The sequence below is a fragment of the Kosakonia oryzae genome, from assembly GCF_001658025.2.
Taxonomy (GTDB): Bacteria; Pseudomonadota; Gammaproteobacteria; order Enterobacterales; family Enterobacteriaceae; genus Kosakonia; species Kosakonia oryzae.
The window spans coordinates 513,191-570,188 of the sequence record NZ_CP014007.2 but is presented as its reverse complement, the minus strand read 5'-3'; the positions used below and the strand labels follow the sequence as shown (position 1 = coordinate 570,188).

The following is a 56,998-nucleotide window of genomic DNA, read 5'->3' as shown; positions in this document are numbered from 1 at the left end:
CGTCTATTTCGCCCATACCGATAAATTTACCTTCATCACCTTCCGTCACGCGTACCAGCCCCTCTTTTGGCGCGGCTGATGCGCGTACTGGCTGACCGTTTTTGAAATACGCGGCCACGACAGAAGGAATATTGACGACGGGAAAATCGGATGCCGGGCTGTCCATTGGCATCAACAGCGGATCCAGTAGCTGTGCCGCCGGAATATTCTGCTGCTCAGCCTGGGCCACCAGCTCGTGCAAGTGCTCCAGAGTGACCATCCTCTCAACCGGGTATTTGCTCACCGCCAGACGACGCAGGTAGATAACATGCGCGCCACAACCCAGCTTCTCACCCAGATCGTCAATAATGGTGCGAATGTAAGTCCCTTTAGAGCAGTGGATTTCCAGCTCCAGCTCATTACCTTCATGACGAATAAATATCAGTTCATAAACGGTAATAGGCCGGGCTTCACGCGGCACTTCAATACCCTGGCGCGCATACTCGTAGAGTTTCTTTCCCTGATACTTCAGCGCGGAATACATTGACGGCACTTGCTGCGTATCGCCACGGAAACTCTCCAGCGCCGCAGCCAATTGCTCGTCGGTAAAGGTTACCGGGCGCTCTTCGACAATTTGACCGTCCGCATCAGAAGTATCAGTTCGCTGGCCCAGCCGCGCAATGACCCGATAGCGTTTATCAGAATCCAGCAGATACTGGGAAAACTTTGTTGCTTCGCCCAGACAAATCGGCAACATACCGGTCGCCAGCGGATCCAACGCCCCGGTATGTCCGGCACGGTTAGCATTGTAGAGGCGTTTGACCTTTTGCAGCACATCATTGCTCGAGGCGCCCTGCTGTTTATCAAGCAGCAACACGCCATGCACGTCGCGACCACGACGACGAGGACGACTCATCAGTCCTCCTTGCTGTCGTCCGGATTCACACGACGTTCGTCATCGTGCTTCACCACGCTGGTCACCAGGTTGGACATACGCATCCCTTCCACCAGCGAATTGTCGTAGAAGAAGGTCAGTTCCGGCACGATACGCAGACGCATAGCTTTACCCACCAGGGTACGAATAAAACCGGAAGCGTCCTGTAGCGCTTTGATGCCCGCTTTAACAGAAGCTTCATCTTTATCGTTAAGGAAGGTGACAAACACTTTGGCATAAGCCAGATCGCGGGAAACTTCAACACCGGATACGGTAGTCATCATCCCCAGTCGCGGATCTTTGATTTCACGCTGCAGGATAATCGCAATTTCTTTTTGCAGTTCCTGGGCTACGCGCTGCGGGCGACCAAATTCTTTCGCCATAATAATTCTCCAGACTAAAAAGGGGCCGTAGCCCCTTTTGATATTCTGCCGGGTGGCGCTTAGCTTACCCGGCCTACAATATTTGTATCCACGATGAACGCGGGTTGCAGCCGGGCGGCAAATCCGAGCCCCCACTCTGTAGGGGCTACGCATGCCACCAACGCAGCAGACCGAAAGGCGATGCGGATTATTCGATTGTGCGCTGAATTTCGATAATTTCGAACACTTCGATCATATCGCCAGTGCGCACATCATTGTAGTTCTTCACGCCAATACCGCATTCCATGCCGTTACGGACTTCGTTAACGTCATCTTTGAAGCGACGCAGGGATTCCAGCTCGCCTTCATAAATAACCACGTTGTCGCGCAGGACACGGATCGGGTTGTGACGTTTAACCACACCTTCAGTAACCATACAGCCTGCGATCGCGCCGAATTTCGGTGATTTGAACACATCACGAACTTCCGCCAGACCGATGATCTGCTGTTTCAGTTCCGGAGAGAGCATACCGCTCATCGCTGCTTTCACTTCGTCGATCAGGTTATAGATGACCGAGTAGTAACGCAGATCCAGGCCTTCGGCTTCGATCACACGACGCGCAGAGGCATCAGCACGAACGTTAAAGCCAACCAGAATAGCGTTGGACGCAGCAGCCAGAGTCGCATCGGTTTCGGTGATACCACCTACGCCGGAACCCACGATCTTCACTTTCACTTCTTCAGTAGAGAGTTTCAGCAGAGAATCGGAGATCGCTTCTACAGAGCCCTGAACATCAGCCTTCAGTACGATGTTCACTTCGTGAACTTCGCCTTCAGTCATGTTGGCAAACATGTTTTCCAGTTTGGATTTCTGCTGACGCGCCAGTTTAACTTCACGGAATTTGCCCTGACGATACAGCGCAACTTCACGCGCTTTCTTCTCGTCACGCACTACGGTTGCTTCATCGCCTGCAGCCGGAACGCCGGAAAGACCGAGGATTTCCACCGGAATAGACGGACCCGCTTCAGTAACTTCACGGCCCAGCTCGTCACGCATCGCACGCACACGACCGTATTCGAAGCCGCACAGAACGATGTCGCCTTTATGCAGCGTCCCTTCGCGAACCAGAACGGAAGCCACCGGACCACGGCCTTTATCCAGGAAGGATTCGATAACGACACCGCTCGCCATACCTTTACGGATAGCTTTCAGTTCCAGGACTTCGGCCTGCAGCAGAATTGCATCAAGCAGGTCGTCGATACCTGTACCGGCTTTCGCGGAAACGTGTACGAACTGGCTTTCGCCGCCCCACTCTTCCGGAATGATTCCGTACTGAGCCAGTTCATTTTTAACGCGATCCGGATCGGCTTCAGGTTTATCAATCTTGTTCACTGCAACCACCACCGGCACCTGCGCTGCTTTCGCATGCTGGATAGCTTCGATGGTTTGCGGCATGACGCCGTCGTCGGCAGCAACAACCAGAACAACGATATCCGTTGCCTGAGCACCACGAGCACGCATTGCGGTAAACGCAGCGTGGCCAGGGGTATCCAGGAAGGTGATCATGCCGTTGTCGGTTTCAACGTGGTATGCACCAATGTGCTGAGTAATGCCGCCCGCTTCGCCGGAGGCCACTTTCGTCGAACGAATGTAGTCCAGCAGAGAGGTTTTACCGTGGTCAACGTGACCCATGATGGTCACGACCGGTGCGCGAGGTTCAGCCGCTGCACCAGTATCACGGTCGCTCATTACCGCTTCTTCCAGCTCGTTTTCACGACGCAGGATAACTTTGTGGCCCATTTCTTCAGCAACAAGCTGCGCGGTTTCCTGGTCGATAACCTGGTTGATGGTTGCCATCGCACCCAGTTTCATCATGGCTTTGATGACCTGAGAGCCTTTAACGGCCATCTTGTTCGCCAGTTCGCCGACGGTGAGGGTTTCGCCAATTACCACGTCACGGTTAACTGCCTGCGCTGGCTTCTGGAAGCCCTGCTGCAGAGTGGAACCTTTACGCTGACGGCCACCTTTGCCACCGCGAACTGCTGCACGCGCTTCTTCACGGTCAGCTTTGCTTTCAGCGTGTTTGTTACCTTTCTTCGGACGCGCCGCTTTAGCAGTGCGGGTACGACCTCGACCACCTTCAACTTCACGGTCGTTGTCATCTTCCGCCTGGCGCGCATGCTGCGAAGTGGTTACGTGATAATCGCCGATAGTCTCTTCTTCATCGCTGCTGGCTGCCCAGCCATTTTCATTTTGTTCCGCCATACGACGAGCTTCTTCCGCTACGCGGCGCGCATTTTCTTCCAGTTTGCGGCGAGCCTCTTCTTCCGCTTTGCGCTTGAGTTCTTGCGCTTCAGCTTCGCGACGGGCTTTCTCCGTCTGGGCTGCCCTGGTCATTTCGTCAGATTGTTGGTTGCTCACTTTGCTATTTTCCGCAGCCTCGCGTTTTGCATTTTCAGCATGTTCGCGTTTAGCTTTTTCTTCAGCTTCACGTTTCAGGCGACTTTCGGCCTCACGCTTTGCTTTTTCCTCGGCTTCGCGCTCAGCGGCTTCCTCTGCTTCACGACGGGCCTTCTCTTCCGCTTCACGCATCGCCTCTTCTTCCGCAGCGAGACGTTCAGCCTCTTGTGGATCGCGTTTTACAAAGGTGCGTTTTTTACGGACTTCGATCTGCACCGATTTACTTTTACCACCGGTGCCCTGGATACTTAATGTGCTGCGCGTTTTGCGCTGCAGCGTCAGCTTATCAGGCGACGAACCGTGTTCACGGTTCAGGTGCGCCAGAAGCGTCTGCTTTTCTTGTGCCGTCACTGAGTCTTCAGCGGACTTGCGGATCCCTGCATCAGCAAATTGCTGTACCAGGCGGTCCACGGAGGTCTGAATCTCAGCGGCCAGCGTTTTTACGGTTACATCTGTCATGCTGTTCCTTCCTGCTACAGTTTATTACGCTTCGTCACCAAACCAGCAAATATTACGTGCGGCCATGATGAGCTCACCTGCTTTCTCGTCGGTTAACCCTTCGATATCACTCAGGTCATCCACGCCTTGCTCGGCGAGGTCTTCAAGCGTACAAACACCACGAGCAGCCAGTTTGAAAGCCAATGCGCGATCCAGACCTTCCAGATTCAGCAGGTCTTCAGCCGGCTCTTTATTGCCGAGACTCTCTTCCTGCGCCAGAGCCAGAGTGGTCAGGGCATTTTTCGCACGATCGCGCAGAGCTTCAACGGTGTCTTCATCCAGACCGTCGATTTCCAGCAGCTCTTTAATTGGCACATAGGCCAGTTCTTCCAGCGTAGAGAAACCTTCTTCGACCAGGACGGTAGCGAAATCTTCGTCAATGTCCAGATAACGGGTGAAGGTATCAATTGCTGCATGCGCTTCAGCCTGATGCTTGGACTGCAGATCTTCAACGGTCATAACGTTGAGTTCCCAGCCGCTCAGCTGAGACGCAAGACGCACGTTCTGACCATTACGGCCGATAGCTTGCGCCAGGTTACCCGCCTCAACGGCGATATCCATGGTGTGCTTGTCTTCATCCACAACGATAGAAGCAACATCTGCCGGCGCCATCGCGTTGATCACGAACTGAGCCGGGTTGTCGTCCCACAGCACGATATCGATACGCTCGCCGCCCAGCTCGGTTGAAACCGCCTGAACGCGCGCGCCACGCATACCAACGCAAGCACCGACCGGATCGATACGCTTATCGTTGGTCTTCACAGCGATTTTGGCGCGTGAACCCGGATCGCGGGCTGCGGCTTTAATCTCAATCACTTCTTCGCCAATTTCCGGCACTTCGATGCGGAACAATTCGATCAGCATTTCCGGTTTGGAACGCGTGACGAACAGTTGAGCACCGCGCGCTTCAGGACGCACTGCGTACAGCACGCCACGGATGCGGTCGCCCGGACGGAAGTTTTCACGCGGCAGCATATCTTCACGCAGGATCACCGCTTCAGCATTGCTACCGAGGTCAAGAGTAATGTTATCGCGGTTAACTTTCTTCACCACGCCAGTGATGATTTCGCCTTCGTGTTCGCGGAACTGATCGACCACCATCGCACGCTCAGCTTCACGCACTTTCTGCACGATAACCTGCTTCGCAGTTTGCGTGGTGATACGGTCAAAGGTCACGGATTCAATCTGATCTTCGACGTAATCGCCGACATTCAGACTTTCGTCCTCGTAGCGCGCCGCTTCAAGCGTGATTTCACGCGTCGGTTGCGTTACCTCTTCAACCACCATCCAGCGACGGAAAGTATCGAAATCACCACTTTTACGGTCGATGCTTACGCGTACATCGATCTCTTGTTCATATTTTTTCTTGGTTGCTGTAGCCAGAGCACTTTCCAGCGCTTCAAAGATTTTTTCACGCGGAAGCGACTTTTCGTTAGAAACAGCTTCAACAACAGCCAAAATTTCTTTGTTCATCGGGGGCCTTTCACCTCAATCCAGACTGTTAAAAGTGGGGGACCAGGTTCGCTTTCTGAATATTACTCAATGCGAACACTTCATCTTTACCTTCGACCGTAACGGTGATCATCTCGCCATCGACATCTTTAATGATGCCCTGCCATTTACGGCGGTTTTGCACCGCCATACGCAGCACCAGCGTGACTTCGTCGCCCTTAAAGCGCGCGTAGTGCTCAGCCGTAAACAAAGGACGCTCAAGACCTGGTGAGGAAACTTCCAGGTTGTAAGCAACGGTAATCGGATCTTCAACATCCAGTACCGCACTGACCTGGTGGCTGACATCAGCGCAATCATCAACATTGATGCCATCTTCACTATCAATATAGATGCGCAGCGTAGATGTGCGACCACGCACAAATTCGATACCGACCAGTTCATAGCCCAGTGCTTCAACCGGTGCCGTAATCATCTCTGTTAATTTTTGCTCTAATGTGGACAAGTCCACCCCCAAGACATAAAAAAAGGGCGTATAGCCCAGTTATTTCGTACTCAGATAACAAAAAACCCCGATAAATCGGGGCTTTAAATAACTGAACCCTATAGCCGCAACTGCGGCCTGGAGAACCTTCCGTGAGTATTTTCTCAAATCCAGCTACGAAGGCGTTAAGTCTTCATAGTATATTTGAAAAAAAACACTTAGGGAAAGTGGTTGCGGGGGCCGGATTTGAACCGACGACCTTCGGGTTATGAGCCCGACGAGCTACCAGGCTGCTCCACCCCGCGCCTGAAACGTGGCAAATTCTACTCGGTTGAGCGTGAATTTGCAAATAATGCTGGGATTTGGTACCGAAGACGGGACGTAAAATCGGCCTACATTATATTGATAAATATAGCTATCTGTCAACCGTATGTTACCTGCATCCGGCGCACTGCCGACTATGCATTTTATTGTGGCATATTATGCCTGTATAAAAGATGTCTCATACCAATAATTCCGATGAAAATTGCACTCTTCTCTTCCGGTCATCGCCAAAAGATGATTAAATGAAAACTCATTTATTTTGCATAACCATTCACTGAGATTTTCAAAATGAGTGGTAAATAGCATGGCGTGGCTGTTAAGTCTCTCACCATCTGTCTATCAAGCAGGGATTTTTTTATGACGACGATTCTCAAGCATCTTCCTACAGGTCAACGTATTGGTATCGCTTTCTCCGGCGGCCTGGACACCAGTGCAGCGCTGCTGTGGATGCGCCAGAAAGGCGCGGTTCCATATGCATACACCGCAAATCTGGGTCAACCGGATGAGGATGACTATGACGCGATTCCCCGTCGCGCGAAGGAATATGGTGCGGAAAATGCCCGCCTGATCGACTGCCGCAAGCAACTGGTCGCTGAAGGCATCGCAGCCATTCAGTGCGGCGCGTTCCACAATACCACGGGCGGTTTGACTTATTTCAACACCACCCCGCTCGGCCGCGCGGTTACCGGCACCATGCTGGTTGCAGCAATGAAAGAAGATGGCGTGAATATTTGGGGTGATGGCAGCACCTACAAAGGGAATGACATTGAGCGTTTCTATCGCTACGGCCTGCTGACTAACGCGGAGCTGAAAATCTACAAGCCATGGCTTGATACTGATTTTATCGATGAACTGGGCGGTCGTCAGGAAATGTCTGAATTCATGACTGCCTCCGGTTTTGATTACAAAATGTCAGCAGAAAAAGCATACTCAACTGATTCCAACATGCTGGGCGCGACGCATGAAGCGAAGGATCTCGAATTCCTTAACTCCAGCGTTAAAATCGTCAACCCAATCATGGGCGTTAAGTTCTGGGACGAGAACGTTAAAATTCAGGCCGAAGAAGTGACTGTCCGTTTTGAACGTGGTCACCCGGTAGCGTTGAATGGTAAAACCTTTGCCGATGATGTTGAACTGATGCTTGAAGCGAACCGCATTGGTGGACGTCATGGGCTGGGCATGAGTGACCAGATTGAAAACCGTATCATCGAAGCGAAAAGCCGTGGTATTTACGAAGCGCCGGGGATGGCTCTACTGCATATAGCATATGAACGTCTGTTAACCGGTATCCACAACGAAGATACCATCGAACAGTATCATGCTCATGGCCGTCAGTTGGGTCGTCTGCTGTATCAGGGTCGCTGGTTCGATCCGCAGGCGCTGATGCTGCGTGACTCTTTACAACGTTGGGTGGCCAGTGCGATCACAGGTGAAGTAACGCTGGAGCTGCGTCGCGGTAATGATTACTCGATCCTCAATACCGTGTCCGACAATCTGACTTACAAAGCAGAACGCCTGACGATGGAAAAAGGTGAGTCTGTATTCTCTCCTGATGACCGTATTGGGCAGTTGACCATGCGCAACCTGGATATCACTGATACCCGTGAGAAACTCTTCAATTATGTGCAAACCGGTTTGCTCTCCACCACTTCCGGCAATGGCCTGCCGCAGGTAGAAAATCTGGAGAACAGCGAGAAGAAATAATCGCTGACAGATTAAAAAAGACGCCATCAGGCGTCTTTTTTATTGTCTGGTTTTCTGGATTACAGACGAAAAAAAAGACATCTTACGATGTCTTTTTTCTGGAATATTGGTACCGAGGACGGGACTTGAACCCGTAAGCCCAATCGGGCACTACCACCTCAAGGTAGCGTGTCTACCAATTCCACCACCTCGGCACGACTTACTTAGTGTGGGATATCGCTGGTCGGCTGCGCCGGCGCTGCAGGCTGAGTTTGTTCACTCTTCGCCGGTGCACTCAGATTTTCCCACTCGCTTCCTTTATTGGTTTTATTGCTGTTAACGTTACCCAGCACAAGGCTGATGATAAAAAACAGGGTTGCCAGTACACCTGTCGTGCGAGTCATGAAGTTCCCAGAACCACTTGAACCGAACAACGTGCCAGACGCGCCAGCGCCAAAGGAGGCTCCCATATCAGCGCCTTTACCTTGCTGCAGCATAATCATGGCAACAAGCGCCAGTGCCACAATAAGGAAAACAACTAAAAGAGCTTCGTACATAATCAACCTGTTCCTTGCGGTATTGCCGCAGCAAATGCTTCAACCAATAAAAGTGGGGCGTTTTCTGCTTTCCCACTGAAGCGGGTGTGAATACTAACCAAAGCGAATGACCTTCGCAAGGGCAATTTCAGTGCATTTTATCAAGTGCGGAAAAAAACAGCAAAACTACAACTTCCGTCCCGTTAAAAGGCAGCAATAGCCGCCTTTTTAAGCACTTATCACGCCATTATACGGCTTTCACCGCGTCGGCAATGCGATTTGCCATCGCCGTCACCTGAGCTTCGTCTTCGCCTTCCACCATCACACGGATTAACGGCTCGGTTCCCGACTTACGCAACAGCACGCGCCCACGATTGCCCAGAGTCGCTTCCACCTCAGCCGTCGTCGTTTTTACATGCTCATCTTCCAGAGGATCACCTTTGCCAGCCGTAAAGCGCACGTTGACAAGCACCTGCGGGAACATCTTCATACCGCTACATAAATCATGCAGCGACATATGGTTGCGTACCATTGCTGCCACAACTTGCAAACCAGCAACGATACCATCGCCGGTCGTCGTTTTGTCCAGCAGAATCACATGGCCAGAGTTCTCGGCACCAATGCGCCAGCCTTTTTCCTGCATTTTTTCCAGGACATAGCGATCGCCTACTTTGGCACGAGCAAAAGGAATGCCCAATTGCTTGAGTGCCAGTTCCAGCCCCATATTGCTCATCAGCGTGCCGACAGCGCCGCCACGCAATTGCCCCTGACGCAAACCTTCGCGCGCAATGATGTACATGATCTGGTCGCCATCTACTTTGTTACCTTCATGGTCCACCATGATGACCCGATCGCCATCGCCATCAAAAGCAATGCCAAGATCCGCTTTCTCTGCCAGAACGCGTTGCTGCAATGCTCTGACATCCGTAGCGCCGCATTTTTCATTGATATTCACGCCGTCAGGCTCACACCCTATGGCAATGACTTTCGCACCCAACTCGCGGAACACATTCGGTGCGATGTGGTAAGTTGCCCCGTTAGCGCAATCGACTACGATTTTTAGCTCGTTCAGGCTCAGTTCATTGGGGAATGTGGCTTTGCAGAATTCAATGTAACGTCCAGCAGCATCAACGATGCGGCTTGCTTTACCCAGTTCAGCGGAATCGACGCAGGTCAGTTCTTTCTCCATTTCTGCTTCAATCGCCTCTTCAACTGCATCAGGCAATTTAGTGCCATCGATTGAGAAGAACTTGATGCCGTTGTCATAAAACGGGTTATGCGATGCGGAAATAACAATACCTGCTTCAGCACGAAAAGTACGAGTCAGATAGGCAACAGCCGGTGTCGGCATCGGGCCAGTGAAGGAAGCGGACAACCCCGCCGCCGCCAGCCCGGCTTCAAGAGCAGATTCCAGCATATAACCGGAAATACGGGTGTCCTTACCGATAATAATCTTCCGTGAACCGTGGCGTGCCAGTACTTTTCCGGCGGCCCAACCCAGCTTGAGAACAAAATCCGGGGTGATCGGTGCGTCGCCTACCCGGCCACGAATGCCATCGGTGCCAAAATATTTACGATTACTCATAGCGTTTATTTTCCTTCGCTGACAGCGTGGCTTCAACCACCCGCATAGCTTCTACCGTTTCTTTTACATCGTGAACTCGAATAATCTGCGCGCCCTGCATTGCTGCAATCACCGCACACGCAAGACTCCCACTTAAACGCTCAGAAGGACCGACATTGAGCAGTTGTCCGACCATAGATTTACGTGACATCCCAACCAGCAGCGGCAACCCAAAGTGATGAAATTCCGCCAGACGGGACAGCAGCGCATAATTGTGCGAGAGATTCTTACCGAAACCGAATCCCGGGTCGAGTATCAATTTCTCTTTTGCGATACCGGCCTTTTCGCAACGGGCAATATGTTCGGCAAAGAAGCGATCTACATCAGCAAACACATCGTCGTACTTCGGCGCTTCTTGCATTGTTTTTGGTTGTCCCTGCATATGCATCAGGCATACCGGTAAACCGGTCTCAGCGGCAGCGTCTATCGCACCCGGCTCCGTTAACGAGCGGATATCATTAATAATATGTGCGCCTGCTCGTGCGGATTCTCGAATAACTTCAGGCTTCGACGTATCGACAGAGATCCAGACCTCAAAACGCTGGGCTATCGCCTCAACCACAGGGATTACTCGTTCCAGTTCCTCTTCAACGCTAACTTCTGCCGCGCCCGGCCTTGTGGACTCCCCGCCAATATCAACAATTGTCGCCCCGGCGTTGATCATCAAATTGGCATGTTTAACTGCCTCAACTAACGTATTGTGCGCGCCACCATCGGAAAATGAGTCCGGCGTAACGTTGAGGATCCCCATCACATGCGGGTGGGAGAGCTCGAGTATAGTGCCCTGGGCGTCGAGTTTCATGACTTAAAGTCCCTGAGTTGTTGCGGTTAATACAATAAAGAAAACCCCGGAGCATGCCCCAGGGTTTTCAGTTAGAACAGGTCCAGCAACGGATACCTTATTTATCGCCCAGTTGCTCAGACATGGTATTGCCCGGGTTCGGCGTACGCGGTTCATCAACCGGACGCGGCGCACGCGGAGTACCATTGTTGTCAGAGTTGTTCGCGCCAGGATCTTCCCAACCTGCCGGTGGACGTACCTCACGGCGCGCCATCAGGTCATCAATCTGCGGTGCATCGATGGTCTCATATTTCATCAGAGCATCCTTCATTGCATGCAGAATATCCATGTTATCGTTCAGGATCTGGCGTGCGCGATCGTAGTTACGTTCGATCAACGCTTTCACTTCCTGGTCGATAATACGCGCGGTTTCATCGGACATATGTTTCGCTTTCGCTACAGAACGTCCAAGGAAAACCTCACCCTCTTCTTCGGCGTAGAGCAACGGACCGAGTTTGTCAGAAAAACCCCACTGGGTAACCATGTTACGCGCCAGGTTAGTCGCAACTTTAATATCGTTGGACGCACCGGTAGAAACATGTTCAACACCGTAGATAATCTCTTCAGCCAGGCGGCCACCGTACAGCGTTGAGATCTGGCTTTCCAGTTTCTGACGGCTGGCGCTAATCGCATCACCTTCCGGCAAGAAGAACGTCACACCCAATGCGCGACCGCGCGGGATAATCGTCACTTTATGCACCGGATCGTGTTCCGGCACCAGACGGCCGATAATCGCATGACCTGCTTCGTGATAGGCCGTGGACTCTTTCTGCGCTTCCGTCATCACCATGGAGCGGCGTTCCGCACCCATCATGATTTTGTCTTTGGCTTTTTCAAACTCGACCATCGAAACCACGCGTTTGTTACCGCGAGCGGCAAACAGAGCAGCTTCGTTGACCAGGTTCGCCAGATCGGCACCCGAGAAGCCCGGCGTACCGCGCGCAATAATCGCGGCATCGATATCCGGCGACAGCGGTACGCGACGCATATGAACTTTCAGGATCTGTTCACGACCACGAACGTCCGGCAAACCAACCACAACCTGACGGTCAAAACGGCCAGGACGCAGTAACGCAGGATCGAGCACGTCCGGACGGTTCGTTGCAGCGATAACGATAATACCTTCGTTACCTTCGAAACCATCCATCTCAACCAGCATCTGGTTCAGCGTTTGTTCGCGTTCATCGTGACCACCGCCGAGACCAGCGCCACGCTGGCGCCCAACGGCGTCGATTTCATCGATGAAGATAATGCACGGTGCCGCTTTCTTGGCCTGCTCGAACATGTCACGCACACGAGAAGCACCAACACCCACAAACATTTCAACGAAGTCAGAACCGGAAATCGTGAAGAATGGAACCTTCGCTTCACCCGCAATGGCTTTCGCCAGCAGCGTTTTACCGGTGCCCGGAGGGCCGACCATCAGTACGCCTTTGGGGATCTTACCGCCCAGTTTCTGGAACCGGCTCGGCTCACGCAGATATTCGACCAGTTCGCCAACCTCTTCTTTCGCTTCGTCGCAGCCAGCAACATCAGCGAAAGTCGTTTTGATCTGATCTTCCGTAAGCATACGCGCTTTACTTTTACCGAACGACATGGCGCCTTTGCCGCCGCCGCCCTGCATCTGGCGCATAAAGAAAATCCAGACACCGATCAGCAACAGCATCGGGAACCAGGAAATGAAGATGTTAGCCAGCAGGCTAGGCTCTTCAGGCGGTTCACCAACAACCTTGACGTTTTTCGTCAGCAGGTTATCAAGCAGTTTCGGATCGTTGACCGGGATGTAAGTCGTGTAACGGTTACTATCTTTCTTGGTAACGTTGATCTCACGTCCGTTGATACGCGCTTCGCGAACCTGGTCCTGGTTGACCTCTTGCAGGAAGGTAGAATAATCCACCTTGCGGCCATTAGACTCGCTGGGCCCAAAGCTCTGGAATACTGACATCAGCACAACGGCAATGACCAGCCAGAGTATTAGGTTTTTCGCCATGTCACTCAAGGGATTAACCTCATATTACAACTGTGTTAAAAACAGCGTCAGGATACAACATATCCAGTTTCTTTCAAACCAAAGGCCGAAATCAACGGGGTATCATTTTCGCCCGGTCGCTACAATATACACTTCGCGTGAACGCGCACGCGAAGAGTCCGGTTTACGCACTTTTACCTTCGTAAACATGGAGCGAATTTCCGTGAGATACTCATCGAAACCTTCGCCCTGAAACACCTTAACCAAAAAGCTCCCGCCAGGCGCCAGCACATCGCGGCACATATCCAGCGCTAACTCAACCAGATACATCGAGCGGGGAATATCCACCGCTGGCGTTCCGCTCATGTTCGGCGCCATATCAGACATGACAACCTGGACTTTACTGTCACCAACACGTTCCAGTAATGCTTTCAGGACTAATTCATCACGAAAATCGCCCTGAAGGAAGTCCACACCAACGATTGGATCCATCGGTAAAAGATCGCAAGCGATAATGCGGCCATTGCCGCCAATCTGAGTAACCGCATATTGCGACCACCCACCAGGCGCTGCACCGAGATCAACAACTGTCATCCCCGGCTTAAAAAGTTTGTCACTTTGCTGTATTTCATCAAGTTTAAACCAGGCACGGGAACGCAACCCTTTTTTCTGCGCCTGTTGAACATATTTATCGCTAAAGTGTTCCTGAAGCCAGCGGCTCGAGCTGGCAGAACGCTTTTTACCTGTCATTTAACTTTCCATCCGGGTTCATCGTCGACATCGATAAATTTCGACGCGCAATTTGGCGATACACAGGAGATGGCGGTAGAATGACCCGTTTTCAATCCCAACGTAAGCAAAATATACGATGAATCTGAGTACTAAACAAAAACAGCACCTGAAAGGTCTGGCACATCCGCTCAAGCCGGTAGTTATGCTTGGCAATAATGGTTTGACCGAAGGGGTACTGGCCGAGATTGAACAAGCGTTAGAGCACCATGAACTTATCAAGGTGAAGATCGCCTCTGAAGACAGAGAAACTAAGACCTTGATTGTGGAAGCTATCGTTCGCGAAACCGGCGCCTGCAACGTACAGGTCATCGGTAAAACGCTGGTGCTTTATCGCCCAACCGCGGAGCGTAAAATTTCGCTGCCACGCTAAGGATATCCTGAATTGAACACAAAAGCTGTGTAAAACGAGGGGTTTCCGCCAGCAGACGAGCAAAATGCCACGCTCCTGGTATTGATAAAAGGCCGCAATGCGGCCTTTTTCCTTTCTTTACAATAGATCAACAAACGTGACCCATATTGTCATCACAGGTATTCCACTTTGATGATTTCGTATTCAACTTCGCCGCCAGGCGTGCGGATTACCACCACATCATCCTGCTCTTTACCTACCAGACCACGTGCGATCGGTGAATTTACAGAGATGAGGTTCTGTTTAAAGTCAGCCTCATCGTCACCCACAATGCGGTAAGTCTGTTCTTCGTCGTTATCCAGATTCAAAACGGTAACCGTTGCGCCAAAAATGACGCGGCCGTTTTTCGGCATCTTCGTGATATCGATAACCTGCGCATTGGAGAGCTTCGCTTCAATGTCTTTGATTCGGCCTTCGCAAAAACCCTGCTGCTCACGCGCAGCATGGTATTCAGCGTTCTCTTTTAGATCGCCATGCTCGCGGGCTTCCGCAATAGCGGCGATGATTTCAGGGCGGCGAACGGATTTCAGAAACTCCAGCTCTTCGCGCAGTTTTTCGGCACCACGTAAGGTCATCGGAATAGCTTGCATTTGTTATACCTCTTAAACATTCCTGTAAGGAGCGTTAACCCGCCCCGTCTGCTCTGTCTCCCGGCGTACAGGGTTTCTCGCTGGGCAGGAGCAAAAGAAAACTGACCCGGGGACGAAGCCCCAGGTCAGCTACAATTTTTCAATTTGATACGTATTTTACCCGGAAGTTCACTATGGGTCATCGTTTACTTTCCGGGGTGTTGCGCCGTAGTATGACGGCTTGTTTCCAGGTTGTTAGCGCGAGATTATGCGATTTTCTAGCTTTATCATCGGATTGACCACTAGTATAGCCCTGACTGCTCAGGCCGCGAATGTTGACGAATATATTAATCAACTTCCGGACGGCGCGAATTTAGCACTGATGGTTCAAAAGGTAGGCGCTCAGGCGCCCGAGATTGATTACCATGGTAAGCAAATGGCGCTTCCCGCGAGTACACAAAAGGTGATCACCGCACTGGCGGCACTTTTGCAACTCGGGCCGGACTTTCGCTTTACAACCACGCTGGAAAGCAAAGGTTCTGTCGAGAATGGAGTATTAAAAGGCGACTTAATTGCACGATTTGGCGGCGATCCGACGTTAAAACGTCAGGATATTCGCAACATGATTAATGCGCTGAAAAAGTCAGGTGTGCAGAAAATCGATGGTAACGTACTGATCGATACTTCCATTTTCGCCAGCCACGATAAAGCGCCAGGCTGGCCCTGGAATGATATGACGCAGTGCTTTAGCGCTCCTCCGGCTGCGGCGATTATCGATCGCAACTGCTTCTCGGTATCACTTTATAGCGCGCAAAAACCAGGCGATCTGGCCTATATCCGCATCGCCTCTTACTACCCCGTCAATATGTTCAGCCAGGTTCGCACCCTGGCGCGTGGTTCATCAGAAGCACAATATTGTGAACTCGACGTCGTACCCGGCGATTTAAACCGCTTCACACTCACCGGCTGCTTGCCACAGCGAGCAGACCCGCTGCCGCTGGCTTTCGCCATCCAGGACGGTGCCAGCTATGCTGGCGCCATTATTAAAGACGAACTCAAAACCGCAGGCATCCCTTACACCGGCACACTGCTGCGACAGACGCTGGAAAACCAGCCAGGCACGGTGATCGCCAGTAAGCAATCAGCACCATTACACGACCTGCTGAAGATCATGCTGAAGAAATCGGACAATATGATCGCCGATACCGTCTTTCGCATGATTGGACATGCTCGTTTTGGCGTGCCCGGTACCTGGCGAGCGGGCTCAGATGCAGTTCGTCAGATTCTGCGCCAGCAGGCCGGTGTTGATTTGGGGAATACGATTATTGCGGATGGTTCAGGTCTGTCGCGCCATAATTTGCTGGCACCGTCAACCATGATGCAGGTCCTGCAATATATTGCACAGCATGATACTGAACTCAATTTTATTTCAATGCTGCCGTTGGCTGGCTATGATGGTTCGCTGCAATACCGTGCGGGCCTGCATGAAGCTGGCGTCGACGGTAAGGTTTCTGCGAAAACCGGGTCATTACAGGGCGTGTATAATCTGGCCGGATTTATTACCACCGCCAGCGGTCAACGAATGGCCTTTGTGCAGTACCTTTCTGGCTATGCAGTCGAACCTGAGGATCAACGAAACCGTCGTATTCCATTGGTTCGTTTTGAGAGCCGCCTGTACAAAGATATCTACCAGAACAACTAATAAAAAATGCCGGGGATAGTTCGCACTGTCCCGGCATTTCAGTGATTACAGCGCCCCGCTAAACCGGGGCGTTTCAGATATTAACGCTTGTAGATGAACTCAACGCCTTCTTCGTCGTCTTCGTCCCAGTCGTCATCCCACTCTTCATCATCTTCAGCAGCCGCTTCAGCATCTTCGAGCTGTTGGCGATGATAATCATCCCACATAAACTCAACTTTCTCAGGCTGCTGCTCTTCCTCTGCCTGCGCGATCGGGTTTTCAATGATGAATGTCATCACGTCCCAGCACAGTTCTTTGACGCCCTGCTGGCTGGCGGCAGAAATGAGGTAGAATTTATCTTCCCAGCCCAGGGCTTCAGCGATCGCTTTCGCTTTCTCTTCCGCTTCGGCTTTGTCCATCAGGTCAATCTTGTTGAATACCAGCCAACGCGGTTTAGAAGCCAGTTTTTCGCTGTATTTCTCCAGTTCGCCGACGATAACGCGCGCGTTTTCAGCCGGATCGGAACCATCGATCGGATCGATGTCGATCAGATGCAGCAACACACGGCAACGTTCCAGATGCTTCAGGAAGCGGATGCCAAGGCCTGCGCCATCGGCAGCCCCTTCAATCAGCCCCGGGATATCAGCAACCACAAAGCTCTTTTCGTTATCCATACGGACAACGCCCAGGCTCGGTACCAGCGTAGTAAACGGATAATCCGCCACTTTCGGTTTAGCAGCAGACACGGCACGAATAAAGGTTGATTTACCCGCGTTCGGCATCCCCAGCATACCCACATCCGCCAGCAGCATCAGTTCCAGTTGCAGATCGCGTTTATCACCCGGTGTACCCATCGTTTTCTGACGCGGAGTACGGTTAACGGATGATTTAAAACGGGTATTGCCCAGACCGTGCCAGCCGCCTTTGGCGACCATCAGACGCTGACCATGTTTGGTCATGTCACCCATGGTTTCGCCAGTACCCTGATCGATAACACGCGTACCAACAGGCACCTTCACGGTGATGTCTTTACCGCGTTTCCCGGTACAATCACGGCTCTGACCGTTCTGACCACGCTCTGCGCGGAAAGATTTTTCAAAACGATAGTCAATCAGCGTGTTCAGGTTTTCGTCCGCTTCCAGCCAGACATCGCCACCGTCACCGCCATCGCCACCGTCAGGGCCGCCTTTCGGAATATACTTCTCGCGACGGAAGCTTACACAGCCGTTACCACCATCACCCGCCACGACAAGGATCGTAGCTTCATCAACAAACTTCATTTTACTCTCCGTAACTCATTCGCCTGAGCGGGGCACAGTGACGACCACTTCACGACTGCGCCAACGTCCCAACAGACGATGGCCAATAGCGGAAAACATGGCGCCCGCAACCACGACAAACGCACCGAGATAACCGACCAGGTTTAACATCGGTCTGGCGAAAACATCGGGCCAGGCCATTGATAACACATCTGAAAATAACAGCGTAAACAGCGGCGTCAGCGTAATCAATGCGCTTACCTGCGCCGCCTGCCAGCGCGCCATCGCTTCCGCCAGCGCACCGTATCCAACCAACGTATTCAGCCCGCAAAAAATCAGGCAAGCGAGTTGCCATTCGCTCAACTGGAACAGTACGCCGGGCTTTGCCAGCGGTAATAATGCTATCGTACACAAAGTGTACAGCAAAAAGAGGATTTGCTGAGACGCCAGTCGACGCAATAATATTTTTTGCGCGACGCCGTAGCTCACCCACACCGTTGCCGCACCGACCCCGAAAATGACACCCCAAGTGTAATCGGTCAGTCGGGTAAAAATCTCCACCAGGCTGGTATTGAAAAACATCACCAGGCCGCTGATTAGCATCACTGCACCAAGCACCTGCGTACCACGCATCTTCTCTTTCAGAATAAAGACGCTGGCAATCATCATACCTACGGGAGAAAGCTGACCTATCACCTGCGAGGCAGTCGGGCTGACGTACTGCAGGGAAGAGCTGAACAGGATAAAGTTCCCGAACAACCCACCAGTGGCAATAGCCAACAAAAGTAACCAACGCGGCTTACGAAACATTTGCAGTGGAGGAAGTTTCCTCTTGTAGCCCAGAATCAGGCCAAGGCCGATCCCTGCCATTAAAAAGCGATAAAACACCACCGTAGGCGGCTCCATCACTTCCAGCACCTGCTTCATCGCAATAGGTAACGCCCCCCAGCACATCGCAGTTATGAGCGCCAGGGCAATGCCTATGCCTGCCTGCTGTTTCATGCCCGTATTCCCTGCCAGAAATTTTGCCGGACTTCTAATGTAAAAAGCCCCGCAACGTGTTGCGGGGCTTTCTTCCGTTACCGGGACGCGAAAAACTTATTCAGCAACGATGCTGATAAATTTACGGTTTTTCGGGCCTTTAACTTCGAACTTAACTTTACCGTCAGTCAAAGCGAACAGAGTGTGGTCACGGCCGCAACCTACGTTAGGGCCAGCATGGAACTTGGTGCCACGCTGACGAACGATAATGCTACCTGCCAGAACTGCTTCTCCGCCAAAGCGTTTTACGCCCAGACGTTTAGCTTCTGAATCGCGACCGTTACGAGTTGAGCCGCCAGCCTTTTTATGTGCCATTTAAATCTACTCCTCAGGTCTTAGGCGCTGATGCCAGTAATTTTCACATCAGTGAACCACTGACGATGGCCCTGCTGCTTACGATAGTGTTTACGGCGACGAAACTTAACGATTTTAACTTTCTCGCCACGACCGTGAGCAACAACTTCAGCTTTGATTAGGCCGCCATCAACGAAAGGAACGCCGATTTTGACTTCTTCACCATTTGCGATCATCAGAACTTCAGCAAATTCAACAGATTCGCCAGTTGCGATGTCCAGCTTTTCCAGGCGAATGGTCTGACCTTCGCTTACTCGGTGTTGTTTACCACCACTTTGGAAAACCGCGTACATATAAAACTCCGCTTCCGCGCACATATTCTGATCAATCAGAGTGCGCTATAAATATTCACAATAGGGCGCGAATATTACGCAAATCGCGAGCCTTTGACAAGAGAGATTGTCACTCAACGAAGAAAAAAAACACAACTTGTAAGGTATCGTTTATCTGGCGCGTTTTTACAGTACAATCAACAATACTATTCTAACCCGTAACCCTTTGTTATCCCATTTTGATATGTGGTAAACAGGACTGAAAGCCCGGCTTTTGCGATGAATTTAGAAAAAATCAATGAGTTAACCGCGCAAGATATGGCGGGTGTGAATGCGACGATCCTACAACAACTCAACTCGGATGTTCAGCTAATCAACCAGTTGGGTTATTACATCGTGAGCGGCGGTGGCAAACGCATCCGTCCAATGATAGCAGTACTGGCGGCGCGCGCCGTTGGATATGAAGGCAATTCACACATCACGATCGCAGCGCTGATCGAATTTATTCACACTGCGACACTTCTGCATGACGATGTTGTGGATGAATCAGACATGCGTCGCGGTAAAGCGACAGCCAATGCCGCATTTGGTAATGCAGCCAGCGTGCTGGTTGGGGATTTTATCTATACTCGCGCTTTTCAGATGATGACCAGTCTCGGTTCGCTGAGGGTGCTGGAACTGATGTCAGAAGCCGTGAACGTCATTGCCGAAGGCGAAGTGCTGCAATTGATGAACGTCAATGACCCGAACATCACTGAAGAAAACTACATGCGCGTCATCTATAGCAAAACCGCACGTCTGTTTGAAGCGGCCGCGCAGTGTTCTGGTCTTTTGGCTGGCTGCAACGAAGCACAGGAAAAAGGGTTACAGGATTACGGCCGCTATCTGGGAACCGCATTCCAGTTGATCGACGACTTGCTGGATTACAGCGCTGATGGCGAGACACTGGGTAAAAACACCGGTGATGACCTGAATGAGGGGAAACCGACGTTGCCGCTGTTGCATGCGATGCACCACGGTACTCCGGAACAGGCACAGATGATTCGCGAAGCCATTGAGCAAGGTAATGGTCGGCATCTTCTGGAACCTGTACTGGAAGCAATGGCAGTTTGCGGTTCACTGGAGTGGACCCGTCGTCGCGCCGAAGAGGAAGCGGATAAAGCCATTTCTGCTCTACAGGTTCTGCCTGATACCCCGTGGAAAGAAGCGCTGATCGGCCTGGCCCATATTGCGGTGCAACGCGATCGTTAATCCTTCCAGATTCCCGCGCATTGTCGCGGGAAAGTTCTTGTAAGTTTCCATAAATAAATCAAAACCTTTCAAATCACCTGACATCATTGCCTTGTCAAAATCCTAAAACATAAAATATACATGAACTTTTCAGAACAAAAGTTCATGTATGAGTATAGTAAGTACCACAAAAGGATTGGTATCAACTTCTATCAGGGAGATGTTATGGAAACGAAATTTATCGACTGGCATCAAGCCGATATTATTGCAGGGCTGCGTAAAAAAGGGACATCACTGGCAGCTGAGTCGCGAAAAAACGGGTTAAGCTCATCCACCCTTGCGAATGCATTGACCCGTTCCTGGCCGAAAGGAGAGTTGATTATCGCCAGGGCGCTGGGAACAGAACCGTGGGTAATATGGCCATCGCGCTATTACGATCCCGTCACGCATGCGTTTATTGATAAAACAAAGCTCATGCGCAAAAAGCGCGGCGATAAGTAAGTAAAACCGGCCAGTAAAAAAGGGAGCAGAGGCTCCCTTTTTTGTCGCTAACTATCGCTTACTCGCCTTTGACGCGCTCGATGTTTGCGCCGAGAGCACTGAGTTTATCTTCAATGCGTTCATAGCCGCGATCGATATGATAGATACGATCGACGATGGTTGTCCCTTCAGCAATGCAACCTGCGAGTACCAGGCTTGCGGAAGCACGCAGATCGGTCGCCATAACCTGAGCGCCGGAAAGTACTTCTACGCCGTGGCAAATCGCCGTATTACTTTCAATTTCCGCATGCGCGCCCATACGGATCAGCTCCGGAATGTGCATAAAACGGTTTTCGAAAATAGTTTCAGTGATAACGCCAGTGCCTTCAGCGACCAGATTCAGCAGCGTAAATTGTGCCTGCATGTCGGTCGGGAAACCCGGATGCGGCGCAGTCCGCACATTCACTGCTTTCGGTCGTTTACCGTGCATGTCGAGGCTAATCCAGTCTTCACCGACCTCGATTTCAGCCCCAGCATCACGCAGTTTAGCCAGCACGGCGTCCAGCGTATCCGGCTGAGCATTACGACAGACAATTTTGCCGCCGGAGATTGCCGCCGCAACGAGGAAAGTCCCCGTTTCAATACGATCGGGCAACACGCGATAAACACCGCCGCCAAGGCGTTGTACGCCTTCGATAGTGATACGGTCAGTACCCATACCGGAGATTTTCGCGCCAAGCGTGTTGAGGAAGTTTGCTGTATCGACAATTTCCGGCTCGCGGGCAGCATTCTCGATGATGGTTGTACCTTCTGCCAGAGTGGCTGCGGACATAATCGTAACCGTCGCGCCGACGCTCACTTTATCCATCACAATATGTGCGCCTTTCAGGCGGCCATTGACAGAGGCTTTTACATAACCCTCTTCCAGTTTGATCTCGGCACCCAACTGCTCCAGGCCAGTAATATGCAAATCAACCGGACGCGCGCCAATTGCACAACCACCCGGCAGTGAAACCTGCCCCTGACCGAAACGGGCAACCAGCGGCCCCAGCGCCCAAATAGAGGCACGCATGGTTTTCACCAGATCGTAGGGGGCGCAGAACACGTTCACTTTGCTGGCGTCGATCCATACGGATCCGTTACGCTCCACCTTCGTACCCAGCTGGCTCAGCAGCTTCATGGTGGTATCGATATCTTTCAGTTTCGGAACGTTGCGGATTTCGACCGGCTCTTCTGCCAGCAGGGCGGCAAAGAGGATCGGCAGTGCGGCATTTTTCGCACCTGAAATTGTCACTTCGCCCTGGAGTCGCGTTGGCCCCTGTACACGAAACTTATCCATTCATCTGATCTCTGTTAAGAATTCACACGCGCGGCGGGACAAGCCCCACCTACGCTCAAAAACCGTTTAATTTACGATCGCGAGCCCACTCTTGCGGCGTATACGCTTTGATCGACAGGGCATGAATACGGTTATCCGCGATGTATTCCATCAGCGGGCCATAGATGGTTTGTTGTTTCTTGACCCGGCTCATGCCGTCAAAAATCTCACCCACAGCGACAACCTGAAAGTGGCTGCCATCGCCAGTGACGTGGGCTTCCTGGAGAGAGAGTGCATTCATAAGCACTGTCTGAATTTCATGATTTTCCATGGGTGTAAATATCATCTGATAGTGAAAACAGTCACACATCTTAGAGGAAAGTGACGCGGTCTTAAACAAGCAAAAAGCCCCATCGATATAAAGGATGGGGCTTTAAATAGTAACGCTTTGAAAAAATTAGCGAGGGAGTACATCCTCGGGCAGGTTATACAGAGCCGCAAGCGTGGCGACACTATCACTCATGCCAGCCAGCGAAATAACGGCCCCCTGCTTTTTTCCCTCAGCGATAAGATGAATCAATAAAGCGATACCAGCCGTATCAACACGAGTCACGCCCTGTAAATCGATACACGTTACGCCTTCCATTGCCTCGACGCGTGCATTATACAGCGGGTTGAGAACGTCCTGGTCCAGTTCCCCCTGCAGTGTCAGGCTTTCACCCTCGCGCGACCAGCTGAGCTGCGGCGTCATTGCTTCTTCTCATCCAGGGTAATTTTCTGACGGGAAATAGACTGCAATTCCGCAGTCAGGCCATCGATACCTTTCGTACGCAACAGATCGCTCCACTCATTCTGTTTTGTGGTGATCATGCTGACCCCTTCGGCAATCATATCGTAGGCCTGCCAGTTTCCGGTCTGCGTGTTTTTACGCCACTGGAAATCCAGTCGTACCGGCGGACGGCCGTTCGGATCGATAATGGTTACGCGGATCGGCACAATCGTGGCATCGCCCAGCGGCTGTTCCGGCGCAATCTGATAAGTCTGGCCGTGATACATCGCCAGCGCCTGGCCGTAAGCCTGTTTCAGATATTCACGGAAAGCAGCGAAATACGCGTCGCGCTGCGCTGGCGTAGCTTCTTTATAGTAACGACCCAGCACCAGCGCACCAGCATATTTCACCTGGACATACGGCAGCAGTTCCTGATCGACGACATTACGCAGATAGTCCGGGTTAGCGCGGATCTGCGGTTGCTCATTTTTGAGGCGATCGAACGTTTTCTGCGCCGCATCTTTCATTGCAGCATACGGGTTGCTTTGATCGGCAGCGACTGCCGCACTCAGCGGCGCCACTACCAACAGGGCAACCATTAATAAGCGTTTAAACATAACTCGATTCTCCTCTTAATTCGTCTGACCAGCAGACGGTGCGGCTTGAGTATTCCCTTCGCCATGCGCTGCCGCATCGCCTGAATTCTTATTGTCACCGCCTTTACTGTTGTAAAGGAATTGTCCGATGAGATCCTCAAGCACTATCGCGGACTTGGTGTCCTGAATTGTGCTGCCATCTTTAAGCATCGACGTTCCCATTTCTGGATCGTCAAACCCGACATTCAGCGCCAGATACTGTTCCCCCAGCAAACCCGACGTGCGTATAGCCAGCGAACTGGTATCCGGGATCTGGTTGTAGCGATCTTCAATATCCAGCGCCACGCGCGGCAGGTAGGTTTTAGGATCGAGGGAGATATCAGCAACGCGACCAATCACTACCCCGCCAATGCGGACCGGCGAACGCGCTTTCAGTCCGCCGATATTGTCGAATGTCGCGTAAACGCGGTAGGTCGGTTCAGTACGCATTGACGTGACATCAGCCGCCTTCAGGCAGATGAAGAGTGCAGCCAGCAGCGCCAGCACCAGAAAAACACCTACCCAGATTTCACTTTTTTTCGTTTGCATGAACTCAATTCCCAAACATCAATGCGGTGAGCACAAAATCAAGACCGAGTACGGCCAGCGAGGAGTGCACAACAGTGCGCGTTGTCGCACGGCTGATCCCGGCAGAAGTCGGGATCGCATCGTAACCGTTAAACAACGCAATCCAGGTTACGGTAATAGCAAAGACCACGCTTTTTATCAGGCAGTTAACCATGTCCAGGCGCAGTTCAACGGCGTTTTGCATCGCCGTCCAGAAAAAGCCGCTATCAATACCTTTCCAGTTAACCCCGACCAGTGAACCGCCCCAAATCCCGACCGCGACAAAAATAATCGTCAGCAGCGGCAGCGAGATAACACCAGCCCAAAAACGAGGAGAAATCACGCGACGTAACGGATCAACCGCCATCATCTCCAGGCTGGAGATCTGCTCAGTAGCACGCATCAGGCCAATCTCGGCCGTCAACGCAGAACCCGCGCGACCGGCAAACAGCAGAGCAGCAACCACCGGCCCCAGTTCACGCAGCAGCGACAGCGCCACCAGCATGCCAAGGCTCGTTTCTGCGCTGTAAGTCGTCAGCACCAGATAACCTTGCAGGCCGAGCACCATACCAATAAACACGCCGGAGACAATAATGATGAGCATGGATAGCACGCCAACGTTATAGAGCTGGCGAACCAGCAACGGCGCATGCTTACGGAATTCTGGCTTACCAACCACCGCGTTGAACAACATCAAACCGGCACGCCCAAATGTGGCGATCGTTTTGATACCGCGATGTCCTAGCGCCGCCAGTGCATTTAACAGCATGAGCGTCTTAACTCCCTGAATCGAGTAAATCGAGCTGGTAATCTCCAGCCGGATAGCGGAACGGCACCGGGCCATCAGCAATGCCATCAAGGAACTGACGCACGCGAGGATCGCTATTTTCCTGTAACCCCTGCGCACTGCCGTGGGCAATGATCTTACGGTCAGCCACAATGTAGGCATAATCAGCAATGCTCAGCACTTCCGGCACATCATGGGAAACCACGATGCATGTGACGCCCAGTGCGCTATTGAGTTCAGAAATTAATTTTACCAGCACGCCCATAGTGATCGGATCCTGACCAACAAACGGCTCATCAAACATGATCAGATCCGGCTCCAGCGCGATAGCGCGCGCCAGCGCAGCACGTCGCGCCATGCCACCGGAGAGCTCCGACGGCATCAGCCATGCCGCGCCGCGCAAACCGACAGCTTCCAGCTTCATCATCACCGTGCTGTGCAGCAGCGGCGCGGGCAAATGTGTATGCTCACGCAAGGGATAAGCAACGTTGTCAAAAACGTTCATATCGGTGAACAGGGCGCCCGACTGGAATAGCATGCTCATTCGTTTACGTACGGTAAAAAGACGCGAACGGCTCATTGCCGGCACGTTCTCGCCATCAAACAATATCTCGCCTTTATCTGGCGGGATCTGGCCACCAATCAGGCGCAGCAGCGTTGTTTTGCCGATCCCCGACGGCCCCATGATCGCGGTGATCTTACCGCGTGGTACCGTCAGTGAAATATTGTCGAAGATGGATCGATTACCGCGGGAAAAACTGACGCCACGGACATCGACCAGATTCGCCACAGTCTGGCTCATTTTCTTTTCCTTTCGACCTTATCGGATATAAGCATGACGCTTGCTAACATCTAAAACCCAATATTTTTACAGAATATTACCCGCGAAGGTTAGCGAAAGCTGGCATTTGTTTTACTTTTGAGCCGCATAAAGTCAAAATTAGGAATCATTACGCTATGCGTAACGTCCGGTTTTGCAAGACATGGCGGCTGCAAACCGGCAGAATTATACCTGAAGAAAGGACGTTAGATGCTTTTAGCCACGGCGCTATTGATAATTGGTTTACTCCTGGTGGTCTACAGTGCCGATCGTCTGGTGTTCGCAGCTTCGATACTTTGCCGGGCATTAGGCGTACCGCCCTTAATTATCGGGATGACCGTTGTCAGTATCGGCACATCATTACCAGAAATTATTACTTCGGTTGCAGCCTCCTTTCATGGCCAGATTGACCTGGCTATCGGCACCGCCATCGGCTCCAACATAACCAATATCTTATTGATTCTTGGCGTCGCGGCGCTGCTGCACCCTTTTACCGTGCATTCCGATATTCTGCGTCGAGAATTACCGCTAACCTTGTTAGCCAGCTTGCTGGCTGGCGCTGTGCTTTACGATGGCCAGCTAACGCGCGTAGATGGCATTATTTTACTGTTATTAGCCGTGCTATGGCTGGTGTTCATTGTTAAAATTGCCCGCCATGCCGAGCGTCAGGGCAATGATAGCCTGACACGCGAGCAACTGGCTGAATTGCCACGCGATGGCACGCTCTCTGTAGCCTGCCTGTGGCTGGGCGTCGCGCTGATTATTATGCCGATGGCAACGCGCATGGTGGTGGATAACGCCACCGTGGTGGCGAACTATTTTGCGATCAGCGAACTCACCATTGGTCTGACGGTTATTGCCATCGGCACCGGGCTTCCGGAACTGGCAACAGCCATTGCGGGAGCGCGCAAGGGGGAAGACGATATTGCGATAGGCAATATCATTGGCTCCAACATTTTTAATATTGCTATCGTGCTTGGCTTGCCCGCGCTGATTGCGCCGGGCGCGTTTAATCCGATGGCTTTTACGCGTGATTATGGCGTGATGCTATTGGTCAGCGCCATTTTTGCCCTTACCTGCTGGAAACGTAAGCAGATCAGTAAGGGCGTGGGCGCGCTGCTGTTTAGCGGGTTTATCGTATGGCTGGCGATGCTGTACTGGCTGTCGCCGCTTTTGACTGGATAATCGGATACGCATTATGTCGCAAATAGATTTGCAGCCGGGTTTTGACTTTCAACAAGCAGGCAAAGATGTCCTCGAGATTGAACGTGAAGGCCTCGCACAGCTTGATCAATATATCAACAGTGACTTCGCCCAGGCGTGCGAGAAAATGTTTTATTGCGCCGGCAAAGTGGTGGTGATGGGGATGGGCAAATCCGGCCATATCGGCAGAAAAATGGCGGCAACATTCGCCAGCACAGGCACCCCTTCCTTTTTTGTCCATCCCGGCGAGGCGGCTCACGGCGATCTGGGTATGGTCAGCCCGCAGGATGTAGTGATCGCCCTGTCGAATTCTGGCGAATCAAACGAAATACTGGCGCTGATCCCGGTACTGAAACGGCTAAAAGTTTCGCTGATCTGTATGACCAGCCGCCCGGAAAGCAGCATGGCGCGTGCGGCGGATATTCATCTCTGCGTGAAGGTACCTAAAGAAGCCTGCCCGCTGGGCCTGGCGCCGACGTCCAGCACCACAGCAGCGCTGGTCATGGGCGATGCGCTGGCGGTTGCACTGTTGAAAGCACGTGGGTTTACCGCAGAGGATTTTGCCCTTTCTCACCCTGGCGGCGCGCTGGGACGCAAGCTGTTGTTGCGGGTAAACGATATTATGCACACCGGCGATGAGATCCCGCATGTCAGCAAGGCCGCCAGTTTGCGCGATGCGCTGCTGGAGATCACACGCAAAAATCTAGGTATGACGGTGATCTGCGACGATCTGATGAAGATCGAAGGTATCTTTACCGACGGCGACTTACGTCGCGTGTTTGATATGGGCGGAGATGTACGCAACATGGGTATTGCCGACGTGATGACACCAGGCGGCATTCGCGTACGGCCTAATACGCTGGCGGTCGATGCGCTGAACCTGATGCAGTCGCGCCACATCACCTCGGTGATGGTTGCCGATGGCGACCAATTGCTGGGTGTGTTACATATGCATGATTTGCTGCGCGCTGGCGTAGTGTAAAGAAGGACATCAGAATGAGTAATGCTGGCGCGTCGCTTCCAACCTGTTATGGGCCGGTTAGCGCGCAAGTCATGAGCAAAGCGGAAAAAATTCGCCTGCTGATCCTCGATGTGGACGGCGTGCTATCCGATGGCCTCATCTATATGGGCAATAATGGGGAAGAGCTAAAAGCGTTTAATGTTCGCGACGGCTATGGGATCCGCTGTGCGTTAACTTCCGGCATTGAGATCGCCATTATTACCGGTCGAAAAGCTAAACTGGTAGAAGATCGTTGTGAAACCCTGAAGATTAAACACCTGTATCAGGGACAGTCGGATAAACTGCTGGCCTACCGTGAATTACTGACCAGGCTGGCGCTCACGCCGGAACAGGTTGCCTATGTGGGTGACGATTTAATTGACTGGCCGGTGATGGCCGAAATAGGTCTAAGCATTGCCGTCGCCGATGCGCACCCTTTGCTGCTTCCGCGTGCTGATTATGTCACGCGCATCAATGGAGGTCGCGGCGCAGTCCGTGAAGTGTGTGATTTGTTGCTGCTGGCGCAGGGCAAGCTGGATGAGGCCAAAGGGCAATCGATATGAGTAAAACCAGACGTTGGGTCATTATTCTACTGGCGCTGGTCGCTTTGGTACTGATTGGTATTAACCTGACCTCTCAGGATGAACCTGAACAAACCACAACTGACGACAAAGCGCCAACCTACACCAGCAAACACACCGACACGGTGGTTTATAGCCCGGAAGGTGCGCTCAACTACCGCTTGATCGCGCAAAACGTCGAATACTACTCCGTCGATGGCGTGAGCTGGTACGCGCAACCGGTGCTGACCACCTTTGACCAGAATAAAATACCTACCTGGTCGATTAAGTCAGATAAAGCGAAATTAACAAGCGACAGAATGCTTTACCTTTACGGACATGTTGAGGTCAACGCATTGACAGCAGATGCACAGCTACGAAAAATCACCACGGATAACGCCCAGATCAATCTGGTAACGCAGGATGTTACTTCCGATGATCAGGTAACATTGTACGGAACAACATTTAATTCCACCGGCCTGAAAATGCGCGGCAACTTACGCAGCAAAAACGCCGAGCTGATTGAAAAGGTTAGAAGCTCCTATGAAATTCAAAACAAACAAACTCAGCCTTAACCTGGTTCTCGCCAGTACGCTTTTTGCCGCTGCACTTCCGGCTTTTGCCGTGACCGGTGATACCGAACAGCCGATCCATATCGACTCCGATCAGCAGTCGCTGGATATGCAGGGCAATATTGTCACCTTCACCGGTAATGTCGTGGTGACGCAGGGGACCATTAAAATCAACGCCGATAAAGTGGTAGTAACGCGCCCGGGCGGCCAGCAAGGCAAAGAGATCATTGATGGTTATGGCAACCCAGCCACGTTTTATCAGATGCAGGACAACGGCAAACCGGTGAAAGGCCACGCTTCACAGATGCACTATGAGCTGGAAAAAGATTTTGTCGTGCTGACCGGTAAAGCCTATCTCGAGCAGTTGGACAGCAACATCACTGGCGACAAGATCACCTACCTGGTGAAAGAGCAGAAAATGCAGGCGTTCAGCGACAAAGGTAAACGCGTCACCACCGTATTGGTGCCGTCGCAGTTGCAGGACAAGGGCAACACCCCAACCCCGGCTCCTAAGAAGAGTAACTAATTCGTTATGGCAACATTAACTGCAAAGAATCTCGCGAAGGCCTATAAGGGCCGCCGCGTGGTTGAAGACGTCAGCCTGACCGTTAATTCTGGCGAAATTGTTGGGCTGCTTGGCCCTAACGGCGCAGGGAAAACGACCACCTTCTATATGGTGGTCGGGATTGTTCCGCGTGACGCGGGCAATATCATTATTGATGATGACGATATCAGCTTGCTGCCGCTGCATGCGCGCGCGCGTCGCGGCATCGGTTATTTACCGCAGGAAGCGTCTATTTTTCGTCGTCTGAGCGTGTATGACAACCTGATGGCAGTGCTTCAGATCCGTGACGATCTGACGTCCGAACAGCGCGAGGATCGCGCTAATGAATTGATGGAAGAGTTCCATATTGAGCATCTGCGCGACAATATGGGACAGTCCCTTTCGGGTGGTGAACGTCGCCGCGTTGAAATTGCGCGCGCACTGGCGGCAAATCCTAAATTTATCTTGCTGGATGAACCCTTTGCGGGCGTCGATCCCATCTCGGTTATCGACATCAAACGCATCATTGAACACTTACGTGACAGTGGGTTAGGTGTGTTAATTACTGACCACAATGTTCGCGAAACGCTGGCGGTGTGTGAACGTGCTTATATCGTCAGCCAGGGGCATTTAATTGCTCATGGTACACCGCAGCAAATCCTTGAAGACGAACACGTTAAGCGCGTATATCTTGGGGAAGACTTCAGACTCTGATAGGGTAGAGTTTATTGAGGTATTTTGTCGGAGAGTGCTGCTCTGAATATGAAGCAAGGTTTGCAATTAAGGCTTAGCCAACAGCTAGCTATGACGCCGCAACTGCAACAGGCTATCCGTCTGTTGCAGCTGTCTACGTTAGAACTTCAGCAGGAACTTCAGCAAGCGCTGGAGAGTAACCCATTGCTGGAACAAGCCGATCTTCATGAAGAAGTGGATAGCCAACAAACCCAGGAAAATGAAGGCCTGGATACCGTAGACGCGCTCGAACAGAAAGAGATGCCTGAAGAGCTGCCGCTGGACGCCAGTTGGGATGAGATTTATACCGCCGGAACGCCTTCCGGCAGCAGCCACGATTATATCGATGACGAACTGCCGATTTATCAGGGGGAAACGACACAATCTCTTCAAGATTACCTGATGTGGCAGGTGGAGTTAACGCCGTTTTCCGATACCGACCGCGCAATCGCAACCTCTATTGTCGATGCTGTCGATGAGACCGGCTATCTTACTGTGTCGCTTGAGGATGTGCTGGAAAGCATGGGTGATGAAGAGATCGGTCTCGATGAAGTTGAAGCGGTGTTAAAGCGCGTTCAGCGTTTCGATCCGGTTGGCGTCGCTGCGCGCGATCTGCGCGATTGCCTGTTGATCCAACTTTCTCAGTTTGCGAAAGATACGCCCTGGTGCGAAGAGGCTCGCCTGATCATCAGCGATCACCTCGATCTGCTCGCTAACCACGATTTCCGCTCTCTTATGCGCGTCACGCGTCTTAAAGAAGACGTGCTGAAAGAAGCGGTCAATCTGATCCAGTCGCTGGATCCGCGCCCCGGCCAGTCGATTCAGACCGGCGAACCAGAATATGTCATCCCGGATGTGCTGGTGCGTAAGCATAACGGGCGCTGGACGGTAGAACTGAACTCCGACAGCATTCCGCGTCTGCAAATCAACCAGCACTACGCTTCAATGGGCGGCGGCGCACGCAATGACGCCGACACCCAGTTTATCCGCAGTAATTTGCAGGAAGCGAAGTGGCTGATCAAAAGCCTTGAAAGCCGTAACGACACGCTATTGCGCGTCAGCCGCTGCATCGTCGAGCAGCAGCAGGCATTCTTTGAACAGGGCGAAGAGTTTATGAAACCGATGGTGTTGGCGGATATCGCCCAGGCCGTCGAAATGCACGAGTCCACGATTTCCCGTGTGACAACGCAGAAGTACCTGCACAGTCCTCGCGGCATTTTTGAATTGAAGTATTTCTTCTCCAGCCATGTGAATACGGAAGGCGGCGGCGAAGCCTCGTCGACAGCCATTCGCGCGCTGGTTAAGAAATTAATCGCCGCAGAAAACCCTGCAAAACCACTGAGCGACAGTAAGCTGACAACGCTGCTTTCCGATCAAGGAATTATGGTAGCGCGGCGTACCGTTGCGAAGTATCGAGAGTCTTTATCCATTCCGCCGTCTAACCAGCGTAAACAGCTGGTGTGACCCAACCGATAAGGAAGACACTATGCAGCTTAACATCACAGGACAAAACGTCGAGATCACTGATGCTTTACGTGAATTTGTGAACAACAAATTTGCCAAGCTTGAGCAGTATTTCGAAAGGATTAATCAGGTCTATATTGTGTTGAAAGTGGAGAAAGTGATCCATACCTCGGATGCAACCTTGCATGTCAATGGAGGCGAGTTGCATGCCAGCGCGGAAGGACAGGATATGTACGCTGCCATCGATGGTTTGATTGATAAACTGTCGCGACAGCTAACGAAACATAAAGATAAACTGAAACAACACTAATTGTCCGGGCGTTCGTTTGGCGCGTTGCACCCTACCGCAACCCGGTAGGGTGCTTAGCTCTGACGGCGCTTAGGTGAAATTATGATGAATAACGATTCCGCTCTTCAATTGAGCAATGTCCTTAACCAGGAATGTACACGTAGCGGCGTTCACTGCCAGAGCAAAAAACGAGCTCTGGAAATCATCAGTGAACTGGCGGCAAAACAGCTCGGCCTGCCGCCACAGGTCGTTTTCGAAGCCATTCTTACGCGTGAGAAAATGGGCAGTACCGGTATTGGTAACGGTATTGCCATCCCCCACGGTAAGCTGGAAGAGGATACGCTGCGCGCCGTTGGTGTTTTTGTACAGCTCGAAACGCCCATCGCCTTCGACGCTATCGATAATCAGCCTGTCGATCTGCTGTTTGCACTGCTGGTGCCGGCCGATCAAACCAAAACGCATCTGCATACGCTCTCGCTGGTGGCCAAACGGCTGGCGGATAAAACCATTTGCCGTCGCCTGCGCAGTGCGCAGAACGATGAAGAGCTGTATCAAATAATCACGCAGACAGAAGGCGAAAGCGACGATGCGTAATGGGAAGAACACCTTTTTTGTCGTTGTGGGGAGAAACGGTTCATGGTCCTGATGATCGTAAGTGGTCGTTCGGGTTCAGGCAAATCCGTGGCCCTGCGCGCTCTGGAAGACATGGGTTTCTATTGTGTCGATAACCTGCCGGTCGTGCTGCTGCCTCAACTGGCACAGACACTCGCCGATCGTCAGACCTCTGCCGCCGTCAGTATTGATGTGCGTAATATGCCGGAATCTCCGGAAATTTTTGAACAGGCAATGAGCAGTCTGCCTGATGCGTTCTCGCCGCAATTGCTGTTCCTTGATGCTGACCGTAACACGCTGATTCGGCGCTACAGCGATACGCGCCGCTTACATCCGCTCTCCAGCAAGAATTTATCGCTGGAAAGCGCTATTGATGAAGAGAGCAACCTGCTGGAGCCACTGCGTTCCCGCGCGGATCTGATTGTCGATACCTCCGAAATGTCGGTTCATGAGCTGGCCGAAATGCTGCGCACCCGCCTGCTCGGCAAGCGCGAGCGCGAACTGACCATGGTCTTTGAGTCGTTCGGCTTTAAGCACGGCATTCCTATCGATGCCGATTACGTCTTTGACGTTCGCTTTCTGCCCAACCCGCACTGGGATCCGAAACTGCGCCCGATGACCGGTCTCGACAAACCTGTCGCGGCGTTCCTTGACCGGCATACCGAAGTGCACAATTTTATTTACCAGACCCGCAGTTATCTTGAACTGTGGTTACCGATGCTGGAAACCAACAACCGTAGCTATCTGACCGTCGCTATTGGTTGTACTGGCGGTAAGCATCGTTCTGTTTATGTCGCCGAACAGCTGGCGGATTATTTCCGCTCGCGCGGTAAAAACGTTCAATCCCGTCACCGTACGCTGGAAAAACGCAAAACATGACCGTAAAACAAACTGTTGAGATCACCAATAAACTGGGCATGCATGCGCGCCCGGCGATGAAACTGTTTGAGCTGGTACAGGGATTTGACGCAGAAGTATTACTGCGCAACGATGAAGGTACCGAAGCGGAAGCCAGCAGCGTGATTGCATTGCTGATGCTGGATTCCGCCAAAGGGCGGCAAATTGAAATCGAAGTCAGCGGCCCACAGGAAGAAGAAGCCCTGGCAGCCGTGATTGCTCTGTTTAACGCGGGCTTTGACGAAGACTGAGTTAGTACAGCTTATTGCTCTGCAAAAAGCCTTCGCCTCCGAGCTGGCGCATCTGGCGCAGAATCCACGCCTGACGGTTGCGGACATAGCCGGATGGCGCTGCCGCCTGGAAACGTATTGGGTTTGGCAGTACTGCTGCCAGCAATGCCGCTTCCGACATGGTTAACCGGCTGGCCGGTTTGTGGAAATAGCGCTGAGCCGCCTCTTCCACGCCAAACACGCCGTCGCCAAACTCCGCAATGTTGAGATACACCGTCAGGATACGCCGTTTCGTCCACACCGCTTCCATCCCCAGCGTCAGCCCGGCTTCCAGCCCTTTCCGCACCCAACTTTTTCCATCCCATAACAGCAGGTTTTTCACCGTTTGCTGAGAGATAGTCGACGCGCCACGAATACGGTTCTCATGGCGTTCATTATGTGAAAGCGCCTTCTGGATCGCGCCAATATCCAGCCCCCAGTGATCGGGGAAACGCTGATCCTCTGCAGCGACAACGGCCAGCGCCATCCACGGTGAAATCTCATCCATACTGACCCAGTCGGAATGAGCAACATACCCAAAGTTACCCGTCAGCCAGGCTCCAATCTGCCGCTCGGCCATCACAGCAGAGAATGGCACCGGCAGAAAGCTGAACAGCACAATGCTGCCGCCCCAGAAAATGGCCAGTACCAGTAAAACCCGCAGCGCAATACGTTTCAGCCTGATTTTCAGCGGGCCGCGAAAGCCGTTTCTCATTCCGCCAGCACCAGTATGCGCGCCACCAGCTTTTCGATCCCCACCGCAGCCTGCGCAATATCCTCAGCAAGCATATATGCTGGCGTGGTTACCACTTTATTCTCTTCATCCACCACAATATCGTCCACCGGGCACGGCACATGTTCCGCTCCCATCTCTTCCAGCATTTCAGCGATATCGACATCCGTACCGATTGTCAGACGCAGCGGGAAGTCGAAAATTTTCGGCAGCAACGCCGGAGCGATACACATAAATCCCAGCGGTTTACCCGCCTGATGCATCTCCAGCACGCGCTGTTTAAGCGTATCATCGACGACACACGCGCTGCCCTGGCTGGCGAAATTACTTAAATTTTTGGCGGCACCAAAACCACCAGGCACAATCAGCGCATCCAGATCATTTACTGATAGCTGTGCCAGAGGCCGGATATTTCCACGCGCAATTCGGGCAGCTTCGACCAGCACATTGCGGCTCTCAGTCATGACCTCACCCGTCAGGTGATTCACCACATCGCTCTGCCATTTATCCGGCGCGAAACAAACTGCCTCAGCGCCTGAACGGGCGATCGCCAGTAATGTGATCACCGCCTCATGGATTTCCGCACCGTCATAGACACCCGCGCCGCTAAGAATCACGCCTACTTTTTTCATTTTGCTCATCCTTTATGCAGCGTACCGTCGATAATTAAAAATTTTGATAAGGGAGCCTTGCTTCACACATTTCACTGATTGATGTAACAAATCATTTAAGATTTGCTATCTTATGTGCGTGTGGTCGAATTTTTTCAGGCTACGCCCTTGCAAAAAAGAGTAAAAATTACGGCGCAGCTACGGTTTCCCTGGTGTTGGCGCAGTATTCGCGCACCCCGGTTAATCCGGGGTCATTTTTTTCCAGCGTCCACCGCCGCAACCCAAGCTTTCAGTACCGCCACATCGTTCTGCCACTCCTGTTTCATCTCTTCCACCCATTCGCCGACATTGTCCCACCACGCCGGAAGATCGGGAGACTGGATCTGTTGCCCCAGTTGTTGCAGATGGCGTAAACCGACAGAGCCCGCCGCGCCCTTAATTTTATGTCCCTCTTCGGTTATGCCCTTCTGATCGCGTGCCGTAAGATTTGACTCAAGCACATTGAGATAGCCCGGCATCATTTTCTCAAAGACAGCCAGCCCATCGGTGATCAATTTAGGCCCCACCAGCTCGATATATTGCTCAAGCATGGCCGTATCCAGCACCGTTTGTATTTTGCTGTTATCGACAGTTGTCACCTGCTCCTCCTCGTTGGCGTTTGTATCCCAGAACTTTTTAATCATGGCAGTTAATGCCGGGACCGCCAGCGGTTTGCTCAATACGTCATTCATGCCCGCATCGAGATACTCCTGTTTATTTTTCAGCACGTTGGCCGTCAGCGCTACCAGCGGCGGCAGATCTTCACGCGGATAACGGCTGGTTAGCGTGCGGGAAATATCCAGCCCGGTCATGTCCGGCAACTGAATATCCAGCAGCAGCAGATCGTATTCGCCAGGGGCAAACATCTCCAGCGCGGCGCTGCCGGTCATCGCCACATCAACGCTACAACCCAGCTTTTCCAGCACCGAGCGTGCGACAATGACATTCAGCTCGATGTCCTCAACCAGCAGCACATGCAGCGCGGGCAACGGCATGTCATCATCTTCGAAAACGTCATCAACTTCTTCCGCCACTGCGGGCGCATGAACGGTCAGCGTAAAGATGGACCCGGCGCCAGGCTGGCTGCTGACAGAGATATCCCCCCCCATGTTTTTGGCGAGGCGACGCGAAACGGCCAGCCCGATACCCGTCCCCGTGGCCGGTTTGCCGCCGTGGCTATCTTTGACTTGGTAATACATGGCAAAGATCTTATCCTGCTCGTCGCGCGGAATACCGATACCGGAATCCTGCACTTCGAAGTGCAGCATTTCGCCTTCGTCGTAGCGAACGCGCACTTCAACCTGCCCTTGTGGAGTAAATTTCACCGCATTGCTGATCAGGTTCCATAGAATCTGCCGCAAACGCGTACCGTCGGTAATCACCTTGTGCGGCAGCGGCAACGTTGGCTCCAGTACAAAACGCAGCCCTTTTTGGTGCGCCTGCAAACCGGAAAGGTTTTCCAGATCGGCAAGGAAGCTGGTGAAATCCAGCGGCTGGTTATCAAGCTGAACTTTGCGGCGCTCCATTTTATCCATGTCGATAATATCGTTGAAGATATTCCCCAGTGTTACGGCGGAAACATGGATTGTCTTCAGGTATTTCTCTTGCTCCTGCGTCAAATCCGTGTCGAGCAGGATCCGGCTCAGGCCGACGATGCCATTCAGCGGTGTACGCAGTTCATGGCTAATCGTGGAAATGAAGGTGGTCTTATCCCGGCTGGCCCGCTCCAGCGCATCCTGGTAGCGTTTACGCTCAGTAATATCGCGGCCAAAGCCCATCAGCCCGTGGCGTTTACCCACGCGGTCGTAATAAGGCACTTTACGGATTTCGAAACAGGCTTTGCGCCCGTCCGGATAATCCAGCCACTGTTCATAGGTCAGCGATACGTTATGACGAAAGACTTTTTCATCAGTTTCAATAACTTTCGCCGCAGCTTCCTCTGAATAGACATCCTGCGGTTTCAGGTGAATGAGCTGCTTCTCGCTTTTGCCGGTCAGCAGTTCCATCGCCCGGTTACAGCCGGAAAATTCTTTATCTTCGTTGCGGTAGAAAACCAAATCCGGTGAGGCATCGAGGAAAGAGCGCAGAAAGGAGGATTGTTGTTCAAGCTGGATCTGCGTTTGCTCACGCTCCTGCATCTCTATTTTTAGCTGTTCAAAGGTCTCCTGGCGCTCCGCTTCAGCCTTTTCACGATCGCTAATCTCTTGATTAAGCTGGGCAATATTATCTTTTAACTGCACATTGAGCTTCAGATCGCGATCGCGCATCTCTTCGAGTTTTTCTACCAGCCGCGATAAGCGCTGACGAGATTCTTCCAGCTGCTCAACCACCACCGATAAGAAGTAGACCGCCCACGGAGTGATCAGCAGACCAAAAAAGATCGAGCGGATAACATCAATGCTCTCCACCTGACCCTGCAATACCATGGTGACCGCCATCTGCACGACGATTGCCAGCACCACCAGCGCTAAAGCCAGCAGCAAGGAAAAGCGCACCAGACCAAGCTTCATCATCAGATCGACGTAGTATTGCGCCAGTAAACGGATTTGCTTCATAGAGTTTCCCTCGGACAATTGCGCTCAATAATACTCAATTCTGGGCAAGGGATTGAAGCTTGTGTGAAAAATGCGGTGAGAGTTAAGGTTTTGTTGCCGGTTCAGGCGGGCAATTGCCAGCAACGTCCAAGCGCCGAACCTTGTCCGCCCTGCTCATTCAGATAACGATCCAGCTCCACCATGCCGGTCCAGCGGTTTTCGCACCACAGCGGTGCCAGCAGTGTCGGGCGGCGCGCGCTGGCGGAAACGCGATGATAGATCACCTCTGGCGGCGTATGGCGAATCATCTCTCCGGCAATAACGGTATACTCTTCCAGACCAATACCGTTCAGGCGGCCGGCTTCCCATGCCTTCGCCATAATACTGCCTTTCACGATATGCAGCGGATGCAGCTTAATGCCATCAACGCCAGCATCTGTAACGCGCTGTAGGGTCTCCAGGCAATCCACGCAACGTTCCCCCGGTAACCCGACAATCAAATGCGTGCAGACCTTCAGACCGCGTTTACGGGCCTGCTGCGCCGTTTTCTGGTAGCAGGCGAAATCATGCCCACGGTTGATGCGGTGCAGCGTTTTATCATGAGCGGTTTGCAGGCCCAATTCCAGCCACACTTCATAGCCCTGTTGATGGTATTCACAAAGCAAATCCAGCACCGCTTCCGGCACGCAATCAGGGCGCGTGCCGACGCATAACCCCACAATGTTCGCCTGGCTTATCGCCTGCTGATACATCGACCGCAACACCTGCACTTCCGCCCAGGTGCTGGTATAAGCCTGGAAATAGGCGAGATAGCGACGAGCGCGATTGACGAGGTTCGCCTGATGAGCAAGCTGGTCAGCAATGGATTGATGCTGCTGTGCCTCATCGGCAAAAGACGCGACATTACAGAACGTACACCCGCCGCGTCCGATGGTGCCATCGCGGTTTGGGCAGCTAAAACCGCCATGCAAAGTGAGTTTATGGACTTTTTCTCCATATCGGCGAGCAAGATCCCCACCAAACATATTGACTAATTTCTGTAACTGCATAATCTGAAAGGCCGCCCTGACGAAAGGGTGTAGCCTGCCATTTTTAGCTTTCATCGGCGATGACCTGGATCAATCGCCCCGGAAGGCTTTTATCCATTGCATAAACAGTCAATATAACCGCAATTTCATTCACCCAAAAGGTGATTACTTTTCCTTATACTCCTGCCTTATTTTGCAGAAATACGTGTGGAAGTAAAAAACAGTGTCTTCATGCAACTCTCATCCGCACAGCAGAATAAAAATCTGCCGTTAAAGACACAATCAGGACAGAACATCAGAAACTACGCTTTGGTATAGTGAGTCAGATCACACTCCGCTACCGCTTGTCGCTGCGCTTCATGAATGTAAAAAACCTTAAATAAATATAAATATCAAACAGATAATACATCTTTAGCACATTTTTGTATAAATAAGCTCGGCATTTGACCTGTGTACGGATTCCCGATAACTTGGGAATCCGCTGGAAGCTTTCTGGATGAGCAGTCTGCTCATCATATTTATGCAGTAATTGAGATTCCCTCTTAAGCAAGTCCTCAACACTTGTGTATCGATGCGAAAAGGAAATTAAAGAGGGCGACATGCGAGGCATATGCCCCGTCGCCATGCTCTTTTTGCGCCTGTGCGTATCGATCAACGGAGGGTGTCTCGTAGAGCCTGGGGAGGTTCACTGATATGTTGTACGATAAATCTCTCGAGAGAGATAACTGTGGTTTCGGCCTGATCGCCCACATAGAAGGCGAACCTAGCCACAAGGTAGTGCGTACCGCTATTCACGCACTGGCCCGAATGCAGCACCGTGGCGCAATCCTTGCCGATGGTAAAACCGGCGATGGTTGCGGCCTGCTGCTGCAAAAACCCGACCGTTTCTTCCGTATTGTGGCGGAAGAGCGCGGCTGGCGCTTAGCCAAAAATTACGCCGTGGGCATGCTGTTCCTGAATCAGGATCCAGAAAAAGCCAGCGCGTCGCGTCGCGTTGTTGAAGAAGAGCTGCAACAAGAAACCCTGTCGATCGTCGGCTGGCGCGATGTGCCAACCAACGAAGGGGTACTCGGTGAAATCGCCCTCTCCTCGCTGCCTCGTATTGAACAAATTTTCGTGAACGCCCCTGCAGGCTGGCGCCCGCGCGATATGGAGCGTCGTCTTTTTATCGCTCGTCGCCGCATTGAAAAACGCCTGCAAGAAGATAAAGAGTTCTACGTTTGTAGCCTCTCCAATCTGGTGAACATTTATAAAGGTCTGTGTATGCCGGCGGATCTGCCGCGCTTTTACCTGGATCTGGCGGATCTGCGTCTGGAATCGGCCATTTGCCTGTTCCACCAGCGCTTCTCCACCAACACCGTGCCACGCTGGCCGCTGGCACAGCCGTTCCGCTACCTGGCGCACAACGGTGAAATCAACACCATTACCGGTAACCGCCAGTGGGCGCGCGCGCGTACCTACAAATTTAAAACGCCGTTGATCCCGGATCTTCATGATGCCGCGCCGTTCGTCAACGAAACCGGTTCTGACTCCAGCTCAATGGATAACATGCTTGAGCTGCTGCTGGCTGGCGGGATGGATATCGTACGTGCCATGCGTTTGCTGGTGCCGCCAGCCTGGCAGAACAACCCGGATATGGATCCGGACCTGCGCAGCTTCTTCGACTTTAACTCCATGCACATGGAGCCATGGGACGGCCCGGCGGGCATCGTCATGTCCGATGGGCGTTTCGCTGCCTGTAACCTTGACCGTAACGGTCTGCGCCCGGCGCGTTATGTCGTCACCAAAGACAAGCTGATCACCTGCGCTTCAGAAGTGGGGATCTGGGATTATCAGCCGGACGAAGTGGTAGAAAAAGGCCGTGTCGGCCCGGGCGAGCTGATGGTTATCGATACCCGCGACGGGCGCATTCTGCACTCGGCCGAAACCGATGACGATCTGAAAAGCCGCCATCCGTATAAAGAGTGGATGGCGAAAAACGTTCGCCGTCTGGTGCCGTTTGAAGATCTGCCAGACGAAGAAGTCGGTACCCGCGAGATGGACGACGATCTGCTGGCAAGCTACCAGAAACAGTTTAACTACAGCTTTGAAGAGCTGGATTCGGTTATCCGCGTGCTGGGTGAAAATGGCCAGGAAGCAGTCGGCTCCATGGGCGATGACACCCCGTTTGCGGTGCTCTCCAGCCAGCCGCGCATTATTTATGACTACTTCCGCCAGCAGTTCGCACAGGTCACCAACCCGCCAATCGATCCGCTGCGTGAAGCCCACGTTATGTCGCTGGCTACCAGCATCGGTCGCGAAATGAACGTCTTCTGCGAAGCGGAAGGCCAGGCACATCGCCTGAGCTTCAAATCACCGATCCTGCTGTACTCCGATTTCAAGCAACTGACGACGATGGAAGAGGAGCACTACCGCGCCGACACGCTGGATATCACCTTCGACGTGACCGAAACGTCGCTGGAAGAGACCATCAAAGCGCTGTGCGATAAAGCAGAACAGATGGTGCGTAACGGTACTGTATTGCTGGTGCTTTCTGACCGTAACATCGCCAAAAATCGTCTGCCGGTTCCGGCGCCGATGGCGGTGGGCGCGATCCAGACTCGCCTGGTGGATAAGAGCCTGCGCTGTGATGCCAACATTATTGTTGAAACAGCAAGCGCCCGCGATCCGCACCACTTTGCGGTGCTGCTCGGCTTCGGCGCGACGGCCATCTACCCGTACCTGGCGTATGAAACGCTGGCGAAACTGGTCGACAACAATGCCATCGAGAAAAATTACCGTACAGTGATGCTGAACTACCGTAACGGCATCAATAAAGGGCTGTACAAGATCATGTCCAAAATGGGCATTTCGACCATCGCCTCATACCGCTGCTCAAAACTGTTTGAAGCTGTGGGCCTGCACGATGACGTTGCTGCGCTCTGCTTCCAGGGCGTAATCAGCCGTATCGGCGGCGCGGGCTTTAGCGACTTCCAGCAGGATCTGCTGAACCTCTCTAAACTGGCCTGGCTGGCGCGTAAACCGCTGTCACAGGGCGGCCTGCTGAAATATGTTCACGGCGGCGAATACCACGCTTATAACCCGGATGTTGTGCGTACCCTGCAACAGGCCGTACAGAGCGGTGAGTACAGCGATTATCAGGAATATGCGAAGCTGGTTAACGAACGCCCGGCGGCTACGCTGCGCGATTTGCTGGCTATCACGCCGAACGGTGAAGCGGTCAGTCTGAAAGATGTGGAACCGGCGAGCGAGCTGTTTAAACGCTTCGATACCGCAGCGATGTCGATCGGTGCGCTCAGCCCGGAGGCTCACGAAGCACTGGCAGAAGCAATGAACAGCCTCGGCGGCTTCTCCAACTCCGGTGAAGGTGGCGAAGATCCGGCGCGTTACGGCACCAATAAAGTGTCGCGTATCAAGCAGGTTGCTTCTGGTCGCTTTGGCGTAACCCCGGCATACCTGGTGAATGCTGATGTCATTCAGATCAAAGTCGCCCAGGGAGCAAAACCGGGCGAAGGCGGTCAGTTACCGGGTGACAAAGTCACGCCGTACATCGCCAAACTGCGCTACTCCGTACCCGGCGTAACGCTGATCTCTCCGCCGCCGCACCACGATATCTACTCTATCGAGGATTTGGCGCAGCTGATTTTTGACCTGAAGCAGGTCAACCCGAAAGCGATGATCTCTGTGAAGCTGGTTTCCGAACCGGGCGTCGGTACCATCGCTACCGGTGTGGCAAAAGCCTATGCCGATCTGATCACCATCGCCGGTTACGACGGCGGTACTGGCGCAAGCCCGCTCTCCTCGGTGAAATATGCCGGTTGTCCGTGGGAACTGGGGCTGGTGGAAACCCAGCAGGCGCTGGTCGCGAACGGTTTGCGTCACAAGATCCGTTTGCAGGTAGATGGCGGTCTGAAAACCGGCCAGGACATCATCAAAGCCGCCATTCTCGGTGCCGAAAGCTTTGGTTTCGGTACCGGACCGATGGTCGCGCTGGGCTGTAAATACCTGCGAATTTGTCACCTGAACAACTGCGCAACCGGCGTAGCGACTCAGGATGACAAACTGCGTAAAAATCACTATCACGGTCTGCCGTTCAAAGTGACTAACTACTTTGAATTTATCGCCCGTGAAACCCGCGAGTTAATGGCGCAACTGGGCGTGAAACGTCTGGTCGATCTGATTGGCCGCACCGATCTGCTGAAAGAGCTGGACGGTTTTACCGCCAAGCAGCAGAAACTGGATCTGGCGAAACTGCTGGAAACCGCCGAGCCGCACCCAGGCAAAGCGCTGTACTGCACGGAAAACAACCCGCCGTTTGATAATGGCGTGCTGAACGCGCAGTTGTTACAGCAGGCGAAACCGTATGTCGATGAGAAGCAGAGCAAAACTTTCTGGTTCGATATCCGCAACACCGATCGTTCTGTGGGCGCTTCGCTGTCTGGCTACATCGCGCAGTATCATGGCGATCAGGGGCTGGCAGCCGATCCGATTAAAGCGCATTTCAGCGGCACTGCAGGCCAGAGCTTCGGCGTGTGGAACGCAGGCGGCGTTGAACTCTATCTGACTGGCGATGCCAACGACTATGTTGGTAAAGGTATGGCGGGCGGTTTGCTGGCGGTGCGTCCGCCGGTGGGTTCGGCCTTCCGTAGCCATGAAGCGAGCATTATCGGTAACACCTGCCTGTATGGCGCAACCGGCGGTCGTTTGTACGCTGCGGGCCGCGCAGGCGAGCGTTTTGCGGTGCGTAACTCCGGCGCCATCACGGTTGTAGAAGGCATCGGCGACAACGGCTGTGAATATATGACCGGCGGCATTGTTTGCGTGCTGGGTAAAACCGGCGTCAACTTTGGAGCAGGGATGACCGGTGGCTTTGCCTATGTACTGGATGAAGACGGTGAATTCCGTAAACGCGTTAACCCGGAGCTGGTGGAAGTGCTGAGCGTCGATGACCTCGCCATCCATGAAGAGCATCTGCGCGGTCTGATCACCGAGCATGTGCACCATACCGGTTCTCAGCGCGGCGAAGAGATCCTGGCGAACTGGCCAGCATTCTCGTCGAAATTCGCCCTGGTGAAACCGAAATCCAGCGATGTCAAAGCCCTGTTAGGTCACCGTAGTCGTAGCGCGGCAGAGTTGCGCGTGCAGGCGCAGTAAGGAATTGAGATGAGTCAGAACGTTTACCAATTTATCGACTTACAGCGTGTTGATCCGCCCAAGAAACCGATCAAGCTGCGCAAAATTGAATTTGTTGAAATCTACGAGCCCTTCTCTGAAGGGCAAGCTAAAGCGCAGGCCGATCGCTGCCTCTCCTGCGGTAACCCGTATTGCGAGTGGAAATGTCCGGTTCATAACTACATTCCTAACTGGCTGAAGCTGGCCAACGAAGGTCGTATTTTTGAAGCAGCTGAGCTGTCGCACCAGACAAACACCCTGCCGGAAGTATGCGGACGCGTCTGCCCGCAGGACCGTCTGTGTGAAGGTTCCTGCACGCTGAACGACGAGTTTGGCGCGGTTACCATCGGCAACATCGAGCGCTATATCAACGATAAAGCGTTCGAGATGGGCTGGCGTCCCGATCTGACCGGCGTGAAGCAAACCGGTAAACGCGTGGCGATTATTGGTGCAGGTCCGGCAGGTCTGGCATGTGCCGATGTGCTGACCCGCAACGGTGTAAAAGCCGTCGTCTTCGACCGTCATCCGGAAATTGGCGGCCTGCTGACCTTTGGTATTCCGGCCTTCAAGCTGGAAAAAGAGGTGATGATCCGCCGCCGTGAGATTTTCACCGGCATGGGTATTGAGTTCAAACTCAATACTGAAGTGGGTCGCGATGTGCAGATCGACGAGCTGCTGAAAGATTACGACGCGGTGTTCCTCGGCGTCGGGACCTATCAGTCAATGCGCGGCGGGCTGGAAAATGAAGACGCAACGGGCGTATTCGACGCGCTGCCGTTCCTCATCGCTAATACACGTCAGATTATGGGCTTTGGTGAAACGCCAAATGAGCCGTATATCAGCATGGAAGGCAAACGCGTCGTGGTGCTTGGCGGTGGTGATACCGCAATGGACTGCGTGCGTACTTCCGTTCGTCAGGGAGCAACGCATGTAATTTGTGCTTATCGCCGTGATGAAGAGAACATGCCGGGTTCACGCCGCGAAGTGAAAAACGCGCGCGAAGAGGGCGTGGAATTCCAGTTTAACGTGCAGCCGCTGGGCATCGAAATCAATGCCAACGGCAAAGTCTGCGGCGTGAAGATGGCGCGGACCGAAATGGGCGAGCCGGATGCAAAAGGCCGTCGTCGTGCGGAAATCGTTCCGGGTTCTGAACATGTGGTTCCGGCCGATGCCGTGGTGATGGCGTTTGGTTTCCGTCCGCACAGCATGGAGTGGCTGGCGAAGCACAGCGTTGAACTTGACGCTCAGGGTCGTGTTATCGCGCCGGAAGGCAGCGAAAATCCGTTCCAGACCAGCAACCCGAAAATCTTTGCCGGTGGCGACATTGTACGTGGCTCCGATTTGGTGGTGACCGCGATTGCCGAAGGCCGTAAAGCGGCTGACGGCATCATGAACTACCTCGAAGTGTAATACCCATGTAGCGACCCAAAAGGAGGCTTCGGCCTCCTTTTTTATTAGCGGATCGCGGATAGTAAAACAGGGCCATTCGGCCCTGTCAAATTACTTCACAACCCGCAACGACGGGCGTCCACCGCGCGGCGGCGGATCGTCATCAGGGCCGTTGTCCTGATCGTCAGCATGATCGGGTTTATCACCGTCGATAACCGACATCACCGTCTCGCCTTCCTGCTCTGAAGTCTCGAGGTCGTCATTCAGCATGGCGACGTCTTCGTCGTAGGCAGCTTCCGGTTCGAACATGGTGCCTGCGCCGTTTTCACGGGCGTAAATAGCCAGCACGGCCGCCATCGGCACCGCAACCTGACGCGGCACGCCGCCGAAGCGCGCATTAAAACGCACCTCGTCGTTCGCCAGTTCCAGATTGCCTACCGCGCGCGGCGCGATGTTCAACACGATTTGACCGTCACGCGCATACTCCATCGGCACGCGAACGTCCGGCAACGTCACATCAACAACCAGATGCGGCGTTAGCTGGTTATCCAGCAGCCATTCATAGAAAGCCCGCAGCAGATACGGACGGCGTGGAGACAGTTGTGACAAATCCATTCAGTTAACCCCGGCCAAGGCGCATTTCGCGCTCAGCTTCAGTCAGAGAAGCCAGGAAGGAATCACGCTCAAATACGCGCGTCATATATCCTTTCAGCTCTTTGGCACCTGCGCCGCTCAGCTCGATGCCCAGTACCGGTAAGCGCCACAGCAGCGGTGCGAGGTAGCAGTCAACCAGGCTGAACTCGTCGTTCAGGAAGTAAGGTTTCTGGGTAAACAGCGGGCCAATTGCCAGCAGCTCTTCACGCAGTTGTTTACGGGCGGCATCGGCCTGTGCACCGCTGTTGTTCTGGATGATATTCATCAGGGAATACCAGTCCTTTTCAATGCGATGCATGTAGAGACGGCTTTCACCGCGGGCGACCGGGTAAACCGGCATTAGCGGCGGATGCGGGAAACGCTCGTCCAGATATTCCATAATAATGCGTGATTCCCACAGGGTGAGTTCACGATCTACAAGTGTCGGTACGCTTTGATTCGGGTTGAGGTCAATCAGATCCTGAGGAGGATTATCCTTTTCCACGTGCTCAATTTCGAAGCTGACACCTTTTTCGGCCAGCACGATACGGACCTGATGGCTATAGATGTCCACAGGACCAGAAAACAGCGTCATTACCGAACGTTTGTTGGCAGCGACAGCCATGAAAACCTCCAGGTATATTCAAGAATTTACTGCTACCGGACTTACTCGACCGGTCAGATGTGAGTTACCTACCCGCCCGTACTGTCACTTTCGTTCAGGAAGCAAACAAAAAATGAACAATCCCAGCCATTTGGGCAGAAAATTGGATGATAGTTTACCAGATTTTGCGGGGTTTGTGGTGAGGGGATTCTGCAAATGCTGAAAAAGACGCAGTAAATGATTGATTACTGTGGATAACACGATTTTTATCCATAAAAAAACCCGGCTTGCACCGGGTTTTTTCGCCAATCGTTCTGCCGAAGCAGAAAGCAATTAACGTTTGGAGAACTGCGGACGACGACGTGCTTTGCGCAGACCGACTTTTTTACGTTCAACCTGACGAGCGTCACGAGTGACGAAGCCAGCTTTACGCAGTTCGGAACGCAGAGACTCATCGTACTCCATCAGAGCGCGGGTGATACCGTGACGGATCGCACCTGCCTGACCGGAGATACCACCACCTTTAACGGTGATGTACAGATCCAGTTTTTCAACCATGTCGACCAGTTCCAGCGGCTGACGAACTACCATGCGGGCAGTTTCACGACCGAAGTACTGTTCCAGAGAACGCTGGTTGATTACGATTTTACCGTTGCCCGGTTTGATGAACACGCGAGCGGCGGAGCTTTTGCGGCGACCAGTGCCGTAGTATTGATTTTCAGCCATTGCCTATAATCCCGATTAGATGTCAAGAACTTGCGGTTGCTGTGCCGCGTGGTTGTGCTCGTTACCCGCGTAAACTTTCAGTTTACGGTACATAGCACGACCCAGCGGGCCTTTTGGCAGCATGCCTTTAACCGCGATTTCAATCACACGCTCAGGACGGCGGGCAATCATCTCTTCAAAGGTCGCTTCTTTGATACCACCGATGTGGCCGGTGTGGTGGTAGTACATTTTGTCAGAACGTTTGTTGCCGGTTACAGCAACTTTTTCTGCGTTCAGAACGATGATGTAATCACCAGTATCAACGTGCGGAGTGTATTCCGCTTTATGCTTACCGCGCAGGCGACGAGCCAGTTCGGTAGCCAGACGGCCCAGAGTTTTACCGGTCGCGTCAACAACATACCAGTCGCGTTTTACGGTTTCTGGTTTAGCTGTAAAAGTTTTCATTATAAAGCTTACCCAAATAATAAGTTACACGTTGGTGAACACCCAAACGCCTAAATACAAGTGAGGTTCACACGACATTGTCCAGTAAACCTACCCCTTCGGATATGTTTAGCCGGCACACAAGAGTTTCGGGAAAAAAACCTTGTAGTAACGTGGGGTCGCAGGATTATAGAGAAGTCGTGGGCAAAGATCGACCCCTTTTTGTGATTTGGCGCGGCTTTTGTGCAAGGCGAATCCCTCTCCCACCGGGAAAGGGAATTACCGATTACGGCATATGCGCACGCTTGAGATACTCTTCGCTCTGCATCTCTTGCAGGCGGGACAAACAGCGCTGAAACTCAAATTTCAGCTGCTCACCCTGATAAATCTCATGCAGCGGCGCGGCAGCACTCACCACCAGCTTCACGTGGCGCTCGTAAAACTCATCCACTAAAGCAATAAAGCGTCGTGCTTCACTCTCCATCAGCGGCGTCATTACCGGCACATCGAACAACATTACGGTATGGAACAAGCGTGAGAGCGCGATGTAATCATGCTGGCTGCGCGCATCGACGCACAGCGTGGCAAACGACACCGCCAGCGTCTGGTTTTCCACACCCAGCGTCGGCAGCGCACGGTGATTAATCTCCAGCTCCAGCGCATGCTCACGCTTTGTGCCCGCCAGCGCTAACCACAACGCCTCCATTTGCCGCGCGGTCTCGTTATCCAGCGGAGTCAGCCATAAGTGCGCCTGGGTTAATGTGCGCAGACGATAATCGACGCCTGCATCGACATTCATCACATCGCAAAACTGCTTGATGGCATCGATAGCAGGTAAAAAGCGCGAGCGCTGCAAGCCGTTACGGTAGAGCTCATCCGGTGGAATATTCGACGTCGCCACCAGCGTAATACCACGGGCGAACAGCGCTTTCATTAGCCCGCCAAGCAACATGGCGTCGGTAATATCCGAAACGAAAAATTCATCGAAGCACAACACATCGGTTTCAGCTTTGAAACGATCGGCAACAATTTCCAGCGGATCGCTATGTCCCTGAAGCGAGGTCAGCTCTTCGTGAACGCGCAGCATAAAACGGTGAAAGTGCAGACGTTGTTTACGCTCACCTGGCAGGCTCTGATAGAACATGTCCATCAGCCAGGTTTTGCCACGGCCAACGCCGCCCCACATATAGAGGCCACGCACCGGTACGCTCTCACGCGGCTCACGTTTTCCCAGCAGTTTGCCGAACTTCGCCAGCAAACCGCCGTTTGTCGGTGCGCTGTTGTGGCTGCGGGTAATAATCTCTTGATAGATATGTTCCAGCCGCTGAACGGCTTCTTTTTGCACATCATCCGGCTGATGGCTTCCCTCGCTGAGGGCGCTGTTGTATCGCGATGTCGGGGTAAGGCTTTGCATGGTGTTATTGTTGTTCCTTGAAAATCGATCCGCCCCCACAGGGTTGACGAAAAAAAGGCCGTTCTACACTACGCGATGATTTGTCAGGATTCCACTTCTACACCAGAAGCGGTTATAGTGGCACTATCAGGCGCAGGCAAGGAGCCTGCAGCCCACACCCTACGGAATCACAAAATAACGGGAGAAGTACATGACCTGGGAATACGCGCTAATCGGGTTGGTTGTCGGCATTATCATTGGTGCCGTGGGTATGCGTTTCGGAAACCGTAAATTGCGCCAGCAACAGGCCTTGCAGTATGAGCTGGAAAAAAACAAAGCGGAACTGGAAGAGTATCGCGAAGAGCTGGTGAGCCATTTTGCCCGCAGCGCGGAACTGCTGGATAACATGGCGCATGATTATCGCCAACTGTATCAGCACATGGCGAAAAGCTCGTCCAACTTGCTGCCGGAAATGTCCGCAGAAGAGAATCCGTTCCGCAACCGTCTGGCCGAATCAGAAGCCAGCAACGATCAGGCACCGGTGCAGATCCCGCGTGATTATTCTGATGGCGCTTCAGGCCTGCTGCGCGGCGGCGCAAGCCGTAAATAATCCCGCCCTGTCGTCTATTTTTTTCGGGCGCGTTCCCCGCGCCCACCCCAACTTCCGCATCACAGCTATTATTTAGTCATTCACCTCATTGTTACCCGGTTGAAATTTCAATAACATCAAACTGTTTTGGGGCGTCATTCCTTTTACTTCAGGTTACGAGAGCCAGCATCAATGAAGAAACCAACCCTGCTGTTGAGTGCATTTGCGTTAAGTGTCGGGTTAACTCTCTCGGCACCGTTTCAGGCGATGGCCGCCATGCCATCACAAGTGCCCGGCCAGGGCGCGTTGCCAAGCCTTGCGCCCGTCCTGGAAAAGGTATTGCCTGCGGTGGTTAGCGTGCAGGTAGAGGGGACCACACAAGGCCAGAAAGTTCCGGAAGAGCTGAAGAAGTTTTTCGGCGACGATGTGCCGGATCAACCGCAGCAGCCGCAACCTTTTGAAGGTCTGGGTTCCGGCGTGATCATTGACGCCGCGAAAGGCTACGTGTTGACAAACAACCACGTGATCAATCAGGCGCAAAAAATTAGCGTGCAGTTGAACGACGGCCGCGAGTTCGACGCCAAACTGATCGGCGGTGATGATCAAAGCGATATTGCTCTGCTGCAATTACAGAACGCCAGCAACCTGACGCAAATTGCAATTGCCGACTCCGATAAACTGCGCGTCGGCGACTTTGTCGTTGCCGTCGGCAACCCATTCGGCCTTGGGCAGACGGCCACTTCCGGGATTGTTTCCGCACTGGGCCGCAGCGGCCTGAATCTGGAAGGGCTGGAAAACTTTATCCAGACAGATGCCTCCATCAACCGCGGCAACTCCGGCGGCGCGCTGCTTAACCTCAACGGCGAGCTTATCGGCATTAATACCGCTATCCTCGCACCGGGTGGCGGTAGCGTAGGGATTGGCTTCGCCATTCCAAGCAATATGGCGCAAACCCTCTCCAGACAATTGATTCAGTTTGGTGAGATCAAACGCGGTCTGTTGGGCATTAAAGGCACAGAAATGAGTGCGGATATCGCCAAAGCCTTTAATCTTAACGTTCAGCGTGGCGCTTTTGTCAGCGAGGTGCTGCCTAACTCCGGTTCGGCAAAAGCCGGGATCAAATCCGGTGATGTTATTGTCAGTCTGAACGGTAAGCCGCTGAACAGCTTTGCTGAACTGCGTTCACGTATTGCCACGACGGAGCCAGGCGCGAAAGTGAAGCTCGGCCTGCTGCGCGATGGCAAGCCGCTGGAGGTGGAAGTCACGCTGGATAAAAGCACGTCTTCGTCCGCCAGCGCCGATCTGATTTCACCGTCATTGCAGGGTGCAGAACTGAGCGATAGCCAGCTCAAAGATGGCACCAAAGGCATCGCGATAAATAATGTCGAAAAAGGCAGTGCAGCCGCGCAGGCCGGTCTGCATAAAGATGATGTGATCATTGGCATCAACCGTGAGCGCGTTCAGTCGATCGCTGAAATGCGTAAATTGCTGGAAACGAAACCTTCGGTAATGGCGCTGCATATCGTGCGTGGCAACGACAGCATCTACCTGCTGCTGCGCTAAGTCCTTCACTCTCCGGACATCATCATGTGATGTCCGGAGAACTCATGTTATGCTGCTGCCGTTCTTCCTTTTAGCGATAATCCCATCATGTATGTGAAGATTTTACGTTCAGTTGCAATCGGTTTGGTTGTGGGTGGCCTGATCATCGTCGCCATGCCTTCGCTGCGCAAAAACATCCCACTTAGCGCTCCCCAGCTTGAAAGCGCTGACGAAACGCCAGCCAGCTATAATCCGGCGGTACGCCGCGCAGCGCCGGCGGTGGTCAACGTCTATAACCGCAGCCTGAATAGCTCCACTCATGATCGCCTGGAGATCCGTACGCTTGGTTCCGGCGTGATTATGGATCAGCGTGGCTACATCATTACCAATAAGCACGTCATCAATGATGCGGACCAGATTATCGTTGCCCTGCAGGATGGCAGAGTGTTTGAAGCATTGCTGGTTGGCTCGGATTCCCTGACCGACTTAGCGGTGCTGAAAATCAACGCGACCGGCGGTCTGCCGGTGATCCCCATCAATACCAAACGCACGCCGCATATCGGCGATGTGGTGCTGGCAATCGGCAACCCGTATAACCTTGGGCAAACAACAACGCAGGGGATTATCAGCGCTACCGGGCGTATTGGCCTGAACCCGAGCGGACGGCAGAACTTTTTGCAGACCGATGCTTCCATCAACCATGGAAACTCCGGTGGCGCGCTGGTCAACTCGCTGGGCGAGCTGATGGGCATTAATACGTTGTCGTTTGATAAGAGCAACGACGGCGAAACACCGGAAGGTATCGGTTTTGCCATCCCTTTCCAGTTGGCCACCAAGATTATGGATAAGCTGATCCGCGATGGTCGGGTGATCCGGGGTTACATTGGTATCGGCGGACGAGAAATTGCGCCGCTGCATTCGCAGGGCGGCGGTATCGATCCGATTCAGGGGATTGTGGTTAACGAAGTCTCGCCGGGCGGCCCTGCTGCACGCGCCGGGATTCAGGTCAATGACGTTATCACCTCCGTCAATGGTAAAGCGGCCGTTTCCGCGCTTGAAACGATGGATCAGGTCGCCGAAATTCGCCCGGGTTCCGTCATTCCGGTTGAAGTGATGCGCGATGATAAGAAACTAACGCTGCAAGTCACCATCGAAGAGTATCCGGCAACTAACTGATTGCCATAAAAAAACCGGAGCACAGGCTCCGGTTTTTTTTGGGCAGTGATAACACGTTAGCGGTTAACGAAATCTACGCCCAGTTGAATATCTTTTTTCAGCGTGTCGAGCATACCTTCCAGCGACTGTTGCTCATAAGCGCTAAGCTTGCCGATGGCATGACGCTCTTCAATGCCGTTTTTCCCCAGCAGCAGCGGCTGTGAGAAGAAGCGCGCATATTCGCCATCGCCTTCCACATAAGCGCATTCAACCACGCCTTTCTCGCCTTGCAGTGCGCGCACCAGCGACAAACCAAAACGCGCAGCGGCCTGCCCCATCGAGAGCGTAGCCGAACCGCCACCCGCCTTCGCTTCCACCACTTCAGTACCGGCATTCTGAATGCGTTTTGTCAGGTCTGCGACTTCCTGCTCGCTAAAGCTGACGCCCGGTACCTGCGACAGCAGCGGCAGAATGGTAACGCCGGAATGCCCGCCAATTACCGGCACTTCGATATCGCCAGGCGATTTATGCTTCTGTTCAGCAACAAAGGTGTTCGCACGAATAATGTCCAGCGTGGTGACGCCAAACAGTTTGTTTTTGTCGTAGACACCCGCTTTTTTCAGCACTTCCGCCGCAATAGCGACGGTGGTATTCACCGGGTTAGTGATGATGCCAATGCAAGCTTTCGGCGCGGTTTTCGCCACCTGGGCGACCAGGTTTTTCACAATGCCCGCGTTGACGTTAAACAGGTCGGAACGATCCATACCCGGTTTACGCGCCACGCCAGCGGAAATCAGTACGACATCGGCCCCTTCCAGCGCAGGAGTCGCATCGTCGCCGGAGAAACCTTTAATGCTCACATCAGTTGGAATATGGCTGAGATCAACAGCAACCCCGGGGGTTACAGGAGCAATATCATAGAGAGAGAGTTCTGAACCGGAAGGCAGTTGTGTTTTCAGTAGTAGGGCTAGCGCCTGACCGATACCGCCGGCCGCGCCGAGGACTGCGACTTTCATCCTAAACTCCTTATTATGGTTAGCTAAATATCTTGTTACTCCGTTGCGGCGACCTTAATTCACCCTGATAATTATGGCAATGTATGCGCAGAAATTCTGCGGCACACCCCCACTTTAAGATCTTATAAGAAGGTAAATACGTCGTCAGATCGGCAAACTAAGCAACTAACACTGAGAGTTTATAATATAGCTGCGATATCCACCAAAATAACATCAACTTTATAACATTTAATTTACTTTTTAATGTTATTTGCGACGTAAGACACATGTGCCTGTCCTTCAGCGCAGGATTTGGTAAACTCCGCGCCTTTCAGCATACATTTCAGAATTTCCCAGACGAGATTGTTTGCATAAAAATTCATTAATATGCATAATAATGTTGTTTTCACGGCCATATTACGGGTGACTTATGCGAAGCTCGGCAAAACAAGAAGAATTAGTTAAAGCGTTTAAGGCGCTTCTTAAAGAAGAGAAATTCAGTTCTCAGGGAGAAATTGTCCAGGCTTTACAAGATGAAGGCTTCGACAATATCAATCAGTCTAAAGTCTCCCGCATGCTGACCAAATTCGGTGCGGTGCGTACGCGCAACGCAAAAATGGAGATGGTCTACTGCCTGCCGATTGAACTGGGCGTCCCGACAACCTCCAGCCCGCTGAAGAATCTGGTGCTGGATATCGACTACAACGATGCCGTTGTGGTGATTCACACCAGCCCGGGCGCTGCGCAGCTTATTGCGCGCCTGCTGGATTCCCTCGGTAAAGCGGAAGGTATCCTTGGCACCATTGCTGGCGACGATACGATTTTTACCACCCCGGCCAGAGGCTTCACCGTTAAAGATCTCTACGAAGCGATCCTCGTTTTATTCGAACAGGAACTCTGATATTACTTTCCCCCCGCTTCGATTGCGGGGGAATGTTCTGCCTTCTCCCCCTTCGCTCACAACTTTTCACTCACATTAATTTAACAGTTAGTGCGATTTCCTGTTTCAAACCCCCGGTGCAGCGAATACCATCGCACAAAAAATCAAATTCAAATATCTATATGATTTTCTTAGATATAACCAAACATTTTTTAATCGTATCCAGTTTTTTTATGCTTTGTTGTTATAAAAAATGATTTCAATAAGGCTCAATTACCATAGAAACAATTAGCATGGTATTAATTTTTTCTGTGACTAGTGTATACTTGATTTTGTGATGAGGGTCACGAAACAAGACCCCAATGAATTGAAGTAAAAGAATACGACGAGGTAAAGAATCATGAATATCAAATCAACTGTTGCGACACTCGGCATTCTCTCAGCACTGTCATTTGGCGCTTTTGCTGCCGATTCCATCAGCGCAGACCAGGCACAATCACGCCAGCCTCTCGGCACCGTATCTGTAGGTGCTGTCGCCTCCTCTCCGATGGATATGCGTGCTGAACTGAACAAAAAAGCGGAAGAACAAGGCGCTTCTTCTTACCGCATTATCGAAGCACGTACCGGTGACAACTGGCACGCAACAGCCGAACTGTACAAATAAGTTTTACCGATAACCCTATGTCATCACTCAACGGCGCCAGGCATAAAAATAGCAGTTTAATCCTCCCTGCCGTTGAGACTCTCTTAAGGAGACAAATTATGAAACGCAATCTCATCATCGCATCCCTTGGCCTTGCATCCTTGATCTCTTTCGGCGCAAGCGCTGCAACGCTGATTAACAGCGAACAAGCGAGCAATCTGCAACCTATGGGCAGTGTTTCTGTTTCACAGGTAGCTGGTGTACCGATGGATATTCGCCAGGAACTCTCCGCGAAAGCTGACCAGGCGGGCGCCAGCAGCTACCGCATCATTGAAGCACGTACGGGCGACCAAACCCACGTTACGGCGGAACTGTATAAATAAACCCTCGTCGTCTAGTCCGACGACTTGCCCCTGCCTGTCAGGGGCTTTTTTTTGCCTTCAGCGCACATTAAAACGCAGCTCGCCTTCCAGCTCCTCTTCCGCTTCATCAAACAACAGGATCAATGCGCCAAAACGGCGGCGCTGTCGCTCCGGCAGATGAACAAACTCAATCTCCAGTGGTAAAGGTAATGCCCCCGCCATCACTGCATCCCACAGTGAATCGAGATCGTGAATTTTGTCGCTTCCCAGCTCGAACCGGCGCGAGAACTCCCGGTAGAACGCGCCCTGATCGTCGATGTTTTTAAAATCGAAAGTGTAGGTATTCATTATTTCCGCCACCAGCCCAACAGGGCGGCGTCCGCCGCCCGACGCGTTATAATCCGCCGAGATGCAGGGTCTTCACCTCAAGAAACTCCTCCAGCCCCAGCACCGACCCTTCGCGACCCAAGCCCGACTCTTTCACTCCGCCGAACGGCCCCAGTTCGGTGGATACCGCGCACTCGTTAATACCGATCATTCCGCTCTCAATGGCCTGCGAAACGCGGAACACCCGCTGCAAGTTTTGCGTATAGAAGTAAGCCGCCAGACCAAACGGCGTCGCATTCGCGCGCTGAACAACTTCTTCCTCACTGGTAAAGCGGAAACAGGCTGCTACCGGGCCAAATGTCTCTTCCTGCGCCAGCTTCATGCCATCGCTACAATCGCCCAGTACGGTTGGTTGCCAGAAGTTACCGCCAAGGCTGTGCGCTTTACCGCCAGCCAACACTTTAGCGCCTTTGGCCACCGCATCTTCCACATGCTCACGCACTTTCTCGACGGCGGCAGACTCGATCAACGGCCCCACGACCACACCCTCTTCCAGACCATTTCCCACTCTCAATGCGCTTACCGCCGTACTCAGTTTCTGCGTGAAAGTGTCGTAGACAGACTCATGAATGTAGAAGCGGTTTACGCTGACGCAAACCTGGCCGGCATTGCGGAATTTGTTCGCAATCGCCCCCTGAACTGCCGCATCGATGTCGGCATCTTCAAAGACGATATACGGCGCGTTGCCCCCCAGTTCCATCGACACTTTTTTCATGGTTTCGGCGGCATTGCGAACCAGCGTTTTCCCTACCGCAGTTGAGCCAGTGAAGGAGATCTTCCGTACCTCGTGGCTGGCCATAATCGCATCGCTGATTTCTGCCGTGTTACCGGCAACCGCATTGAGCACGCCATCCGGTACGCCCGCTTTCTTCGCCAGCGCCAACAAGGCAA

58 protein-coding genes and 2 tRNA genes (2 of these 60 cut by a window edge) are annotated in these 56,998 nt (G+C 52.6%); 24 read left to right on the top strand and 36 right to left on the bottom strand.

The annotated features are described in order from the left end of the window. The 6 genes from truB to AWR26_RS02725 form a co-directional block, all read right to left on the bottom strand. Positions 1-895, bottom strand: partial view of a tRNA pseudouridine(55) synthase TruB gene (truB, locus tag AWR26_RS02750; RefSeq protein ID WP_043956402.1) — the 5' portion only. 53 nt of this gene lie to the left of the window's left edge; 895 of the gene's 948 nt are visible here — the first part of the coding sequence; the start codon lies at positions 893-895; its stop codon lies off the left edge, out of view. Beyond that, the gene (rbfA, locus tag AWR26_RS02745) at positions 895-1,296 is read right to left on the bottom strand and encodes a 30S ribosome-binding factor RbfA (RefSeq protein WP_064563399.1); all 402 of its coding nucleotides are present in this window, start codon (positions 1,294-1,296) and stop codon (positions 895-897) included. Before rbfA ends, truB begins: the two co-directional genes overlap by 1 nt. Positions 1,297-1,483: 187 nt before the next feature. Continuing rightward, positions 1,484-4,195: a translation initiation factor IF-2 gene (gene infB, locus AWR26_RS02740; protein WP_064563397.1), complete on the bottom strand. Its 2,712-nt coding sequence runs from the start codon at positions 4,193-4,195 to the stop codon at positions 1,484-1,486. A 24-nt stretch (positions 4,196-4,219) separates the two neighbouring features. After that, complete coding sequence (nusA, locus tag AWR26_RS02735; RefSeq protein ID WP_043956400.1) at positions 4,220-5,707, bottom strand: transcription termination factor NusA; 1,488 nt, start codon at positions 5,705-5,707, stop codon at positions 4,220-4,222. Positions 5,708-5,735: 28 nt separating this feature from the next. Next, the gene (rimP, locus tag AWR26_RS02730) at positions 5,736-6,188 is read right to left on the bottom strand and encodes a ribosome maturation factor RimP (protein WP_064563395.1); all 453 of its coding nucleotides are present in this window, start codon (positions 6,186-6,188) and stop codon (positions 5,736-5,738) included. A gap of 207 nt (positions 6,189-6,395) precedes the next feature. Further along, positions 6,396-6,472 (bottom strand) — tRNA-Met (locus tag AWR26_RS02725). Between the two features lie 376 nt (positions 6,473-6,848). On the opposite strand from AWR26_RS02725, the gene argG reads away from it, so the two are divergent. After that, positions 6,849-8,195, top strand: coding sequence for an argininosuccinate synthase (argG, locus tag AWR26_RS02720; RefSeq protein WP_043956399.1), 1,347 nt, complete (start codon positions 6,849-6,851; stop codon positions 8,193-8,195). Between the two features lie 107 nt (positions 8,196-8,302). Here argG and AWR26_RS02715 read toward each other — a convergent pair. The 6 genes from AWR26_RS02715 to rlmE form a co-directional block, all read right to left on the bottom strand. Continuing rightward, a tRNA-Leu gene (locus AWR26_RS02715) sits at positions 8,303-8,389 on the bottom strand. Between the two features lie 9 nt (positions 8,390-8,398). Then, entirely contained in the window at positions 8,399-8,731 is a 333-nt protein-coding gene (gene secG / locus AWR26_RS02710; RefSeq protein WP_043956398.1) for a preprotein translocase subunit SecG, read from the bottom strand. Between the two features lie 226 nt (positions 8,732-8,957). Further along, positions 8,958-10,295 (bottom strand): phosphoglucosamine mutase, encoded by a 1,338-nt coding sequence (glmM, locus tag AWR26_RS02705; protein ID WP_064563388.1) that lies wholly within the window; start codon positions 10,293-10,295, stop codon positions 8,958-8,960. Beyond that, entirely contained in the window at positions 10,288-11,136 is an 849-nt protein-coding gene (gene folP / locus AWR26_RS02700; protein WP_064563386.1) for a dihydropteroate synthase, read from the bottom strand. The genes glmM and folP overlap by 8 nt, the downstream gene beginning before the upstream one ends. A gap of 97 nt (positions 11,137-11,233) precedes the next feature. After that, a complete protein-coding gene (gene ftsH / locus AWR26_RS02695; RefSeq protein WP_043956395.1) occupies positions 11,234-13,165 on the bottom strand; it encodes an ATP-dependent zinc metalloprotease FtsH in 1,932 nt (643 codons plus the stop codon). A gap of 102 nt (positions 13,166-13,267) precedes the next feature. Then, positions 13,268-13,894 (bottom strand): 23S rRNA (uridine(2552)-2'-O)-methyltransferase RlmE, encoded by a 627-nt coding sequence (rlmE, locus tag AWR26_RS02690; protein WP_007369920.1) that lies wholly within the window; start codon positions 13,892-13,894, stop codon positions 13,268-13,270. 118 nt (positions 13,895-14,012) lie between these two features. Here rlmE and yhbY point away from each other — a divergent pair, with 118 nt between their 5' ends. Further along, positions 14,013-14,306 (top strand): ribosome assembly RNA-binding protein YhbY, encoded by a 294-nt coding sequence (gene yhbY, locus AWR26_RS02685; protein WP_007369919.1) that lies wholly within the window; start codon positions 14,013-14,015, stop codon positions 14,304-14,306. A 152-nt stretch (positions 14,307-14,458) separates the two neighbouring features. Here the strand turns inward: yhbY and greA are convergent, their stop codons facing one another. Further along, positions 14,459-14,935 carry a transcription elongation factor GreA gene (gene greA, locus AWR26_RS02680; RefSeq protein WP_035887959.1) on the bottom strand — a complete coding sequence of 159 codons (477 nt, stop codon included), beginning with the start codon at positions 14,933-14,935 and terminating at the stop codon, positions 14,459-14,461. A gap of 247 nt (positions 14,936-15,182) precedes the next feature. Here greA and dacB point away from each other — a divergent pair, with 247 nt between their 5' ends. Next, entirely contained in the window at positions 15,183-16,616 is a 1,434-nt protein-coding gene (gene dacB, locus AWR26_RS02675) for a serine-type D-Ala-D-Ala carboxypeptidase (RefSeq protein WP_064563384.1), read from the top strand. An 80-nt stretch (positions 16,617-16,696) separates the two neighbouring features. Here dacB and cgtA read toward each other — a convergent pair whose 3' ends face one another. The 4 genes from cgtA to rplU form a co-directional block, all read right to left on the bottom strand. After that, positions 16,697-17,875: an Obg family GTPase CgtA gene (cgtA, locus tag AWR26_RS02670; RefSeq protein ID WP_064563382.1), complete on the bottom strand. Its 1,179-nt coding sequence runs from the start codon at positions 17,873-17,875 to the stop codon at positions 16,697-16,699. A gap of 15 nt (positions 17,876-17,890) precedes the next feature. Next, a complete protein-coding gene (locus AWR26_RS02665) occupies positions 17,891-18,856 on the bottom strand; it encodes a DMT family transporter (RefSeq protein ID WP_064563380.1) in 966 nt (321 codons plus the stop codon). Between the two features lie 96 nt (positions 18,857-18,952). Further along, positions 18,953-19,210, bottom strand: coding sequence for a 50S ribosomal protein L27 (gene rpmA, locus AWR26_RS02660; RefSeq protein ID WP_035887967.1), 258 nt, complete (start codon positions 19,208-19,210; stop codon positions 18,953-18,955). A 20-nt stretch (positions 19,211-19,230) separates the two neighbouring features. After that, positions 19,231-19,542: a 50S ribosomal protein L21 gene (gene rplU / locus AWR26_RS02655; protein ID WP_007369913.1), complete on the bottom strand. Its 312-nt coding sequence runs from the start codon at positions 19,540-19,542 to the stop codon at positions 19,231-19,233. 258 nt (positions 19,543-19,800) lie between these two features. On the opposite strand from rplU, the gene ispB reads away from it, so the two are divergent. Together ispB and sfsB are read left to right on the top strand one after the other, a co-directional pair. After that, positions 19,801-20,772: an octaprenyl diphosphate synthase gene (gene ispB, locus AWR26_RS02650; RefSeq protein ID WP_043956389.1), complete on the top strand. Its 972-nt coding sequence runs from the start codon at positions 19,801-19,803 to the stop codon at positions 20,770-20,772. A gap of 204 nt (positions 20,773-20,976) precedes the next feature. After that, complete coding sequence (sfsB, locus tag AWR26_RS02645; RefSeq protein WP_007369911.1) at positions 20,977-21,252, top strand: DNA-binding transcriptional regulator SfsB; 276 nt, start codon at positions 20,977-20,979, stop codon at positions 21,250-21,252. Positions 21,253-21,310: 58 nt separating this feature from the next. Here sfsB and murA read toward each other — a convergent pair whose 3' ends face one another. The 7 genes from murA to mlaF form a co-directional block, all read right to left on the bottom strand. Continuing rightward, a complete protein-coding gene (gene murA, locus AWR26_RS02640; RefSeq protein ID WP_007369910.1) occupies positions 21,311-22,570 on the bottom strand; it encodes a UDP-N-acetylglucosamine 1-carboxyvinyltransferase in 1,260 nt (419 codons plus the stop codon). 55 nt (positions 22,571-22,625) lie between these two features. Beyond that, positions 22,626-22,880 carry a BolA family iron metabolism protein IbaG gene (ibaG, locus tag AWR26_RS02635; protein WP_007369909.1) on the bottom strand — a complete coding sequence of 85 codons (255 nt, stop codon included), beginning with the start codon at positions 22,878-22,880 and terminating at the stop codon, positions 22,626-22,628. A 126-nt stretch (positions 22,881-23,006) separates the two neighbouring features. Continuing rightward, positions 23,007-23,300, bottom strand: a complete 294-nt coding sequence (gene mlaB, locus AWR26_RS02630) for a lipid asymmetry maintenance protein MlaB (RefSeq protein ID WP_064563378.1) — start codon at positions 23,298-23,300, stop codon at positions 23,007-23,009. Further along, positions 23,297-23,935, bottom strand: a complete 639-nt coding sequence (mlaC, locus tag AWR26_RS02625; protein ID WP_043956386.1) for a phospholipid-binding protein MlaC — start codon at positions 23,933-23,935, stop codon at positions 23,297-23,299. The genes mlaB and mlaC overlap by 4 nt, the downstream gene beginning before the upstream one ends. Positions 23,936-23,950: 15 nt before the next feature. After that, on the bottom strand, positions 23,951-24,502 hold the full coding sequence (gene mlaD / locus AWR26_RS02620; RefSeq protein ID WP_043956385.1) for an outer membrane lipid asymmetry maintenance protein MlaD: 552 nt from the start codon (positions 24,500-24,502) through the stop codon (positions 23,951-23,953). Between the two features lie 4 nt (positions 24,503-24,506). Next, positions 24,507-25,289, bottom strand: coding sequence for a lipid asymmetry maintenance ABC transporter permease subunit MlaE (mlaE, locus tag AWR26_RS02615; protein ID WP_064563376.1), 783 nt, complete (start codon positions 25,287-25,289; stop codon positions 24,507-24,509). 7 nt (positions 25,290-25,296) lie between these two features. After that, positions 25,297-26,109: a phospholipid ABC transporter ATP-binding protein MlaF gene (gene mlaF, locus AWR26_RS02610; RefSeq protein ID WP_043956383.1), complete on the bottom strand. Its 813-nt coding sequence runs from the start codon at positions 26,107-26,109 to the stop codon at positions 25,297-25,299. A gap of 228 nt (positions 26,110-26,337) precedes the next feature. Here mlaF and AWR26_RS02605 point away from each other — a divergent pair, with 228 nt between their 5' ends. From AWR26_RS02605 to npr, 11 genes are all read left to right on the top strand, one after another. Then, positions 26,338-27,312, top strand: a complete 975-nt coding sequence (locus AWR26_RS02605; RefSeq protein WP_064563374.1) for a calcium/sodium antiporter — start codon at positions 26,338-26,340, stop codon at positions 27,310-27,312. 13 nt (positions 27,313-27,325) lie between these two features. Continuing rightward, positions 27,326-28,312, top strand: coding sequence for an arabinose-5-phosphate isomerase KdsD (gene kdsD, locus AWR26_RS02600; protein WP_064563372.1), 987 nt, complete (start codon positions 27,326-27,328; stop codon positions 28,310-28,312). Positions 28,313-28,326: 14 nt separating this feature from the next. Next, the gene (gene kdsC, locus AWR26_RS02595; RefSeq protein WP_043956380.1) at positions 28,327-28,893 is read left to right on the top strand and encodes a 3-deoxy-manno-octulosonate-8-phosphatase KdsC; all 567 of its coding nucleotides are present in this window, start codon (positions 28,327-28,329) and stop codon (positions 28,891-28,893) included. Continuing rightward, on the top strand, positions 28,890-29,465 hold the full coding sequence (gene lptC, locus AWR26_RS02590) for an LPS export ABC transporter periplasmic protein LptC (protein WP_043956379.1): 576 nt from the start codon (positions 28,890-28,892) through the stop codon (positions 29,463-29,465). The genes kdsC and lptC overlap by 4 nt, the downstream gene beginning before the upstream one ends. Continuing rightward, positions 29,434-29,988 carry a lipopolysaccharide ABC transporter substrate-binding protein LptA gene (gene lptA / locus AWR26_RS02585; protein WP_043956378.1) on the top strand — a complete coding sequence of 185 codons (555 nt, stop codon included), beginning with the start codon at positions 29,434-29,436 and terminating at the stop codon, positions 29,986-29,988. Before lptC ends, lptA begins: the two co-directional genes overlap by 32 nt. 6 nt (positions 29,989-29,994) lie before the next feature. After that, the gene (gene lptB / locus AWR26_RS02580; protein WP_007369898.1) at positions 29,995-30,720 is read left to right on the top strand and encodes an LPS export ABC transporter ATP-binding protein; all 726 of its coding nucleotides are present in this window, start codon (positions 29,995-29,997) and stop codon (positions 30,718-30,720) included. A gap of 48 nt (positions 30,721-30,768) precedes the next feature. Further along, a complete protein-coding gene (rpoN, locus tag AWR26_RS02575; protein ID WP_035887975.1) occupies positions 30,769-32,202 on the top strand; it encodes an RNA polymerase factor sigma-54 in 1,434 nt (477 codons plus the stop codon). Positions 32,203-32,224: 22 nt separating this feature from the next. Then, complete coding sequence (gene hpf / locus AWR26_RS02570) at positions 32,225-32,512, top strand: ribosome hibernation promoting factor (RefSeq protein ID WP_064563370.1); 288 nt, start codon at positions 32,225-32,227, stop codon at positions 32,510-32,512. 81 nt (positions 32,513-32,593) lie between these two features. Beyond that, a complete protein-coding gene (gene ptsN, locus AWR26_RS02565; protein WP_007369895.1) occupies positions 32,594-33,085 on the top strand; it encodes a PTS IIA-like nitrogen regulatory protein PtsN in 492 nt (163 codons plus the stop codon). A 42-nt stretch (positions 33,086-33,127) separates the two neighbouring features. Beyond that, positions 33,128-33,982, top strand: coding sequence for an RNase adapter RapZ (rapZ, locus tag AWR26_RS02560; RefSeq protein ID WP_007369894.1), 855 nt, complete (start codon positions 33,128-33,130; stop codon positions 33,980-33,982). Further along, positions 33,979-34,251 carry a PTS phosphocarrier protein NPr gene (gene npr / locus AWR26_RS02555; RefSeq protein ID WP_043956377.1) on the top strand — a complete coding sequence of 91 codons (273 nt, stop codon included), beginning with the start codon at positions 33,979-33,981 and terminating at the stop codon, positions 34,249-34,251. Before rapZ ends, npr begins: the two co-directional genes overlap by 4 nt. A gap of 1 nt (position 34,252) precedes the next feature. On the opposite strand, the gene mtgA is transcribed toward npr, so the two are convergent. The 4 genes from mtgA to AWR26_RS02535 form a co-directional block, all read right to left on the bottom strand. After that, on the bottom strand, positions 34,253-34,984 hold the full coding sequence (gene mtgA, locus AWR26_RS02550; protein ID WP_064563369.1) for a monofunctional biosynthetic peptidoglycan transglycosylase: 732 nt from the start codon (positions 34,982-34,984) through the stop codon (positions 34,253-34,255). Next, complete coding sequence (gene elbB / locus AWR26_RS02545; RefSeq protein ID WP_064563367.1) at positions 34,981-35,634, bottom strand: isoprenoid biosynthesis glyoxalase ElbB; 654 nt, start codon at positions 35,632-35,634, stop codon at positions 34,981-34,983. The genes mtgA and elbB overlap by 4 nt, the downstream gene beginning before the upstream one ends. Positions 35,635-35,864: 230 nt before the next feature. Further along, on the bottom strand, positions 35,865-38,207 hold the full coding sequence (gene arcB / locus AWR26_RS02540; RefSeq protein ID WP_064563365.1) for an aerobic respiration two-component sensor histidine kinase ArcB: 2,343 nt from the start codon (positions 38,205-38,207) through the stop codon (positions 35,865-35,867). Positions 38,208-38,308: 101 nt separating this feature from the next. Further along, positions 38,309-39,235: a TIGR01212 family radical SAM protein gene (locus tag AWR26_RS02535; RefSeq protein ID WP_064563363.1), complete on the bottom strand. Its 927-nt coding sequence runs from the start codon at positions 39,233-39,235 to the stop codon at positions 38,309-38,311. Positions 39,236-39,907: 672 nt separating this feature from the next. Between AWR26_RS02535 and gltB the strand changes: the two genes are divergently transcribed. Continuing rightward, a complete protein-coding gene (gene gltB / locus AWR26_RS02530) occupies positions 39,908-44,368 on the top strand; it encodes a glutamate synthase large subunit (protein WP_071892589.1) in 4,461 nt (1,486 codons plus the stop codon). 9 nt (positions 44,369-44,377) lie between these two features. Next, on the top strand, positions 44,378-45,796 hold the full coding sequence (locus tag AWR26_RS02525) for a glutamate synthase small subunit (protein ID WP_043956370.1): 1,419 nt from the start codon (positions 44,378-44,380) through the stop codon (positions 45,794-45,796). A 90-nt stretch (positions 45,797-45,886) separates the two neighbouring features. On the opposite strand, the gene sspB is transcribed toward AWR26_RS02525, so the two are convergent. The 5 genes from sspB to zapE form a co-directional block, all read right to left on the bottom strand. Then, positions 45,887-46,390, bottom strand: a complete 504-nt coding sequence (sspB, locus tag AWR26_RS02520; RefSeq protein ID WP_043956369.1) for a ClpXP protease specificity-enhancing factor — start codon at positions 46,388-46,390, stop codon at positions 45,887-45,889. Positions 46,391-46,394: 4 nt separating this feature from the next. Further along, a complete protein-coding gene (gene sspA / locus AWR26_RS02515; RefSeq protein WP_007369885.1) occupies positions 46,395-47,033 on the bottom strand; it encodes a stringent starvation protein SspA in 639 nt (212 codons plus the stop codon). A gap of 312 nt (positions 47,034-47,345) precedes the next feature. Then, the gene (gene rpsI / locus AWR26_RS02510) at positions 47,346-47,738 is read right to left on the bottom strand and encodes a 30S ribosomal protein S9 (protein ID WP_000829818.1); all 393 of its coding nucleotides are present in this window, start codon (positions 47,736-47,738) and stop codon (positions 47,346-47,348) included. Between the two features lie 15 nt (positions 47,739-47,753). Further along, complete coding sequence (rplM, locus tag AWR26_RS02505) at positions 47,754-48,182, bottom strand: 50S ribosomal protein L13 (RefSeq protein ID WP_002437467.1); 429 nt, start codon at positions 48,180-48,182, stop codon at positions 47,754-47,756. 265 nt (positions 48,183-48,447) lie between these two features. After that, entirely contained in the window at positions 48,448-49,575 is a 1,128-nt protein-coding gene (gene zapE / locus AWR26_RS02500) for a cell division protein ZapE (protein WP_064563357.1), read from the bottom strand. Positions 49,576-49,765: 190 nt separating this feature from the next. On the opposite strand from zapE, the gene zapG reads away from it, so the two are divergent. The 3 genes from zapG (at position 49,766) to degS (ending at position 52,861) form a co-directional block, all read left to right on the top strand. Further along, positions 49,766-50,164: a Z-ring associated protein ZapG gene (gene zapG / locus AWR26_RS02495; RefSeq protein WP_007369882.1), complete on the top strand. Its 399-nt coding sequence runs from the start codon at positions 49,766-49,768 to the stop codon at positions 50,162-50,164. 171 nt (positions 50,165-50,335) lie between these two features. Then, on the top strand, positions 50,336-51,706 hold the full coding sequence (degQ, locus tag AWR26_RS02490) for a serine endoprotease DegQ (protein WP_043956366.1): 1,371 nt from the start codon (positions 50,336-50,338) through the stop codon (positions 51,704-51,706). A gap of 87 nt (positions 51,707-51,793) precedes the next feature. Then, positions 51,794-52,861 (top strand): outer membrane-stress sensor serine endopeptidase DegS, encoded by a 1,068-nt coding sequence (gene degS, locus AWR26_RS02485; RefSeq protein WP_007369880.1) that lies wholly within the window; start codon positions 51,794-51,796, stop codon positions 52,859-52,861. Between the two features lie 56 nt (positions 52,862-52,917). Here degS and mdh read toward each other — a convergent pair whose 3' ends face one another. Then, positions 52,918-53,856 (bottom strand): malate dehydrogenase, encoded by a 939-nt coding sequence (gene mdh, locus AWR26_RS02480; RefSeq protein ID WP_064563355.1) that lies wholly within the window; start codon positions 53,854-53,856, stop codon positions 52,918-52,920. 409 nt (positions 53,857-54,265) lie between these two features. Here mdh and argR point away from each other — a divergent pair, with 409 nt between their 5' ends. The 3 genes from argR (at position 54,266) to yhcN (AWR26_RS02465) (ending at position 55,741) form a co-directional block, all read left to right on the top strand. Beyond that, positions 54,266-54,736, top strand: coding sequence for a transcriptional regulator ArgR (argR, locus tag AWR26_RS02475; protein WP_007369877.1), 471 nt, complete (start codon positions 54,266-54,268; stop codon positions 54,734-54,736). Between the two features lie 379 nt (positions 54,737-55,115). Continuing rightward, entirely contained in the window at positions 55,116-55,379 is a 264-nt protein-coding gene (gene yhcN / locus AWR26_RS02470; protein WP_064563353.1) for a peroxide/acid stress response protein YhcN, read from the top strand. Positions 55,380-55,477: 98 nt separating this feature from the next. Next, the gene (gene yhcN, locus AWR26_RS02465) at positions 55,478-55,741 is read left to right on the top strand and encodes a peroxide/acid stress response protein YhcN (protein WP_043956363.1); all 264 of its coding nucleotides are present in this window, start codon (positions 55,478-55,480) and stop codon (positions 55,739-55,741) included. A gap of 57 nt (positions 55,742-55,798) precedes the next feature. Here yhcN (AWR26_RS02465) and AWR26_RS02460 read toward each other — a convergent pair whose 3' ends face one another. Together AWR26_RS02460 and AWR26_RS02455 are read right to left on the bottom strand one after the other, a co-directional pair. Then, positions 55,799-56,068: a barstar family protein gene (locus AWR26_RS02460; RefSeq protein ID WP_043956362.1), complete on the bottom strand. Its 270-nt coding sequence runs from the start codon at positions 56,066-56,068 to the stop codon at positions 55,799-55,801. Positions 56,069-56,114: 46 nt separating this feature from the next. Then, on the bottom strand, positions 56,115-56,998 hold the 3' portion of the coding sequence (locus AWR26_RS02455) for an NAD-dependent succinate-semialdehyde dehydrogenase (protein ID WP_064563350.1). It continues 571 nt past the right edge of the window; the window shows 884 of its 1,455 coding nt (coding positions 572-1,455); its start codon lies off the right edge, out of view; its stop codon occupies positions 56,115-56,117.

Coding starts and splice junctions, on each gene's coding strand:
- rbfA (WP_064563399.1), bottom strand. CDS start 1,296: ATGGCGAAAGAATTTGGTCGCCCGCAGCGCGTAGCCCAGGAACTGCAA.
- infB (WP_064563397.1), bottom strand. CDS start 4,195: ATGACAGATGTAACCGTAAAAACGCTGGCCGCTGAGATTCAGACCTCC.
- nusA (WP_043956400.1), bottom strand. CDS start 5,707: ATGAACAAAGAAATTTTGGCTGTTGTTGAAGCTGTTTCTAACGAAAAG.
- argG (WP_043956399.1), top strand. CDS start 6,849: ATGACGACGATTCTCAAGCATCTTCCTACAGGTCAACGTATTGGTATC.
- secG (WP_043956398.1), bottom strand. CDS start 8,731: ATGTACGAAGCTCTTTTAGTTGTTTTCCTTATTGTGGCACTGGCGCTT.
- glmM (WP_064563388.1), bottom strand. CDS start 10,295: ATGAGTAATCGTAAATATTTTGGCACCGATGGCATTCGTGGCCGGGTA.
- folP (WP_064563386.1), bottom strand. CDS start 11,136: ATGAAACTCGACGCCCAGGGCACTATACTCGAGCTCTCCCACCCGCAT.
- ftsH (WP_043956395.1), bottom strand. CDS start 13,165: ATGGCGAAAAACCTAATACTCTGGCTGGTCATTGCCGTTGTGCTGATG.
- rlmE (WP_007369920.1), bottom strand. CDS start 13,894: ATGACAGGTAAAAAGCGTTCTGCCAGCTCGAGCCGCTGGCTTCAGGAA.
- yhbY (WP_007369919.1), top strand. CDS start 14,013: ATGAATCTGAGTACTAAACAAAAACAGCACCTGAAAGGTCTGGCACAT.
- greA (WP_035887959.1), bottom strand. CDS start 14,935: ATGCAAGCTATTCCGATGACCTTACGTGGTGCCGAAAAACTGCGCGAA.
- dacB (WP_064563384.1), top strand. CDS start 15,183: ATGCGATTTTCTAGCTTTATCATCGGATTGACCACTAGTATAGCCCTG.
- cgtA (WP_064563382.1), bottom strand. CDS start 17,875: ATGAAGTTTGTTGATGAAGCTACGATCCTTGTCGTGGCGGGTGATGGT.
- AWR26_RS02665 (WP_064563380.1), bottom strand. CDS start 18,856: ATGAAACAGCAGGCAGGCATAGGCATTGCCCTGGCGCTCATAACTGCG.
- rpmA (WP_035887967.1), bottom strand. CDS start 19,210: ATGGCACATAAAAAGGCTGGCGGCTCAACTCGTAACGGTCGCGATTCA.
- rplU (WP_007369913.1), bottom strand. CDS start 19,542: ATGTACGCGGTTTTCCAAAGTGGTGGTAAACAACACCGAGTAAGCGAA.
- ispB (WP_043956389.1), top strand. CDS start 19,801: ATGAATTTAGAAAAAATCAATGAGTTAACCGCGCAAGATATGGCGGGT.
- sfsB (WP_007369911.1), top strand. CDS start 20,977: ATGGAAACGAAATTTATCGACTGGCATCAAGCCGATATTATTGCAGGG.
- murA (WP_007369910.1), bottom strand. CDS start 22,570: ATGGATAAGTTTCGTGTACAGGGGCCAACGCGACTCCAGGGCGAAGTG.
- ibaG (WP_007369909.1), bottom strand. CDS start 22,880: ATGGAAAATCATGAAATTCAGACAGTGCTTATGAATGCACTCTCTCTC.
- mlaB (WP_064563378.1), bottom strand. CDS start 23,300: ATGACGCCGCAGCTCAGCTGGTCGCGCGAGGGTGAAAGCCTGACACTG.
- mlaC (WP_043956386.1), bottom strand. CDS start 23,935: ATGTTTAAACGCTTATTAATGGTTGCCCTGTTGGTAGTGGCGCCGCTG.
- mlaD (WP_043956385.1), bottom strand. CDS start 24,502: ATGCAAACGAAAAAAAGTGAAATCTGGGTAGGTGTTTTTCTGGTGCTG.
- mlaE (WP_064563376.1), bottom strand. CDS start 25,289: ATGCTGTTAAATGCACTGGCGGCGCTAGGACATCGCGGTATCAAAACG.
- mlaF (WP_043956383.1), bottom strand. CDS start 26,109: ATGAGCCAGACTGTGGCGAATCTGGTCGATGTCCGTGGCGTCAGTTTT.
- AWR26_RS02605 (WP_064563374.1), top strand. CDS start 26,338: ATGCTTTTAGCCACGGCGCTATTGATAATTGGTTTACTCCTGGTGGTC.
- kdsD (WP_064563372.1), top strand. CDS start 27,326: ATGTCGCAAATAGATTTGCAGCCGGGTTTTGACTTTCAACAAGCAGGC.
- kdsC (WP_043956380.1), top strand. CDS start 28,327: ATGAGTAATGCTGGCGCGTCGCTTCCAACCTGTTATGGGCCGGTTAGC.
- lptC (WP_043956379.1), top strand. CDS start 28,890: ATGAGTAAAACCAGACGTTGGGTCATTATTCTACTGGCGCTGGTCGCT.
- lptA (WP_043956378.1), top strand. CDS start 29,434: ATGAAATTCAAAACAAACAAACTCAGCCTTAACCTGGTTCTCGCCAGT.
- lptB (WP_007369898.1), top strand. CDS start 29,995: ATGGCAACATTAACTGCAAAGAATCTCGCGAAGGCCTATAAGGGCCGC.
- rpoN (WP_035887975.1), top strand. CDS start 30,769: ATGAAGCAAGGTTTGCAATTAAGGCTTAGCCAACAGCTAGCTATGACG.
- hpf (WP_064563370.1), top strand. CDS start 32,225: ATGCAGCTTAACATCACAGGACAAAACGTCGAGATCACTGATGCTTTA.
- ptsN (WP_007369895.1), top strand. CDS start 32,594: ATGATGAATAACGATTCCGCTCTTCAATTGAGCAATGTCCTTAACCAG.
- rapZ (WP_007369894.1), top strand. CDS start 33,128: ATGGTCCTGATGATCGTAAGTGGTCGTTCGGGTTCAGGCAAATCCGTG.
- npr (WP_043956377.1), top strand. CDS start 33,979: ATGACCGTAAAACAAACTGTTGAGATCACCAATAAACTGGGCATGCAT.
- mtgA (WP_064563369.1), bottom strand. CDS start 34,984: ATGAGAAACGGCTTTCGCGGCCCGCTGAAAATCAGGCTGAAACGTATT.
- elbB (WP_064563367.1), bottom strand. CDS start 35,634: ATGAAAAAAGTAGGCGTGATTCTTAGCGGCGCGGGTGTCTATGACGGT.
- arcB (WP_064563365.1), bottom strand. CDS start 38,207: ATGAAGCAAATCCGTTTACTGGCGCAATACTACGTCGATCTGATGATG.
- AWR26_RS02535 (WP_064563363.1), bottom strand. CDS start 39,235: ATGCAGTTACAGAAATTAGTCAATATGTTTGGTGGGGATCTTGCTCGC.
- gltB (WP_071892589.1), top strand. CDS start 39,908: ATGTTGTACGATAAATCTCTCGAGAGAGATAACTGTGGTTTCGGCCTG.
- AWR26_RS02525 (WP_043956370.1), top strand. CDS start 44,378: ATGAGTCAGAACGTTTACCAATTTATCGACTTACAGCGTGTTGATCCG.
- sspB (WP_043956369.1), bottom strand. CDS start 46,390: ATGGATTTGTCACAACTGTCTCCACGCCGTCCGTATCTGCTGCGGGCT.
- sspA (WP_007369885.1), bottom strand. CDS start 47,033: ATGGCTGTCGCTGCCAACAAACGTTCGGTAATGACGCTGTTTTCTGGT.
- rpsI (WP_000829818.1), bottom strand. CDS start 47,738: ATGGCTGAAAATCAATACTACGGCACTGGTCGCCGCAAAAGCTCCGCC.
- rplM (WP_002437467.1), bottom strand. CDS start 48,182: ATGAAAACTTTTACAGCTAAACCAGAAACCGTAAAACGCGACTGGTAT.
- zapE (WP_064563357.1), bottom strand. CDS start 49,575: ATGCAAAGCCTTACCCCGACATCGCGATACAACAGCGCCCTCAGCGAG.
- zapG (WP_007369882.1), top strand. CDS start 49,766: ATGACCTGGGAATACGCGCTAATCGGGTTGGTTGTCGGCATTATCATT.
- degQ (WP_043956366.1), top strand. CDS start 50,336: ATGAAGAAACCAACCCTGCTGTTGAGTGCATTTGCGTTAAGTGTCGGG.
- degS (WP_007369880.1), top strand. CDS start 51,794: ATGTATGTGAAGATTTTACGTTCAGTTGCAATCGGTTTGGTTGTGGGT.
- mdh (WP_064563355.1), bottom strand. CDS start 53,856: ATGAAAGTCGCAGTCCTCGGCGCGGCCGGCGGTATCGGTCAGGCGCTA.
- argR (WP_007369877.1), top strand. CDS start 54,266: ATGCGAAGCTCGGCAAAACAAGAAGAATTAGTTAAAGCGTTTAAGGCG.
- yhcN (WP_064563353.1), top strand. CDS start 55,116: ATGAATATCAAATCAACTGTTGCGACACTCGGCATTCTCTCAGCACTG.
- yhcN (WP_043956363.1), top strand. CDS start 55,478: ATGAAACGCAATCTCATCATCGCATCCCTTGGCCTTGCATCCTTGATC.
- AWR26_RS02460 (WP_043956362.1), bottom strand. CDS start 56,068: ATGAATACCTACACTTTCGATTTTAAAAACATCGACGATCAGGGCGCG.